This is a genomic window from Pseudomonas auratipiscis, assembly GCF_036324085.1.
Lineage (GTDB): Bacteria > Pseudomonadota > Gammaproteobacteria > Pseudomonadales > Pseudomonadaceae > Aquipseudomonas > Aquipseudomonas auratipiscis.
In genome coordinates this window covers 55,348-111,826 of sequence record NZ_JAZDCU010000013.1, presented here as the reverse complement: position 1 = coordinate 111,826, position 56,479 = coordinate 55,348, and the positions used below count along the sequence as shown (strand labels likewise).

Below are 56,479 nucleotides of genomic sequence, written 5' to 3'. Positions count from 1 at the left end.
GAACCCAGCAAAGCCTGCTCGATCAACCGCCCGTGGCCGCGCCAGCCGAGACAGAGCGCCAGCGCTTGTGTGTGGAGCATGGATTGCCACCGCTGGCTGCCGACAGTCTGGTGCGCGAGGGGCATTGGCTGGCTTATCTCGATGCCTTGCTACAGCGTTATCAAAGCCCTGGCAGCGCCGAGCTCAGCGCCGCGCTAAGTACCTTGAGTACATCCAGTGCCGAGCAGCGCAAGCTGTGGGGTATCGCCCTGCTGACAGGTCAGTTCAGTGCGGTACCGGCAGCGCTGGTGCCGTTTCTTGGCGCAGCGTTGCAGGCTGCCTGGAGCCATTGGTTGCTGAATTTGCCGAGCAACGGACTCAAAGGTGGCGACAGCCTTTGCCAATGTCCTGCCTGCGGATCGCCGCCGATGGCGGGCGTGATTCGTCATCGCGGCAAGTACAACGGTCTGCGCTATCTGGTGTGTTCGCTCTGCGCATGTGAGTGGCATGTGGTGCGGGTCAAGTGTATCTACTGCGAGCAGAGCAAGGGGTTGACCTACTTCACCCTTGAAGATGATCGCCATGCGCCGGGCAAGGAGCCGCTACGTGCGGAATGCTGTCCGGGGTGCAAGAGTTATCTGAAGCAGGTCTATCTGGAGTGCGCGCCTGAGGCTGAAGCATTGTCGGCAGATCTGGCAAGTCTGGCCCTGGATCTGCGTCTGGATCAGGAGGGGTACCAGCGGCTGGCGCCGAACCTGATGCTGGCCCCGGGAGGCGAGTGAGCCGAGCGTCTACACTCAGGTTTTGCGTCGCCGCCAGCGCGGGGTAAGCCTGCTCCTTCATTTCAGGAGCAGGCATGTTCCGCGCTGTGGCCCACACTGCCGAAGGTAACCTCTTCAATGCCCTCGAATCTTGCCCAGCTCCCCAATCGCCTGCCTTCCATCGACACCTTGCTTCGTCATCCTGCCTGCCAAGCCTTGATCGACCGATATGGCCGTGATGCTGTATTGGCCACCTTGCGCCAGTTGCTCGATGATCTGCGCGAGCCGGCCCGGCTCGGTCATCTTGAAGCCGTAGAGATGGCTCCAGCAGTGCTTGCCGGCCGCGCTGGTGAACGGCTGGTGGCCCAGCACCAAAGCCAGGTACGGCGGGTGTTCAACCTCACTGGCACGGTGTTGCATACCAACCTGGGGCGGGCGCTGTTGCCCGAAGAAGCGGTCGAGGCTGTGCAACGCGCTGCGCGCTATCCGCTGAACCTTGAGTTTGATCTGGCTACCGGCAAGCGCGGCGACCGCGATGACCTGATTGAAGGCCTTATTCGTGAGTTGACGGGAGCCGAGGCGGTCACGGTGGTCAATAACAATGCCGCTGCGGTGTTGCTGGCGCTTAACAGCCTGGGCGCGCGCAAGGAAGGCATTATTTCCCGGGGTGAACTGATCGAGATTGGCGGGGCCTTTCGTATCCCGGACATCATGGCCAGAGCTGGGGTCAAGTTGCATGAGGTGGGCACCACCAATCGTACCCATGCTCGCGATTATGAGGCGGCTATTGGTCCGCGCAGTGGACTCATGATGCGGGTGCATTGCAGCAACTACAGCATCCAGGGCTTCACCACCCAGGTGCCCACCGCAGAGCTCGCACAACTGGCGCATAAACATGATCTGCCGCTGCTCGAAGACCTGGGCAGTGGCAGCCTGCTCGACCTGACCCGTTGGGGGCTGCCTGCAGAACCGACCGTGCGCCAGGCATTGGCCGATGGGGCGGACATTGTCACGTTCAGTGGCGACAAGCTGCTTGGCGGTCCGCAGGCCGGGATTATCGTTGGAAGCAAGGCGCTGATTTCCAGGATCAAGAAAAACCCACTGAAGCGAGCGCTCAGGGTCGACAAGCTGACACTCGCCGCGCTGGAAGCGGTTTTAGGGCTGTACCGTAACCCGGACCTGCTGGCCGAGCGTTTGCCCAGCCTGCGCTTACTGACCCGTGCGCAGACTGAAATCCTTGCCCAGGCCGAACGCCTTGCACCACAGCTCAGAACGGTCATGGGCGATCGCTGGGAGGTTGCCGCGGTGCCTGCATTGAGCATGATTGGCAGCGGCAGTCAGCCGGTCGCCCGTTTGCCCAGCGCCGCTTTGTGCTTGCGTCCGCGGTTATCCAAGCGCTTGCGCGGACGCAGTTTGCTCGGCTTGGAGGAGGCCCTGCGCAAGCTGCCGATTCCTGTGCTCGGGCGTATTGATGATGACGCCCTGTGGCTGGACTTGCGCCAACTGGATGACGAGGCCGGCTGGCTGACGCAACTGCCCGAGCTGCAACGGATGGAGACGGTGAGGTGATTGTCGGGACGGCGGGGCACATTGATCATGGCAAGACCTCGTTGCTTGAAGCGCTTACCGGACAAGCGGGAGATCAGCGCCGCGAAGAACGTGAACGGGGCATGACCATCGACCTGGGTTATCGCTACGCGAGCCTGGAACCGGGAGCACCGTTGACGGGGTTCATCGATGTGCCCGGCCACGAGCGGTTCATCCACAACATGCTGGCCGGGGCGCAAGGCATCGATCTGGTGTTGCTGGTGGTGGCCGCTGATGATGGGGTCATGCCCCAGACTCGCGAGCACCTGGCCATTGTGCAATTGCTGGGCATTCCCCAGGCGTTGGTGGCGATCAGCAAGTGCGACCGGGTAGAGGCGAGCAGGGTTCGCGAAGTGCAAGCGCAGATTAAGGTGCTACTGGCAGCCGGGCCCTATGCTGGCGCCGCACAGTATCCGCTATCGAGCGTGAGCGGTGACGGGGTCGATGCGTTGCGCCAAGCCTTGATCGAGGCTCAAGGAGAAATTCGCGAACGTGGCCGCCGCGGTGGTTTTCGACTGGCCATCGACCGTGCATTCGCAGTGCCAGGCGCAGGTATTGTCGTCACCGGCACGACGCTTGATGGCCAGGTTCAGTTGGGTGATACCTTGGCGCTGGGCAAGCTCGGAAAAGCTGTACGGGTACGCGGGTTACACGCTCAGAATCAGGCGGTGGCCGAGGCGTGGGCGGGTCAACGGGTGGCCTTGAATATCAGCGCCGAGCGTCTGGAGCTGGCGCAGATCCATCGTGGTGACTGGCTGCTCGCCGAGTGGCTGCATGGGCCCACGCAACGGGTCGATATCGAACTGCAGTTGCTTGCCAGTGAAATACGCAGTTTCACTCATTTCAGCCCGGTTCATGTGCACCTGGGCACCCAGGATGTCAGCGCTCGAGTCGCTTTGCTGCAGGGCGAACAACTGCTTCCCGGCGCACGCATGTTCGCCCAGTTGCAACTCAACGCGCCGTTGCAGGCGGTACACGGCGACTGTCTGGTGCTGCGTGATCACAGTGCGCAGCGCACCCTCGGTGGTGGACGGGTACTGGACCCTTACGCCCCAGCCCGGCAGCGTCGTAGTGAGACACGCCTGGCACAGTTGCAGGCATTGGCCAGTGCCTCCAGCCTGGAGCAAGCCTTGCCCGCGTTGTTGGCCAACGACGAAGTCGGCCTCGACCCACAACGTTTGGAGCGTCAGTTCAACCGCTTGCGCAGTAGCTGGACGTTACCCACCAATGTGCAGGTGATCGCGACGCGCCAGGGGCCGCTGATGTTCACCGCGCTACGATGGCAGGCCTTGAAAAAGACAGTGTTGGCTCAGCTGGCGCTTTTTCATGAACAAGAGCCTGACCAACTTGGCCCTGACCGTGACCGCCTGCGTCGTTTCGCAGCGCTGGCGCTGGAACGCCCGGCCTTTATCAGTCTGCTCGACGAGTTGTTGGCCAGCGCAGCGATCATCGGCAGCGGTCCATGGTTGCATCTACCTGAACATCAGATTCGCCTGAGCGAAGCCGACGACGCGCTGTGGCACCAGTTGCAGCCGTTGCTGGCGCAAGGGCAGTTCGACCCGCCGTGGGTGCGCGACCTGGCAAGGTCGCTGGGTCAAGAGGAGGCGCAGGTTCGTTTGTTACTGCGCAAGCTGGCGCGTTTGGGGCAAGTGCATCAGGTCGTGCGGGATCTGTTCTATCCTGAGGGCACAATCCGACAAATGGCAGCTATGCTCTTGCAGCTGGCCAGTGACGATCCAGTGGTGCAGGTAACCGCCTTTCGGGATGGATTGGGCATTGGCCGCAAGCGCAGTATTCAGGTGCTGGAGTATTTTGATCGGATAGGCCTGACCAGGCGCATGGGTGACCGGCGTCAGGTGCGTGCCGACAATGCCCTGGCACAATCGCCCGGGCACTGATTTCAAGGAAGGCAATCGCGCCCGGTGGCGCGGCCGGGCTTCAAACCCGGTTGGGGACGGCAGCCGTTCCCGGGCAGGTTCGACTCCCGCTGCCTTCCGCCATTTCGCCTATGCGCGCTCGCCGCACAGGTCCAGGGCAAACCAATGCTGCGCTGTCTCGGCATCCAGCCCCGCACCCAGGAGGGCAAACAGTTTGCCCAGCGCTGCTTCACGGGTCATGCCGCCTGCAGACACCAGCCCGGCATCGCGCAGTCGACTGCCTGCGGCGTAGGTATCGAACACCACGCTGCCTTGCGGGCATTGGCTGATGGCGACGATCAACACACCGCGTCGACGTGCATCAGCCAGAACGTCGAGCAAGGCTTCATCGTCGGATGGCCCGGTTCCGCTGCCGTAGCACTCCAGTAGCAAGCCTTTGACACCGCTGTCGATCAGCGCGCGCACATGCGCCGCCTGCAGCCCCGGAAAAACCGGGAGTACAGCTAGATTCACCGCAATACGAGGCTGACAATAGGTGAGCACCGCCGGTATTTGTTCTGCTTGGGGGCCGCTGCGATGCCGCGGGAATGCGACAAAGGCGTCGAACGCTTCGCTGCGTAATTTGCTGGCGCGAGCGCCGTGCAACAACTGCCCTGCAAAAAACAGGTGCACGCCGTTCTCGACGCCTTTTTCGAACAAGTTCAAGGCCCCGCACAGGTTGCCCCAGGCATCGCTGCCTGGGGCTCCAGCGGGCAGCATCGAGCCGGTCAGAACCACCGGCACCTGCAGCCCAAGCAACAGAAACGACAACGCCGCTGCGCTATAGGCGAGGGTGTCGGTGCCATGCAAGACCAGGACGCCATCGTGGCCATCCTGTTTCACTGCACGGGCAATCGTTTCGCACATCGATAACCAGTTGGCCTGCTGCATGTTCGCGCTGTCGAGCAAAGGCGACAGCTCGCGCAAGGTCCAGCCGATCGTGGGCGACTGGGGGTGAGCGGCCAGGTAGTCGCGCATGCGCGCCTCGAAGCCACCGGCGGGCGCCAGGCCGTTCGGTGTCTCGAGCATGCCAATGGTGCCTCCGGTATAAAGGACTAGCAGGTTGTTAACGGCGCGCATTTCAGTGCTGCGGCTGCGCAACGGCAGCGATGACTTCATCCTTGACCGCTGGCGTCGCTGGCCATGCTTGCAGGTCAAGGTCCAGGTCACTGAACTTTGACGCATCGAACACCGGCTGCTTGATCCCCGCTTTGCGCTGCGCATCGTAATCGCGCATCACCCGCAGACCGACCTTGAACAACAGCGCCAGGGCGATCAGGTTGACGAAGGCAAGGCAAGTCATGGTGATGTCGGCGAAGGCAAATACTGTGGACAGGTTCTGCACCGAGCCCCAGACAATCAGCGCCAGCACCAGGCCGCGGTAAGCCAGCAGGACCAGACGGTTGCGGGTCAAAAACTGCAGGCTGGTTTCGCCCAGGTAGTAGTTGTAGAGGATGCAGGTGAACACGAACAGCGACAGCGCCACACTGACGAACAGACGGCCCCAGTCACCGACAACAGCAGCCAGGGAGTTCTGGGTCAGGACGATGCCATCGCCTTCGAAACCTGGGGTGTAGAAGCCCGAGAGCAGAATAAGCAGCGCGGTGCAGGTGCAGATAACGAAAGTATCGAGGAACACACTGAACGCCTGGACCACGCCCTGCGCGCCAGGGTGACGCACGGCTGCCACGGCGGCGACGTTGGGCGCACTGCCCAGGCCCGCTTCGTTGGCAAACACGCCACGCTTCACGCCCATCACAATCGCACTGCCGAGCAAGCCGCCGAAGGCTGGATCAAGACCGAAAGCGCTTTTGAAGATGGTTTCCAGCATCGCTGGCACGTGTTCGATCTGGCTGCCGATCACGTACAAGGTGACACCGATGTAAGCCAAGGTCTTGACCGGCACCAGCAGGTCGGAAACCGCGGCGATACGCTTGATGCCGCCAATGAACACGATGGCCAGCAACACTGCCAGAGCGATACCGGTGCGCTCAGGGGCAAAACCGAAAGCGTTCTGCAGCGAGTGAGTCACGGTATAGGACTGCAGGCCGTTGAAGGCGAAGCCATAGGTCACCAGCAGCAGGAGCGAAAACACCACCGCCATGGTCTTGAGCTTCAGGCCGTGCTGAATGTAGTAAGCCGGACCGCCGCGATACAGACCGTCGCCATCACTACGTTTGTAGACCTGGGCCAGGGTGCATTCAAAGAAACTGCTGGACATGCCGACCAGCGCCGTCACCCACATCCAGAACACGGCGCCAGGGCCTCCGAGGGTCACGGCAATACCGACACCTGCAATGTTACCGGCACCGACGCGGCCGGCCAGGCTCAACATCAGCGCCTGGAACGAACTCAGCTGCCCAGCCTGACCATGCAAGGACTCCTTGAACACGCTGAACATATGGGCGAAATGGCGAAACTGAACGAACCGGGAGCGGATGGTGAAATAGCTGCCCAGTCCGACGATGAGTACGATAAGGAGTTTCCCCGAAAGGAAATCATTGAGCGCTTCGAGCATGGAGTAACCCTCGATTCTTATTCTTTGCGTGAAAGACAACTGACGCGACGCCGATGAGCCGCATCCTTGGCGCGCATGGTTGGCCAAGATAAATATGGTTACAATTTCGCTGGTTGCTCTGAATTGATGCGACTTGATGCTAAACTGGCATCTAGCGCATCACCTGGAACGGCTCGAATGAGCGAAAATCTCGGCATCAACCTGAAATTGGCCTGCAGTCACTACCGCTCTATCTCGGAGGTTTGCCGTCAACTTTCGATCAACCGGGCGCAGTTCAACAAGTACCTGAGCGGCCAAAGCCAGCCGACGCCCTTCAACCTCAAGCGCATCGGTGATTTCTTCGGCGTGGAGGGTTACGAGCTGGGCCTGCCACCTGAGCAGTTCGCGCGCTTGATTGGGGTGCGCAATCCAGCCACCGTCACCGCAACCCAGGAAGACCCGCTGAGCGAACTGTTGCGGCCGTTACGCGAGCAAAGCGGCAATCTGTCGCGCTATTGCGGTTACTACTTCGAATACTCCAATTGCATGTCGGTGCCAGGCTCGATTCTGCTGTCGCTGGTACATCTGCGTGAGGAGCGAGGCACGTTCCTGTTCGAGCGCCAGGAGCGTCAGGAGCGCTCCAGCAGCACCGATGTGCAGGCCGAAGACTGGGTGCGTTGTCGTTATCTGGGCGCGGCATTCCAGTTGCAGGACCGCCTGTTTCTCATGGATTACGAGTCGCTGACCGTAAACGAGATGAGCCAGACCATCCTGATTCCCAGCTTCAAAAGTCGCATCACGCGCCTGAACGGCTTGAAGACTGGCGTTTCCAGCGGCGATCGGCGAACCCCGGCCTGTACCCGGGTCGTCTGGGAATTTCTCGGTACGCAGATCAACCGCATCAACGCGTATCGCCAGGTGAAGCTGTACCGTCCTGACGATCCGCGTATCGATGATGATGTGCGTGAGCGCCTCAGTGTCGGGCCGATCAGCAATGGCCTGTTCGAGATCGAGTGATCATGCGGCGCCGATGAACTCGGCGATTGTCTGAGCCACCTGATCCGCGACCATCGGTGTGCTGCGTAAATGTGCGGCAATCCCGTGATCGCAGTTCGACAGTAACAGGCATTCCAGATGCGGTGGAGGCACTGACTTGAGCAACGTGCGGGTAACTTCTTCCGGTATAGGGCTGTAGCGTTGAGCGCCGGCCAGCCACTGGGTTCCTGCCGAAGTACCGGCGCCTTGTCCGAATGTTTGAGAGTTCAGTCCGTCGAATTCACCCATCACCAGCAGCACCCGTCCCTGGAAACGGCGTAGAAACTCGAAGCTGTCGCAATCGAGAAAACTGTAGGGCTTGCTAATGGCCGCCTTGAATGCAGGGCCGAAAGGGGCGTCATGCGCACTGTCCGGATAGACGGCTGGGCAGATCAGCACCAGTTTATCCACAGCGGCTTGCTGTGCTGCCAGCTTCAAGGCGATCGAGGCCCCGAGGCTGTGACCAATGATGGTCTGGCAGCGCGCAGCGATATGACGATGGAAACGCAGCGCTTCTTCACGGTTGGTAAGCAACGAAGGTTTGCCCGCCCCCGGCTCGCTGGCAACGCTGTGACCGGACAGATTGGCGGTCAGCGAGCCGATACCCATTGCCTGTAACCGATACAGCAAAGGGTTGAGCCGGGTGAAATCCGATTGTGCGCCACCGACGACGAATAGCGGCGGGGCCCGCTCGACCTCGGGCAGCAACAGTCGAGCCTGTTGCTGATAGTGATCGAAGTGTTCGGTGATGAAGTGTTCCGCGCCGGGGCTGGGCTCATTGAATTGCCAGGTAGAGCGTTGTTTCGAAGCTGCTTCAAGTTCCATGGACACCGCCTTGAGAAGCGAAGAATGCGCGTATCTGGCCGATTATATGCCGTTTGCCGATTCGTGTCGGCGACAACACAATGCCTGGAAATCGGCACGTAAACGCTGTGTAACCTAGGCTGGCGTTGGACTTCCCTTGCCGGAGAACGCAAAATGTGTCCTTTATCTCAATCACTTTGCTCGGATCTGCTGACTCTATGCGAATGCGCCTGATGCTGTTGGGTGGTGGAAATGCCCTCGGGCAAGCGCTGATTCGACTCGGGGCCGAGGAAGATATCGGCTTTCTGGCACCGCGCCCGCCAGAGAACGGCTGGGATCCGGCCAGCTTGACCCAGTTGCTGGATGACACCCGCCCCGACGCGTTGGTGAATCTGGCTTATTACTTTGACTGGTTTCAAGCTGAGTCGGTCAGCGAAAAGCGCTTGGCTCAGCAAGAGCGTTCGGTGGAGCGCCTGGCGGAACTGTGCCAGCACCACAACATAATTCTGATTCAGCCTTCGAGCTACCGGGTTTTCGATGGCTCGCGCGCCACAGCCTACAGCGAAAAAGATGAACCATTGCCTTTGGGCTTGCGTGGTCAGGCGTTGTGGCGAATTGAGCAAAGCGTGCGCTCAACCTGCCCGCAGCACGTGTTGTTGCGCTTTGGCTGGTTGCTCGACGAAAGTATCGACGGCGTGCTCGGGCGCTTTTTGACCCGCGCCGAACAGCCTCAGGAGTTGCAGTTGGCCGATGACCGTCGAGGCAATCCAACGCCGGTGGACGATGCCGCGCGGGTCATTCTCTCGGTGCTCAAGCAACTCGATTGCGCGGCGCCGTTGTGGGGCACGTACCATTACGCCGGCAACGAAGCGACCACACCGTTGGTGCTGGGCCAGGCTATCCTCTCCGAGGCGGCGCAACTGCGCAAACTGGCCGTTACCGCGCCTACCGCGCAGGCCCATGCAGCACGTCCGGATGCCAGCGATGAGCCGCAACACGCAGTGCTGGCCTGCAAGAAAATCCTGCATACCTTCGGTATCAAGCCTCGAGCCTGGCGCTCGGGTTTGCCGCCTTTACTGGATCGATTCTATCGAAATGGCTGATTCTCCAATTCTGATCACCGGTGGCGCGGGTTTCATCGGTTCTCACCTGAGTGATGCATTGCTGGAGCAAGGCTACGCGGTGCGCATCCTCGACGATTTGTCGACTGGCAAACCTGGCAACCTGCAAATGGACAACCCCAAGCTTGAGCTGATCGAAGGCGATGTTGCCGACGGCGAGCTGGTCAAGCGGGCGGCACTGGGATGTCAGGCAGTGGTTCACCTGGCGGCCGTTGCCTCGGTGCAAGCCTCGGTGGATGACCCGGTTAAAACCCATCAAAGCAATTTCATCGGCACATTGAATGTATGCGAGGCCATGCGCCTGAATGGCATCAAACGGGTGCTATTTGCCTCGAGCGCGGCTGTCTACGGTAACAATGGCGAAGGTCTGGCTATCGAAGAGGACGCACCCAAGGCACCGCTTACGCCTTATGCGGTAGATAAACTGGCCAGCGAGCAATACCTGGATTTCTATCGTCGCCAGCATGGTCTGGAACCGGTGGTGTTCCGCTTCTTCAACATTTTCGGACCACGCCAGGACCCTTCCTCGCCGTATTCGGGCGTGATCAGTATTTTCTGCGAGCGGGCGCTCAGCGGGCAGCCGATCACACTGTTCGGGGACGGCGAGCAGACCCGGGATTTCCTCTACGTCGGCGATCTGGTCAACGTCATGGTTCAGGCCCTGGAGCAGGCGCAGGTCGAGGACGGGGCGGTCAACATCGGTTTGAACCAGGCCACCTCGCTTAACCAGTTGCTGGCGGCGCTGAAATCGGTGGTGGGCGATCTGCCAAGCATCACTTATGGGCCGGCCCGTTCTGGCGATATCCGCCATTCGCGTGCGAACAACCAGCGTTTGCTGGCTCGCTTCAACTTTCCAGAGCCGACATCGATTGCCCAAGGGTTGGCACGACTGTTGGGGCGCTAGAGCCGGAATGCATCGCGGGGCAAGGCCGCTTCCACAAGACCAGGAGATCTTTGTGAAAGCGGCCTTGCCCCGCGATGTGTATCAAACGCTAAATCAGAACTTGTAACCTACACCTACCATGTAGACCCATGGATCGACATCTACGTCGACCTTGGTCTTGCCGACGCCCAGGGCGCTCGGACCGTCGATGGTTGCCTTGGTGTCGATGTCCACGTACCAGACCGCGGCGTTGACCAGGAAGTGCTCGTTGATCATGTAGTCCATGCCCAACTGACCCGCCAGACCGACCGAGTCTTTCAGCTTCAGGTTGCTGAAGCCTTGAGCCTTGCGGTTGCTGCTCAGGTCTTCGTCAAAGAACATGGTGTAGTTCAGACCGATACCCGCGTAAGGCTGGAACTTGGAAGAAGGTTCCATCGGGTAGTACTGCAGCGACAAGGTCGGTGGCAGTTGTTTGATGTCGCCCAGCTTGCCATCCAGGCCTGCGCCAAGACCTTTTACACCTACGGTGTGTTGAAACGGAGTGGCCGCCAGCAGTTCCAAGCCGATGTGGTCGGTCAGCATGTAGGCGAAGGCCAGGCCCAGTTGGGTGTCGCTATCCAGCGTCGCTTTGGTGCCAGAGACCTTGGTGCCGTCGAGCTTGATGTCACCGCTGTTTTCGTTGGGAGCAGTGGTGATTGCGCCGGCACGCAAAATGAAGTCACCCGCCTGGTGGGCGTGAGCAACAGGGGCTGCGAGCGCCAAGGTAATGAGCGAGGCGCTGAGCAAGGTCTTGTTCATGGAAGCTCCCAAAGGACGTTTAGAATTAAGTACGACCAATGGTAAAGAGCCGCGGGACTGGCTATTTGACCCAGCTCAATGAAAGCGTAGAAGCCGAAGTTGCTGGGTGATCATTGCAGTTCGTATGCGTAGATCTTTTCTGCCTCCATTTGATAACCGGCATCGGCTAACTCACTGCTGGTGTTTTTTACCTGCATGCGGCCTTCGATCCAGTAAGGCTGATAGAGGTCTTCGATCCTTACGCCCATTTCACTGACGATGTGCACGATCTGATTTGAGGGTGGTGGCGGAACATGGATGCAGGCGCCGTAGTAAGGCACCAATAGAAACTCGGTGGTCCGACCTTCCTCGCTGACCTCCAGCGGCACGATATAGCCTGGCAACTTCACGAACTGGCCATCGAGCGCCTTGACCACCGGGGCGTTTGGCGCTTGCTGAAGGGCGGCGGGCGCTGACTCGGCGGCCAGCGCATCACTCAACTGCGACAGGTCGTGAAGTGGCGCCATTTGCGGCTGGATGATCGGTGCACCCGCTGGAATCAGTTGCGGCCATTCCAGGGTGCGAGGTTCATCGGCCCACAGCGGAGTCGTTACCAGCAGCAGTATCGAAAGCAGAACGCGTGACATCAAGACTCTCACAGGTGAATGGACAGGCCATCGGCCAGCGACTGCCGATAGGCTCGCCAGGCTGGGACGCTGCCCATCAGTAAAGCGGCGCCGAGGATCAGCGCCAGCAGGTTCCATTCATGCGCACTTGGCCAGGCCAATGGCAGAAACAGTCCGTAGTTGGCTTGAACGTAGCCCTGGGCCAGAGCGATACCGAGATACAGCAAGCCCAGCCCCGCGGCAATGCCAACCACTGCCAATGCCATCGCTTCAAGCACCAGCAGGCCCGCAATATGCCAAGGGCGAGCGCCAACCGAGCGCAGAATGGCCATCTCCCGGCGACGTTCGTTGAGGCTGGTAAGGATGGCGGTGAGCATGCCGATCAGCCCGGTCAGTACCACAAACAATGACACCACGAACAAAGCCTGCTCGGCGGTGCCCATCAGGCTCCAGAGCTCTTGCAGGGCCACACCCGGCAAAACCGCCAGCAGTGGCTCGTTGCGGTATTCATTGATTTCACGCTGCAGGCTGAAGGTAGAAATCTTGTTGTTCAGACCGAGCATGACTGCGGTTATCGCAGCGGGCGTCAGGTCCATGTTGCGCGCCTGGTCGGCGCTGATGCGGCCAGCGCCACGGGCGGGTACGCCGTTGTGCCAGTCGATGTGCATCGCCTCCATGCCGCCGAGGCTGATGTGCAGCGTGCGGTCTACCGGGGTGCCGGTACGTTTGAGTACGCCAACGACGGTGAAGGGTTTGTCGTCATGCTTGACCAGACTGATGGCGGCTACACCGTGAGCCAGCACCAACTTGTCACCCAGCGAATAGTGCAGGGCCTGCGCCACCTCGGCGCCCAGAACCACCTCGAACGGGTCGCTGGCGAAGGGGCGACCCTGAGCCAGTTGCAGGTGCTGCTTGCGGCCGTATTGATAATGTTCGAAGTAGCTGTCGGTGGTGCCCATCACACGGTAACCGCGATGAGAGTCACCGAGCGAAATTGGAATCGCCCATTTCACGCGTTTATCGCTGGCGTAGTGCTCGTAGCTGTCCCAGCGAATATTGTTGGTGGCATTGCCGATGCGAAACACTGAATACAGCAGCAGATTCACCGACCCGGAACGAGCACCGACAATCAGGTCGGTGCCACTGATGGTGCTGGCGAAACTGGCACGGGCTTCGGTGCGCACGCGCTCCACCGCCAGCAGCAGGCACACCGACAAGGCGATCGCAAACGCGGTGAGAAAAGCGGTGAAGCGTCGATTGGCGAGGCTCGCCAGGGCAAGACGAAGCAGGTACATCAGACCTCCAGGTCGGTGGCTGGTTGAGCCGCGCGGTTGAGGTCGGCCAGTGATACCTGACGATCAAACAGGGTTGCCAGGCTCTGGTCATGGCTGACGAACAGCAAGCTGGAACCTGCATCGCGGCATTCGGCAAACAGCAAGCGGATGAAGGCTTCGCGGGTATCAGCGTCGAGCGCCGAGGTCGGTTCGTCGGCGATTACCAGTTCCGGCTGGCCGATCAAGGCGCGGGCCGCCGCAACTCGTTGTTGTTGGCCGATGGACAGGCTGTCGGCGCGCCGCGCGAGCAAGGCCGGATCCTTCAGGCCCAGGTGCGCAAGCAGGCTGGCAGCGGCCTGATCGACACTGCCATGACGCGACGCCGCACGTTGTGCGCGGTTGCGTGAAAAACGGCAAGGCAATTCGACGTTCTCGCGCACCGAAAGAAATGGCAGCAGGTTGAATTGCTGGAAAATGTAGCCGGTGTGATCGACTCGAAAGCGGTCGCGTGCGGCCATTCTCAGCTCGCTCAAGTCCTGGCCGAGCAGACGAACGCTGCCACGGCCAGGTTGCTGTACACCGCCAAGCAGACCGAGCAGGGTGGTTTTGCCACTGCCGCTGGGGCCTTTGAGAAACAAGGATTCACCCGCCTCAAGGCGCAAGCTAGGGATATCCAGCAGGGGGGCTTGGCCCGGCCAGGCAAAGCCCAGGTCGGTCAGTTCAATCAATGCCTGGCTCATAGCAAAGGGGCTTTTACAAAGGAATTGAGGCGTTGGCTGCAGTGGCTTCGATGCCTTGCTGGCCATTGGGTCCGATCAGTTGTACCTGAATTTTCTGGGTGGCGGGGAACGCCTTGAACAGAGGGCTCAAGTCCAGCTTGCCGAGCTGCTCGGGTTTGTCGCAGTCAAACCTGTAGTGAGCGTGGATCTCGCTGTGGTCATGGTGATCTTTAGCGGCCTCTGGCGTGTCGCCAAACAATGGGCTTTCCAGGTCCCGGTCTGCTTCGCTGCAATTGGCCGCTTTATCCACAGTGAACAGCGCAAGCGGTTTTTCCAGTTGTGCGCGCACGGCGGCAACCTTGGCTTTGTCACTGTCGCTGCTGGCGGCATGCTCGAAGCCGACCAGATTCATGGCCGGGCTCTCCAGCTCCAGCTCCAGCGACTTGCCATCGAGTGCAACATTGAGACGGGCAACGCCGTGCTCATGGGCGCCAAGGCTGCCATGGGCGTGATCATGATCATGGTCGTGATCCTCGTGGGCTTGAGCAACGGCCAGAGGCAACAAGGCGAACGGCAACGCAAGGAACAGGCGACGCATGGGCAAGACTCCAGGAGGGCACAAGAGATTGTTTGGTTATGTTATAACAACTTGTTGCACCGATACCAGTCTGCTTGGCGACAGATCTTTAGCATGGGAGCATGGTGCCCATCACTGAAGCAGAGGAAACGACCGTGCGAATTCGTGGACATATCGGCGACTGGCCGGTGGATTTGACCCTGGAGCTGGACCCTGCGGAGTGGGCACAGCTGGGTGGGCAGCTTACTGCAGCAGCACCGCAAGAGGCGCCAGCGACAGTCTCCACAATGGCAAGCAGCAGGCCGGATGACGCGCTTTGGCAAGCCGCTCGGGAAGTGCTGCGCAATGCCGGGCAGCTCAATGGACCTGAGTTGCTTGAGCATTTGGAGGGTTTGGCGGGCAATACCGCTGCCGGTAAGCGGTTACTGGTGCGTCTGCGCCACAGCGCCGAGGTGAAAGTTGAAAGCGGGGTGGATGCGCCGATCTATCACTGGCTGGGTTGACTCCAAGGGCTGAGCTGCGCCTGAGTTCACAGCCAGCGGGGCCAGGCTAAACAAGCCACCTGCCCCCGCCAGTCGTCGAGCAATTAGTACAACGCCGCGAACAACTTGCGACGGTAGGTACCCACCAGCGGATGATCATTGCCCAGCAGGTCGAACACCTGCAGCAGCGTTTTGTGCGGGAGGCCGCCTTCATAGCCGCGGTTACGCATGAACAACTTGAGCATGCCATCCAGAGCGGCTTCGTACTGCTGGCGCGACAACTGCTGGATGCACAGTTGATAGGCCGCCTCGTCGTCTTCACCGTTTTGCGCCAGGCGCGCTTTGAGGTCGGCGACTTCGGGCAGGTCTGCAGCCTGGCGCAGGAAGGTCAGTTGCGCCTTGGCACCGGCCAGCGCCGCTTTGTGCTCGTCGCTTTTGACTGCATCGAGCACTGCCTGGGCTTCATCCAATTCGCCGCGCTCTGCCAGGCAGCGGGCGTACAGAATCAACGCACCGGCATTGCTGTTATCTTCGCTCAGCAACGCCTTGAGGGTGGCTTCGGCTTCGCTGAAGCGACCTTCGGCAAACAGTCCCTGGGCAAGTTCCAGAGGATCAGCCGCAGTCGGCGCTGGCATTTGCACATGAGGCTCGAGCAGGGCGCGTATCGCCGATTCTGGCTGGGCACCGGTAAAGCCATCGACTGGCTGGCCGTCCTTGAACAGTACTACGGTTGGCAGGCTGCGAATACCGAAGCGGGCGACGATGTCTTGCTCGATATCGCAATTGACCTTGGCCAGCAACAGTTCGCCTTGATAGCTCTCGGTAATTTGCGCGAGCAGCGGCATCAGCGCTTTGCAGGGGGCGCACCACTCGGCCCAGAAATCGACCAGCACCGGTTTGTGGTGGGAGTTGGCGATTACCAGCTGATCGAAATCGGCAGCGCTGGTGTCGAAAACATAAGGGGTGTCTTGGCTCATCGCGACTCTCGAAAATCCGTGAATGGCATCACTATAAAGGCTGGCGGCTGGCGTGGTACAGGCTGACCCTACGGAATTCGTGGGGCTCGGCCAGGTCCGGCAAGGTCAGCGCCTCAAGCACGCCCAAAGGTTGGTACAGCGGGTGGCTGAAGTCTCGTACACGCGAGTCAGCAACCAGGGCTTGTTGGCCTCGACTGAGAAAACTGTCCAGCAACGGCAGGTTGGCCCGGTCATAGAGCACATCGGCGACCAGAATCAGATCAAAGCGATCATCCTCCTGAAAGAAATCCTCCGAATAGTTCAGCTCCACGCCATTGAGTTCTGCGTTGGCCCGGCAGGCCTGCAGCGCCAGTGGGTCGAGGTCGCAGGCCACCACTTCGAGGGCGCCCGCCCGCGCGGCAGCGATGCCGGCAATGCCGGAGCCTGCGCCAAAATCCAGCACACGCTTACCCTGCACCCAGTGCCGGTGCTGATCCAGATAGCGCGCCATGGCCAGGCCGCTGGCCCAGCAGAAGCTCCAGTAGGGTGGCTCATGGAGGATGCGCCGGGTTTCCTCGGAGCTGAATTCACGGTCCATGTTCTCGGCGTCAATCAGCCAGAGCTTGAGTGAGCACTCCGGCAGGTCGCTTACCACCAGCCGAGCGTCCCCGAGTAGTTCACCCAGAGCCTGCTGCAGGGGCGCCGGCGCCATCATGGCGCCTTTTCGAAGCGCAGCGGACCGGTTGCCTGGCTTTGCGCCTGAGCGATCCGCACGGGCGGCAGGTGCAGAATCAATTGGCCGGACTTGCTGGCGCGACCGCGTAGCTCAACGCGGGCACCTGCTGGAAAGGCCTGCGGGTTAAACCGCAGTTGATACGGCAAATCGAGTCCGTTGCCACTCAAGGTGCTGCTGGCCAGCAGGTTTTGCGGGCGGCCGCGTTCATCGATGACCAATAGGGCCAGCTCGACTTCGGCCCCTGCTGGAATATTGAGCAGGGTTCCGCTCAATTCACGTTGGTAGGCTGGCAGCGGACCGAGACTTTTCGGCGTTTTACTGGCAACCGGTGCCTTGGGCGCCGGTGCAGACGTGGGTTGATCGCTGCTACAGGCGGCTAACAAGGCAGCAAAACAGAGCACAACGAGCGCTCGAAATGGCATGGGGAATTCCTTCGCGGCATATTTCCTCAGTGGATGGTAACCCCTTTGGCTTGTCTTGCCAGTGGGATGCGCTACCATGGCCCTCCCTTTTTTTGTTGCCTGCCACCATGCACTGTCCCTTCTGCGGTGCCAACGACACCAAGGTCATCGACTCGCGACTTGTAGCCGAGGGCGAGCAAGTGCGCCGTCGACGCGAATGCGTTGCCTGCGGCGAACGTTTCACCACCTTCGAAACAGCCGAGCTGGTTCTGCCCCGCCTGATCAAACAGGACGGCAGTCGCCAACCCTTCGACGAAGAAAAACTGCGTGCTGGCATGCAGCGCGCCCTGGAAAAGCGACCGGTCAGCGTCGAGCGCCTGGAAGCGGCGTTGGCGCATATCAAGCACAAGCTGCGAGCGACCGGCGAGCGCGAGGTCAAATCCCTGGTAGTCGGTGAACTGGTGATGAACGAGCTGCAAAAGCTCGATGAAGTCGCCTACATCCGATTCGCCTCGGTTTATCGGCGCTTCCAGGACCTCAACGAGTTTCGTGAAGAAATCGATCGCCTGGCGCGTGAGCCGGCTAAAGAGTAGGCATGTCAAACGAACGCGCAGTACTCGACGCCCATTACATGGCCCGTGCCCTGGAACTGGCTCGCAAGGGCTTGTATTCAACCCACCCCAACCCGCGTGTCGGGTGTGTGATCGTGCGCGATGGTCAGATCGTCGGCGAAGGCTGGCATGTCAGAGCGGGTGAGCCTCACGCCGAAGTACACGCGTTGCGTGAAGCGGGCGAGCTGGCGCGTGGCGCCTGCGCTTATGTCACCCTTGAACCGTGCAGCCACCACGGGCGTACGCCGCCTTGTGCCGAGGCGCTGGTCAAGGCGGGCGTAGCGCGTGTGGTCGCGGCCATGCGGGACCCCAACCCCCAAGTGGCGGGGCAAGGGCTCAAGCGCTTGGCCGAAGTCGGTATCGACGTTGCCAGCGGTGTGCTCGAAGCCGAAGCGCGCGCGCTCAACCCAGGCTTTCTCAAACGCATGGAGTGCGGCCTGCCGTTTGTGCGGGCAAAGCTTGCGATGAGCCTGGATGGCCGCACGGCCATGGCCAACGGCGAGAGCCAGTGGATAACAGGCCCCGCCGCGCGTTCAGCAGTACAGCGCCTGCGTGCCCGCTCCAGCGTGGTGCTGACCAGTGCCCAAAGCGTGCTGGCCGACAATGCGCGAATGACCGTGCGCGGTGACGAGTTGGGCCTTGATCCGCAAACCACCGCACTTGCCCTCGAGCGCCCACCGTTGCGTGTGCTGGTCGATGGCCGCTTGCGCCTGCCACTCGATGCGCCGTTCTTCAAGGCCGGGCCGGCACTGGTAATTACCGCAGCGGCCGTTGATCCGGCCTATGCCGAAGCCGGTCATGAGTTGCTGCACTTGCCGGGTGTCAACGGCCGAGTGGATCTGCCTGCGCTGCTGCGCGAGTTGGCGGCGCGCGGAAGCAGTGAAGTGTTGTTGGAAGCAGGAGCCGGATTGGTAGGCGCTTTTGCCCAGCTTGGCCTGATCGACGAATATCAGATCTTTGTTGCCGGCAAGTTTCTGGGCTCCAGCGCCCGGCCTTTGCTGGATTTGCCGCTGAACCACATGTGTGAGGCGGTGCAGTTGAAAATTACTGAAATGCGCGCAGTAGGCGATGACTGGCGAGTCACTGCGGTTCCTGTGCCGACACCCGGCGTATAATTCCAGGCTAGCTACGCGCAGCCCTGTTCTCGAGGAGGACTCATGTTCACCGGCATCATCGAATCCATCGGCAGTATCCGCTCCCTGACTCCCAAAGGCGGCGACGTGCGGGTATATGTCGAAACCGGCAAGCTCGACCTGGGCGACGTCAAACTGGGCGACAGTATCGCCGTCAACGGTGTTTGCTTGACAGCTGTCGAGCTGCCTGGCGATGGCTTCTGGGCGGACGTCAGTCGCGAAACCCTGGATTGCACCGCCTTCAACGACCTCAAGAGCGGTAGCCGGGTCAATCTGGAGAAGGCGCTGACGCCGACTACGCGCCTGGGCGGCCACCTGGTCAGCGGCCATGTCGACGGTGTCGGCGAAGTGGTCTCGCGCAGCGATAACGCCCGCGCCATCCAGTTCCGCATTCGTGCGCCCAAGGAACTGGCCAAATACATTGCCCACAAAGGCTCGATCACTGTCGATGGCACCAGCCTGACAGTGAACGTCGTCGATGGCGCCGAATTCGAGCTGACCATCGTCCCGCATACCCTGGCCGAAACCATCATGGCCGACTACCGTCCAGGTCGTCGGGTCAACCTTGAGGTCGACCTGCTGGCCCGTTACCTGGAGCGTTTGCTGCTGGGTGACAAAGCTGCAGAGTCGAGCAACGGCAGCGGCATTACCGAAAGTTTCCTGGCCGCCAACGGCTACCTGAAATCCTGATTTGAAAGGGGGTGCCGCGTGGCGCTCAACAGCATCGAAGAACTGGTTGAAGACATCCGCCAAGGCAAAATGGTCATCCTGATGGATGACGAAGACCGCGAGAACGAAGGCGATGTGATCATGGCTGCCGAGTGCTGCCAGGCCGAGCACATCAACTTCATGGCCAAGCATGCCCGTGGTCTGATCTGCATGCCGATGTCGCGTGAGCGCTGCGAAACGCTCAAGCTGCCACTGATGGCGCCGCGTAACGGTTCCGGTTTCGGTACCAAATTCACCGTCTCGATCGAAGCCGCAACCGGCGTCACCACCGGTATTTCCGCGGCTGATCGCGCTCGCACTGTGCAGGCTGCCGCCGCTCGTGATGCCAAGGCCGAAGACATCGTCAGCCCGGGGCACATCTTCCCGCTGATGGCGCAACCTGGCGGAACCCTGGCCCGTGCAGGCCACACCGAAGCGGCTTGCGACCTGGCGCGCATGGCTGGTTTCGAACCAAGCGGTGTGATCTGTGAAGTGATGAACGACGACGGCACCATGTCCCGTCGCCCGGAACTGGAGGCATTTGCCGCCGAGCACGGCATCAAGATTGGCACCATTGCCGACCTGATTCATTACCGCATGATCCACGAACGTACCGTTCAGCGGATTTCCGAGCAGCCGTTGGACAGCGAACTGGGCAGTTTCAACCTGGTGACCTACCGCGATTCGGTGGAAGGCGATGTGCACATGGCTCTGACCCTGGGCAACATCTGTGCAGAAGAACCGACGCTGGTGCGGGTACACAACATGGACCCACTGCGCGACCTGTTGATGGTCAAGCAGCCAGGTCGCTGGAGCCTGCGCGCCGCCATGAGCGCGGTCGCCGAGGCCGGCAGCGGTGTGGTGTTGCTGCTCGGTCACCCGCTGGAAGGCGATGTATTGCTGGCGCATATCCGTGAAAGCGCTGATGCCTCTCCAGTGAAAACGCCGACCACCTACAGCACGGTCGGTGCCGGTTCGCAGATTCTGCGGGACCTGGGCGTACGCAAAATGCGCCTCATGAGCTCACCAATGAAGTTCAATGCGATATCCGGATTCGATCTGGAAGTTGTAGAATACGTGCCCTCCGAATAAAGCAGGGGCGATTCCCGCTGTTGATTCGGAACAAAACTCCCACAGGCCGCACCGTTGCGGCCTGGCTCTTTAAGATGAGAACCCCACAATGTCCCTGAAGACCATCGAAGGTACCTTCATTGCCCCCAAAGGTCGCTATGCTTTGGTGGTTGGCCGCTTCAACAGCTTCGTAGTCGAAAGCCTGGTAAGCGGTGCCGTTGATGCCCTGGTTCGCCATGGCGTGAGCGAAAGCGACATCACCATCATTCGTGCCCCGGGTGCGTTCGAGATCCCGTTGGTTGCACAGAAAGTTGCCCAACAAAGCGAATATGCCGCAATCATCGCCCTGGGCGCAGTGATTCGTGGCGGTACCCCGCACTTTGAATACGTGGCGGGCGAATGCACCAAGGGCCTGGCCCAGGTGTCCATGGAGTTCGGCGTACCGGTGGCATTCGGTGTCCTGACTGTCGACTCGATTGAACAGGCCATTGAGCGTTCCGGCACCAAAGCCGGCAACAAGGGTGCCGAAGCTGCTCTGTCCGCCCTGGAAATGGTCAGCCTGCTGGCGCAGTTGGAGGCCAAGTGATTAGCGACGAAAGCGATCGTTTCAACCCGCGCGATCCAAAACCTGCGGATGCTGGCAAACCATCGAAAAGCGCCAAGCGTCGCGAAGCTCGTCAGCTTGCGACTCAAGCGCTGTACCAATGGCACATGGCCAAGCACTCGCTGAACGAGATCGAAGCACAGTTCCGGGTCGATAACGATTTCACCGATGTCGATGGTGCCTATTTCCGCGAAATCCTGCATGGGGTTCCGGCAATCAAGGAAGAAATCGACAAGGCTCTGGTCCCGTGCCTGGACCTGGCCCTTGAAGAACTCGACCCGGTTGAACTGGCGGTTTTGCGCCTGTCTACCTGGGAGTTCATCAAGCGCGTTGACGTGCCATACCGTGTAGTCATCAACGAAGGTGTCGAGTTGGCCAAGGTCTACGGCGCCACCGACGGCCACAAGTTCGTCAACGGTGTGCTCGACAAACTGGCTCCACGGCTGCGTGAAGCCGAAGTAAAGGCGTTCAAGCGCTGATTCCGGCGCTGATTGCCAATGGGTGAGTTCGAGCTGATTCGCCATTTCTTCGCCGCCGCGCCTTGCGCGCAAGGCGGCGAAGCGGTTGCGTTGGGCATTGGCGACGATTGCGCCTTGCTCAGCCTGGCGCCGGGTGAACAGCTGGCGATCTCCACCGATACGCTGGTGGCCGGGGTGCATTTCCCGGCTGTCTGCGACCCTTTTTTGCTCGGTCAGCGTTCGCTGGCTGTTGCTGCCAGTGATCTGGCTGCCATGGGCGCCACGCCCATTGGCTTTACCCTTGCCCTGACCCTGCCAGAGGTGCGTGCCGACTGGCTGCAGGCCTATGCCCACGGCCTGAACCAGATGGCGCAAGCTTGCCAACTCAGCCTTATCGGTGGTGACACTACCCGTGGCCCGCTGAGCTTGACCATGACCGTGTTCGGCCGCGTGCCCTCTGGTTTGGCCCTGACCCGCAGCGGCGCCCGTGCTGGTGACTTGCTGTGCGTGGGTGGCGAGCTTGGCAATGCTGCCGGTGCCTTGCCGTTGGTGCTTGGCCAGCAGCAGGCTGGCCCGGCGGTGGCTGATCCGCTGCTGGCCCATTACTGGTCGCCCCAGCCGCAATTTGCTCTGGGGCAGGCGCTACGCGGCAAGGCTACTTCGGCGTTGGATATTTCCGATGGGCTGTTGGCCGATTGTGGGCATATCGCCAAGGCGTCGCAGGTGTCTGTGCAAGTGCAACTGAGCAGGCTGCCAATCTCGCCGGCGCTGCAAACGTTATTCGGTCATCAAGGGGCTCAACAAGCCGCATTGACCGGCGGTGACGATTACGTACTGGCGTTCACCTTGCCTGAGGAGGAGCTTGCACCCCTGCTGGAGGCCAGTTGGCCGATCCATGTGGTGGGGCGTGTAGGCGCTGGCGCTGGCGTTTCCCTGGTAGATGACCAGGGCAAGGACATCACCCCGACAACCCGGGGTTATCAACATTTTAGGGAGCAACCGTGACCGACCACCCCAATCAGGTGCCTGCGGAGAATGTTCCGCCTTCGGTCTGGCGCAATCCTTGGCACTTTCTCGCATTCGGCTTCGGCTCCGGGACCTTGCCCAAGGCGCCGGGAACCTGGGGCTCGCTGGTAGCGTTACCCTTCATTCCGCTGTGGCAGATGCTGCCCGACTGGGGCTACTGGCTGATGCTGGGCCTGACCATGCTGTTCGGCTTCTGGCTGTGCGGCAAAGTTGCCGATGACTTGCGTGTTCACGACCATGAAGGCATTGTCTGGGACGAAATGGTCGGCATGTGGATCACCCTCTGGCTGGTTCCGGAAGGTTGGCAATGGCTACTGGCGGGCTTTTTGATGTTCCGTTTCTTCGACATCCTCAAGCCCTGGCCGATTCGCTGGATTGACCGCCATGTGCATGGCGGCGTCGGAATCATGCTTGACGATGTGCTGGCGGGCGTCTTCGCTTGGTTGGGTATGCAAGTGCTTGTATGGAGTGTCACTTAAGGGAGTGGTGCAATGCGTGGATGGCGAGTAGTCCTGTTGATCCTGGCGCTGGTTGCCAGTGGCGTTCATGCCAGCGAGACAATCACAATTCCCAAGCAGGTACGACTGGCCAGCGAGATCTGGGAGGACTACACCAACGCCGACGGTAGCGGCATCGCCTGGGATATTCTGCGCAAGGTATTCGAGCCGGCTGGCGTCAAGGTCCAGAGCGTCAGTGTCCCGTATAGCAGGGCAATTGGCCTGGTCAAACGCGGCGAAGCCGATGCCTGGGTGGGTTCCTATTTTGAAGAAAGCGCTGACAACCTCTATCCGCGCTGGCATTTCGATACCGACCACATCTACGCCCTGAGCCTGGCCAGCAAGCCGCTGCCTACCTTGGATAACCTCGGCCAGTTCAAACTTTCCTGGGTTCGTGGCTACGACTACCAGAGTTACCTGCCCAAGGTTGGCGAATACCGCGAGGTGCAGCGGCGCGAAGGGATACTGCCGATGCTCGAGCGTGGGCGGGTGGATTTCTATATCGATGCGCAGACTGAAGTCGATTACGTGCTCAATCAGGCTAACGAGAATGAGCGTCACAAGTTCCGCAGCGTTCACATCGCCGAATTGCCGATGTACCTGGCGTTTGGCAACACCGAAGAGGGGCGGGCGCTCAAGGCGTTGTTCGATCAGCGCATGGATGTACTGGTCGCCAGTGGTGAGTTGCGGGCGATCTTCAGTCATTGGTCCCAGCCCTATCCCTTCGACAAGGTGAAGGGCCAGAAGTAGCTCAAATCGTACCTGTCGATGGGTTTGAGCAAACATTCGACCTGAGCAGCCTGCTCACATGCTGGTACAATCGGCCCACTTCAAGCTTTCAATTCAGGAGCACAAAGTGCCCGTCGTCTTTGTTGCCGCTTCCAAGCTGCCTACCCCGTTTGCGACTTTCACCATGCATGGCTTTCTTGATGAGGCCACGGGCCGCGAGCACGTTGTGCTCAGTCTGGGTGATATAGCGGATGGGCAACCGGTGTTGGGGCGCCTGCATTCCGAATGCCTTACCGGCGATGCGCTGTTCAGTCAGCGTTGCGACTGTGGCTCGCAGCTTGAAGCTGCCTTGCAGGCCATTGCGCGCGAGGGCCGCGGTGTATTGCTGTACCTGCGTCAGGAAGGTCGTGGCATTGGCTTGCTGAACAAGATTCGCGCCTACGAATTGCAAGACGGCGGCGCCGATACCGTCGAGGCCAACGAGCGCCTCGGTTTCGCGGCTGATCAACGCGACTACGGCATGTGCCAACCGATGCTTGAGCACCTGGGGGTCAAGTCGCTGCGGCTGATGACCAACAACCCGCGCAAGGTCAAGGCTTTGACCAGCATGGGTATCCCGGTAGCGGAGCGCGTGCCGTTGCATACCGGTCACAATCCGCACAACAAACACTACCTGGCCACCAAGGCTGGCAAGCTTGGCCACATGATGGGCAACGAGCACCAGAGCGAGGCCGGCCAGGCGTGACCCGGGCTCAGGTTCGCCGCCGTTTGCAACTGTCGTGGTGGCAATATCTTGCTGTCGCATTGGCGCCTTTGCTGGTGTTTAGCGCGGTCTTTGCTGACGGCCAGGACTTGATTCCGGTCCTGGCCATGCCGATGTTCATTGCCGGCGTGGCGTCGATGTTCCTCAGCCTGTCGCGCTTCGGCGCCTACAAGCATGCGCTGATTGCCACCCAAAAGTCCCTCGACAGCGACGCCGAGCCTGCAGCCTGGATCGAGCTGGCGCGAGTGCTGCGCAAGGGCATGCTGTTCGCCTGCCTGCCAGCTTGGATCTCCGCCTTGTCGGTGTTCGTGGGCCTGGAAGGTGTGCCGCGGATACTCCTGGCTGTTTCCAGTCTGGTACTGCTCTACCTTTATCGTATTCCGCGTCAGTTGGGCTGATGCGCGGCATACTGCTGCTGGTGTTGCTGATACTGGCCGCACCGCTCGCTGCAGCCCAGCGGGTGGTCAGCCTGGCGCCTTCGCTATCGGAAATCGTTGTCGAACTGCAGGCTACTGACCTGCTGGTGGGTATGCTCGATGGTGGCGAGCGTCCGACTGCGTTGGCCCACGTGCCTTCAATAGGGCGTTATGGCCAGATCGATATGGAGCGTCTGCTCAGCCTCAAGCCGGATTTGTTGTTGCTCTGGCCGGGGAGTGTACCGGCAGCCCAACGCGACCAGCTGCGGCGGCTGGGTATCGCCACCTACACGGCTGAACCTCATGGTATCGACGAACTGATCGAGCAGATCGAAGCTATCGGCGCGCAACTGGGGCGAGCCGAGCAAGGGCGCGAGCGGGCGCAGCAACTGCGTGTGCAGTTGCAGGGGCTGCGAGCTCGTTATCACCGCGAGCAGCCGCTGCGGGTGTTCTACCAAGTCTGGGACAAACCCTTGTATACCGTGGGCGGCGGGCAAATTGTCAGCGATGCCCTGGCGGTGTGTGGCGCACGCAATGTGTTTGCCGAACTAACGATACCGGCGCCGCAGGTCAACCTGGAGTCAGTGCTGTTACGGGATCCGCAGGTGATCATCGCCAGCGAACAGGCCCAGCTCGATGCCTGGAAGGCTTGGCCGCAGGTGGATGCGGTACGCCATGATCGCTTGCTGCAGGTACCGGACAAAGGCCTGGAACGGCCCAGTGGGCAGATGATCGAGGCAACGGCGCGGTTGTGTCAGTTGCTGGAGACTAAAGCGCCGGTGTCCAAGTGATGCCGAGTAGCCAGGTGCGGCCTTCTTCGCGGTAATCGGCGAAGCCTGAGCGGTAGTTGTACTGGGCTCGACTGTAGGTTTTGTCCAGCAGATTATCTGCCTTCAGTTCCAGGCGCAGTTCATTGCTGAGGTTCCAACTGCTGCGCAAACCGAGCAGGCCGTAGCCGCTCAGCGTCCTGGTGTTATCTGCGTCGGCATAGCTACTGCTGACCGCTTGCCAACTGGCGCCCAGCCCCAGGCGATCAAACTGACGGTCCACATCCAGGCTGAGCGTGCGGCGTGCGCGACGCTCCAGGGTGTGACCGGAATCGCGGTCGCGAGGATCGATCAGCGACAGTCCCAGGCTGCTTTGCCAGCCGAACCACTCCTGATGCAGACTGGCCTCAAACCCATTGATCCGGGCCGAACCCACGTTGTGCGGGATGAAGCTGCTGCCATAGACAATCGCGTTGCGAAGGTCCGTGCGATACAACGACGTTTCCAAGCGAGTGCTCTCGCTCAGCTGGCTGCGCCATTGCAACTCGTAGCTTTTCGAGCGTTCGGGCTTAAGGTTGGGGTCGCTGAAATCCGGGTAGTAAAGGTCGTTGAAGTTAGGCGCCCGGAAACCTTCGCTGTAGGACAGCAGAACGTCGTTATTCGCGTTCAGCGGCAGACTCAAGCTGGCGCTCCAGCTGTTTTGGCTACCAAACTGCTGGTTTTGATCGCGGCGCATGCCAACTTCGGTAGAAAAACTGTCGCCCTTGTACCGGTGTTGGAAGAAGGCTGCGCGGTTCCAGCGACTGTCCTCGTTGAGCGGGGAGCTGGTATGTAATCGGTCCTGGTACCAATCACCGCCCAGCAACAGGTTATTGCGTTCATCCAGGCTGAAATCGTTCTGCCAATTGATTGAGTCGCGATAGGTATTGAATTCGCTACCACCGGGCTGCAACGAATCGCGCTTGGTGTCGCGGTTCTCGCTGTGGCCCAGCTCCAGTCGCGAATGCCAGGCGTCGCTGAGCTGCGCGTCGGCGTAAGTGCCGATGCTGCTGACGTTGAAATCGGTATAAGGCTGGCTGGCGTCGATGAAAAGATTGTCGTATTCGCTACGGCCCCAGCTGTCGAGCAGGTTCAAGCCCAGTTCCAGGGACTCGCTGGCAACATGACTGAGGCTCAAGCTTACGCTTTTGTTGCGATACGCATCGTGATCGGCGTTGGCTGGATAAGACTCGCGGGTTGCATTGATGCCGGCGCTTTCTTCAAGGCCAGCAGCAAGGTTGAAGCGGGTGCGTTCATCTCCCCCCGACAGGCCGATATCACGCTGCCAGGTTTGGTTGCTTCCAGCGCCCAAGTGCAGGCGAGGCTGCAATCCGGGTTTGTTGGCGCGGCGCGTAAATATCTGAATCACGCCGCCAATGGCGTCGCTGCCGTAGATCGCCGAACGCGAGCCGCGAAGAACCTCGACGCGTTCAATCTGGTCGATGTTCAGAAACTGCAGGCCGCTGTCGCCGGAGGAGGTATTGGCGATGCGAACGCCATCAACCAGAACCAGGCTCTGCGCCGACTTGGTGCCGCGAATATAAATACCCGGCAGGCTGCCCCGCCCGCCCGTTCGCGACACTTGCACGCCCGGCACACGGGTCAGCAGGTCAGTGACGCTGGAAGGCTGCAAGCGGTCGATATCATTGCGTGTGAACACCGTGTTGGCGGCACTGGTTTGCGTGCGGTCTTCCACTTGGCGATTGGCGCTGATCAGGGTGTTGGGCAGCTTCAGGGCGCTGTCGCGATCAATGGGGTCGGCAAGTAGCGAGGTGGGCAGGCACAGCAGGAGCGGGGTCAGGCGCGAGAGTTTCATGGCAGTTCCGTGGCAATCGCGGGGCAAGCTCGCTCCCACGGTGGAAGCGAGCTGCCCCGCAATCAGGCATCAAAGACCGAGCAGTTGCATCCGCTGACGCACCGAGGTTTCGATTCCGGCTGCGTCCAGGCCACACTCGGCCAGCATCTGGGCAGGCTTTGCATGTTCTACATAGACGTCTGGCAAGCCCAGATGCAGTACCGGTTTGAGTATGGCTTCGCGGGCAAGAAACTCGCTTACCGCCGCACCGGCACCACCCATGATGGCGTTTTCTTCAATGGTCACCAGCAGCTCATGGCTGGCGGCCATTTCACGTACCAAGGCTTCGTCCATTGGTTTGACAAAACGCATGTCGACCACGGTTGCGTCGAGGCTTTCGGCGACCTTCAAGGCCTCGGCGAGCTGCACGCCGAACACCAGCATGGCGATCTTGCTGCCTTTACGGCGAACTACACCCTTACCGATTTCAAGCGGCTCGAGGCTGCTGTCGATGGTAGCGTTCGGGCCACTGCCACGCGGGTAGCGAACGGCCGCGGGGCCGTTGTACAGATGGCCGGTGCTGAGCATTTTGCGCAGTTCGTTCTCGTCGCTAGGGGTCATCACCAGCATGCCGGGGATGCAGCGTAAGTACGACAAATCGTAACTGCCCGCGTGAGTCGGACCGTCTTCGCCAACCAGACCGGCACGGTCAATAGCGAACAGTACGTCGAGGTTCTGCACCGCAACGTCGTGTATCAGCTGATCGTAGGCGCGCTGCAGGAACGTCGAGTAAATGGCCACCACCGGTTTTGCACCTTCGCAGGCCATCCCGGCCGCCAGGGTAACCGCGTGCTGTTCGGCAATGGCCACGTCGAAATAGCGCTCTGGATAACGTTCGCTGAACGCCACCAGATCAGAACCTTCTTTCATGGCTGGGGTAATGCCGACCAAGCGCTGATCAGCAGCAGCCATGTCGCAAAGCCATTGGCCAAAGACTGCCGAATACTTCGGTCCGCCAGCCTTTTTTGGCGCGGCAGCCGGAGCATCGACGGGTTCGAGCTTGGTGATGGCGTGGTAGCCGATCGGGTCGATCTCGGCTGGGGCGAAGCCTTTACCTTTTTTGGTGACTACATGCAGGAACTGCGGGCCTTTGAGGTCGCGCATGTTGCGCAGGGTAGTGATCAGTGTTGGCAGGTCGTGACCGTCGATGGGGCCGATGTAGTTCCAGCCCAGCTCTTCGAACAGGGTGCCAGGCACCAGCATGCCCTTGGCATACTCTTCGGTGCGGCGGGCAATTTCCCAGGCGCCGGGCAGTCGCGAAAGTACCTTCTTGCTGCCTTCACGCATGCTCGAATAGGTGCGGCTCGAGAGAATCTTGGCCAAATAGTTGGACAAGCCACCCACGTTGCGCGAAATCGACATGTCGTTGTCGTTGAGGATCACCAGCATGTCGGCATCGACTTCCTGGGCGTGGTTCAACGCCTCGAATGCCATGCCAGCGGTCAGCGCGCCGTCGCCGATCACGGCAATCGACTTGCGCGGATCATTCTGCAGTCGGGCGGCAATGGCCATGCCCAGGGCGGCACTGATCGAGGTGCTGGAGTGACCGACGCCAAAGGTGTCGTACTCGCTCTCGGCGCGACGCGGGAAGGCGGCCAGGCCGTCCTTCTGGCGCAGGGTGTTCATGCGCTGGCGGCGACCGGTGAGGATCTTGTGCGGATAGGCCTGGTGACCCACGTCCCACACCAACCGGTCGTCCGGGGTGTCGAAAACGTAGTGCAGGGCAATCGTAAGCTCGATTACGCCCAGGCCGGCACCGAAATGCCCGCCGGTTTGACCAACGGTATAGAGCAATTCCTGGCGCAGTTCGTCAGCCAGGTTCTCCAGGTCGGCTTCAGCCAGCCGACGCAAGCCGGCAGGCGTATCGGCACGGTCGAGCAGCGGCGTGACCGGGCGTTCGCGGGGGATCTCTTGAAACGTCGTGGGCATCAGGCGAATCGTTATAGATATGAAGTGGCGGCAGTTTACCTTATTGCGGTAATAGCTGCCCATTTGAGCTAATCGCGAGGCAAGTCTACTCCCACAATTACGGTGGGAGCAGGCTTGTTCCGCGATGCAGTCAGTACTTAGTTACGGCGCTCAACGATATAACGCGCCAGTTCACGCAACGGCTCGGCTGCTGCGTCGAATGGCCGCAGGGCGGTCAGGGCCTGGTCGCGCAGCTCAATGGCGTAAGCCTTGGCGGCTTCCAGTCCGAGCAATGCCGGGTAGGTCGGTTTGTCCCGGGCGATATCGGCACCCTGGCGTTTGCCCAGGGTTTCGGTGTCGCTCTCAACATCAAGAATGTCGTCTTGCACCTGGAATGCCAGGCCAATGGCTTGGGCGTAGGTCTGCAGGGCCTTGAGCTGTGCTTCGTCGGCACGCGCACTGGCCAGGGCGCCCAGTCGGACGCTGGCTTCGATCAGGGCGCCGGTTTTATGCCGGTGCATGAACTCAAGGGCTGTCTGGTCAAGCTTGAGGCCTACCGAACCGAGGTCGATGGCCTGGCCGCCGACCATACCGGCTGGGCCTGCAGCCGAAGCCAGGGTTCGCACCATCGCCAGGCGGGTTCCGTCAGCTTGCGGGCTCAACGCGGGATCGAGCAGGGCGTTGAACGCCAGGCTCTGCAGCCCGTCGCCAGCGAGAATTGCGCAGGCTTCGTCAAACGCCTTGTGAGTAGTGGGCTGGCCCCGGCGCAGATCATCGTCGTCCATGGCTGGCAAGTCGTCATGCACCAGCGAATACGCATGGATCAGTTCGACAGCGCAGGCGGCGCCATTGGCTTGCTCAGCAGCGCCACCTAGCGCTTCGCAAGCGGCATAGGCGAGCAACGGACGCACACGCTTGCCACCGTTCATCACGCTGTAGCGCATGGCGGCGTACAAGCGGGTCAGCTCTACCGAAGGAGGAACAAACAACTGCTCGAGGGCCGCATCGACCCGTGCCTGGCAACTGGCCTGATAAGTGGTGATCATTCGGCCTGTTCCGCGTCGAATGGTTCGGCCTTCAGTTCGCCGTCGCGCTCCAGCAAAACCTGGACTTTCTGTTCGGCCTGGACAAGGGCGCTCTGACAATCACGGGTCAGGCTGATGCCTTGCTCGAACGCAGTCAGTGAGTCTTCCAGCGACAGCTCACCGTTCTCCAGGCGCTCGACCAGCGCTTGCAAGTCGGCGAGGGATTGCTCGAAATCAATAGAGGCTTTTTTTCGGGCCATGGCGGCTGTCTCGGTGGCGGTATAAACGGCGCGACACTAGCAGAGCGGGGCGGGGGGAGCAAATCGGCAGGGCGGATCTTTCGTCGCATTCTGTTGCATAAAGACCGACGGCTAATACTTGCTTTTACTCAAGGGCTCGCATTGTGGGCGCTTGCAGCTCTCTGCCATAATCGCGACCGCTTTATCTCGCGGCATTCGCGAAGGTGGGCCTCCTTTGTCTGACGTCACGTAATGGACTACGTTGTGAGCTTCCTTTCTATCGAGTTCGGTCTTAGCTTCACCCTGTTTTTCGTCATTTACTGGAGTTTGTGCTGGAGCGTTCGCCTTCAGAACCTACTACTGCTAGGGGCAAGCTACGCGCTGGTCGCCAGTTTCAGCCTCAATTCGCTGTACGTCCTTCTCGGCTACAGTGCCCTGGTTTACCTGTTGGGCTTGCTGGGTGAGCGTTATCCGGGGCGGCGTTTCAGTTATTTACTGGTACTGCTGTTGGTGCTGGGCTGCTTTTATCTGTTCAAGTATCAAGAGTTCTTTGTCGCAAGTGTGCAAGGCGCATTGCTGGGTGCCGGCATTGACGTGTCGTTACCGGTGCTGGAGCTGCTGGTACCGATTGGCTTGTCGTTTTATACCTTTCACTCGGTCAGCTACCTGGTGTCGATCAATCGACGCGAGATGCCCAGCGCGAGCCCTCAGGACCTGGCCCTGTACCTGGCGTTTTTCCCCAGTCTGATTGCCGGTCCGGTCAATCGCGCCGCGCATATGCTGCCGCAGATCCGCCCGCAGGTCATGCGCCAGGTACTGGAGCCCCAGCGTGCCCTCGGGCTGATCGCCCTGGCGGTGGTCAAACTGTTCTTCTGCAGCGCCTGGTTGGCGAGCCAATGGGTCGATCCAGTATTCGAAACGCCAGGCAGTTACACGGCAGAACAGACACTCCTGAGTGTGTATGGCTACAGCTTTCTGATCTATTTCAACTTCAGTGGCTACACCAACCTGGTAACCGGCATCGCCCTGCTGCTGGGCTTTCGTTTGCCCGACAACTTCAATGCCCCATACGCCGCTCACAACCTCAAGGAGTTCTGGGCACGCTGGCATATCAGCCTGTCGCTGTTCATTCGTGATTACGTGTACATCCCTTTGGGCGGCAATCGTCGCGGTGTATGGCGCGGCAATCTGAATATGCTCCTGGCCATGCTGATTTCCGGCCTGTGGCACGGGGCGAGCCTCAACTTCGTCATTTGGGGCGCGTTGCACGGTGTGGGCCTGGCGCTCTACAAAGCATCGACCTACTTCCTGCCGCAACCGATGCGTTGGCCGGGAGCGGGGGTGGCAGCGCGTTTGCTGACATTCCACTACGTGGCCTTTGCCTGGATCTTTTTCCGCAGTGCGAATCTGGATGAAGCCATGGACATCCTGTCTGGCATTGCCGGCATGAGCCTGGACGGCGTGTTCTCGTCGACCGGTCTGCTGCTGTTGGCCAGCGTTGTGTATGTGGCGGTATATCCGCAATTGCTGGTGTTGCTGCGCCAGTTCTTTGCCGCATCGACCCGTTTACCCTGGCAGTTGTACCCGGTACCCCTGGGGATCTTCGTGTCACTGGTTATCTTCGCTTCGCAGTCAGGCGTGCCGGGGTTTATCTATGCAAGTTTCTAGTTCTGGCCAGCTATTGCGCGTGCAACTGGATGCAGCCAAAGCCTTCTACGCAATTGTCCTGACCACGCTGTTGCTGTTCTGGTTGAACCAGGACTCGATCAGCCTCTATTGCCAGCAGAAATACCATCAGAGCTGCGAGCTGCCAGTGCTTGGACAAAGTCCGGCGTGGCGCTTGGGTGGCAACCTGACCCAGGCGCTGGGGGCGGCTCGCGACAGCTTTGTGGTCAGCCTGGAAAAAAGTCTGGAGCCTGGCCAGACGGCAGTAGCTGAAGTGAAAACCGTCGAGCTGCCTGCGCCGATACCGGTGGTATCGGTCAATCTGGTCACTGCGCATCAGCCGGCAGCGGCGGTGGTGAGCAAGCCTGTGGCCGTCAAAGTGGCCACGCCAGCGGTCGCCGTGGCGCCGGTCAAACCGGCAGCGTCCGTTGCTGCCAGCGTATTGCCGTCGGCCACAGTCGTGTCACTGGCGGCAGGTGATGAGGTTTTTCTTGTTGGTGACTCGCTGATGCAAGGCGTTGCGCCGCATCTGGCCAACAGCCTGCGCAAGCGCTACCAGATCAAAAGCGTCAACCTCAGCCGGCAAAGTACCGGGCTGGCGTATCCAGGGTTTTTCAACTGGCCTCGAACCGTTGCGCAAACCCTCGACAGCTCGCCGAACATTCGCTTGATGGTCATTTTTCTCGGGCCTAATGACCCGTGGGACATGCCGCAGGGCAAGGGCAAACCCTTCCTGCGCTTCAAGTCGCCGGATTGGGAAACTGCCTATCGCCAGCGTATCGATACGATTTTGCAGGAGGCACGTGAACATCAGGTCCAGGTGATCTGGGTAGGGCCGCCAAACATGCAAAAACCCAAGCTCTCCACCGCCATGGCCTACCTCAGCAACTTGTACCGAGAGCAGACCGGGCTTTATCAACAGCACTACCTCTCTGCCAACCCTGTGCTGGGTTACAAGGATGAGACGTTCTCCTATACCTTGCAGAACAGTCAAGGCAAACGGGTCAAGACACGTGTCGATGACGGCATTCATTTCACCATTACCGGGCAGAAGCTGATCGCCGAACAGATACTGTCGATGATCGCCTTCCCGGGGCTCACTGTAACGGGACACTGATGCGTCGACTGCATAACATTCTGGGGTTGGCCCTGCTGATCTGTGCGTTGCCGGGCTGCAGCCCGGTGGCGGCAGTCAGCGGCTCGACGCCTGCGGCCAATGCTGCGGCCAGACCGCAGGCAAGCCAGGGCAACGGCAACCTGATGGTGCTGGCCAACAAGTTCAAGGGCGCAAGTCGTGCGCCGGTTACTATCGTCCAGTTCGGCGACTCACACACGGCGGCCGATCTCTTCACCGGTGAAATGCGCCGCTTGCTTCAAGGGCAATATGGCGATGGCGGGATCGGTCTGATTGCTGCAACCCCAGTGCCTGGCACCCGCTATGAGCAGGTCATCCTCAAAACTGCCAAACGGCACTGGGAGCTGGTGTCGGCGCGCAACCAGCAGAGTTCGCAGTTTCCGCTCGGCGGCTACCTGTCGGTGCCCTTGATAGCGAAACCCAGCGTGCGCATCGAAGCGCGTACACCCAGCGCCCAGCGCTACCGGGTTTCAGCGCTGTACCAGGCACAAGCGAGCACCAGCCTGCTATTGCGCGACAACCGCGGCCAGAACCGGCGGCTGCTGGCGGCGACCGGTGGACAATGGCGATTCGGCCCGGTGGTCAACAATATTGGATTGCCGCTGGAGCTGACTCTCGACACGCGTCCAGGCACAGTGCTGGGTGGCTGGTACCTGCAGAACCAGAAAAATGCCGGTGTCATCTACTCGGCCCTGGGTATCAACGGCGCCCGCCTGGAAGTCCAAGACAAATGGCAGCCCGGCTGGCAAGACACCCTCAAGTCGCTGCGCCCCGATCTGGTTATTCTCGCCTATGGCACCAACGAAGCCTTCGACGACACCCTTGACCTCAACCTGTATCAGGCCCAGCTCAAGCAGACCCTTGAGCGTCTGCGTCGTGACCTGCCGCGAGCAGCGGTGCTGATCGTCGGGCCGCCGGACTCGATCAAGCAACGCAAGGCACACAGTTGTGCCGCACGTCAGCCGCAAAAATTGGCAGCGATCATTGCCATCCAGCGCCAGGCAGCCCGGCAAGCCAACGCCCTGTTCTGGGATTGGCAGGCATACATGGGCGGGCAGTGCTCGGTTGTCGCCTGGCAGGCACAAGGTTTGGCGCGCGGAGATCTGGTGCACCTGACAGCGGATGGTTATCGCAAGAGTGCGGCTGGCCTGTATGAGTACCTGCGCACACAGTTGAAATTGAAGTAAGACAAGGAAAAGGAGAGGCGGGGACGACTTTGGGGTGGCTTGCGGCGTCCCATGAAGTCGTCGACCCGGCCCTCAAAAAGAAGAGGCCAATCCAGATGCCCGAGAGCACCTGCTCAGCAAGTGCCGACTGGCATCCGGCCAGTCGTGATTCGGTCCTCTGAAATACACCTTAGTTGCTGTCTGGTGTACTGTAAAATTTTCTGAACGCATTATGTGTCTAGTTGTAAGTACACGTGCGTATATCCAGGGGGTGACATGAACCTGCTTGAAGTGGCCGGTGGCAAACCGATCAAACTCTGGACCCAGGGCGTACCGGTAGAAGACGAGGCGCGCAAGCAACTGATCAACACTGCGAAGATGCCGTTTATCTTCAAGCATCTCGCGGTCATGCCGGATGTGCATCTGGGCAAGGGCTCGACCATCGGCAGCGTGATCCCCACCCTTGGCGCGATAATTCCCGCAGCAGTAGGTGTAGATATCGGCTGCGGCATGATCGCTGCCAGCACCTCGCTGGTGGCCAGCGACCTACCCGAAAACCTCCATCGCCTGCGCAGCGCCATCGAAAAAGCCGTACCCCATGGTAAAACTTTCGGCCGTCACGATCAGGGCGCTTGGGATCAGGTGCCGGCGCAGGCTGACCATGCCTGGCGGGGCTTGGTCGGGCGCTTCAACGTGATCACCGGCAAATACCCGCGACTGGAGAAAACCAACAACCGTCAGCACTTGGGCACGCTGGGCGGCGGCAACCATTTCATCGAAGTCTGTCTGGATGAAGCCGACCGCGTCTGGTTCATGCTACACAGTGGCTCACGCGGGGTAGGCAACGCCATTGGCAACTTGTTCATCGAATTGGCCCAGGCTGATATGCGCCAACACATCGCTAACTTGCCAGACAAGGATCTGGCCTATTTCGAAGAAGGCAGCCGTCACTTTGCCGATTACGTCGAAGCAGTTGAGTGGGCCCAGGACTTCGCCCGGCAAAACCGCGCGTTGATGATGCAGGCGGTGATTGCTGCCGCTCGCCAGGTGCTGAAAAAGCCATTCGAGGCCAACCTTGAAGCAGTCAACTGCCACCATAATTACGTGCAACGCGAACGCCACTTCGGCGAGGACATCCTGGTTACGCGCAAAGGCGCGGTGTCGGCGCAGAAAGGCCAACTGGGCATCATTCCCGGCTCCATGGGCGCCAAGAGCTTCATTGTTCGTGGCTTGGGCAATGAAGAGTCGTTCTGCTCGTGCAGCCACGGTGCTGGGCGCACCATGAGCCGCACCCAGGCGAAAAAACAGTTCACCCTCAACGACCAGGTGCGCGCCACCGCCCATGTCGAATGCCGTAAGGACAAAGACGTCATCGATGAGATCCCCATGGCCTACAAGAACATCGATGCGGTAATGCAGGCTCAGCGGGAGCTGGTAGAAGTGGTGCACACCTTGCGGCAAGTGGTGTGTGTGAAGGGCTGAACATTCAGGCTGTGCTTAAACAACAAGGGCAGCTGTTGAGCTGCCCTTGTTGGAAGTTTGCCAAGCGCTCGCCGCTTAAGGGCGTTTGCCTTCGGCGCACCAGGATTCCCACTCGCCGATCTGCTCACTGTTGATCAAGGCGTCTTCGCCGACTTCTGCGCGATACGCGTTCATCCAAGCGTCTTCGCAGCTTTCGTTAGAGGTTGTTGCAACGACGGGCACAAGGTTGCCCGGATAATCACTTTCAAAGTCTTCATCTTCTGCTTGTGGCGTACGCACCAGCTGAACTTCCTCAAGCAACGCACCGTCTAGCGGGTCGAATTTACGAACCCAGCCTGAAACGGCAACACCGTTTTCATAGATGAGTTCCGACGCTTGCAGCACGATGTCGGTGTGCAGGATGTTCTTGTACTTTTTCTGTACGCCATCGAGCTTGCCGTCTTTGTAGTTTTCTTCGGCGCCGACGAAATTCTTCAGGCTACCGGCGAAGTAGTCGAACTTGATCTGCGGGCCGTGCAGTTGGCCGTTGGCGTAGTTGTGCTTGCCGTTGGAGTCGGTCTCGAAACCGCTGAACTTAGTGCCATTGCTCCAGACCAGTTGCGTGATCACTTTACTGCCATCGGCGTTCCAGCGAGTTTCCTGGGCGTCCGGCTTGCCCTCCTTGAACGTCTGCTGATGAGTCAGCACGCCATTCTGGTACTCTTCGGCAACACCGTCCTGGCGGCCGTTCTTCCAGTTCTTCACCGAAATCGTGGTGCCTGACTTGGCGTCGAACACCGTCTCGGTGCCGTTCTTGCTGCCGGCGGCGTATTCAACTTCGTAGACTTTTTTAGCGTCGTAGAAACATTCGCCCTTGCCGCTGAAGCGGCCCTTTTCCACTTGCGTGTTACACAGCGCGGTAAGGCCTGGCAGACCGATTGGCAAATTAACGATGCGACCGGTGAAAGGATCGGAATCTCCGCTCTTGTACATCAGACCATTTTTAGTCACGACTTGCGCGTTGTCGATTTCGGCGCTGCAGCCGGTAAGAAAGACGGCGGCCAGAGCGACTGCAAGTAGATTTCTCATGTTGCGTTCCATATCGATGAGCATTCTGGAGAGTGGACAAGGCGGGAAGTCTCGATGCTTGGTTGGGTGATGTCAATGTAGTGGCGTCAGTGAAACCAGTACTTTTCTTCAGGTGGACGCCAGGGATCCACGCTGCAACGCTTGCGTGGTGTCGATGACAAAGCTGCGCAGCCAGCGGTTATGTGCGTCGTCGTTGTGCTCCACATCCCAGACCATGAATACGCGAAAGGCGGGGACGAAAATCGGCACAGGGCTTACGGTCAAGCGCGCTATGCGGGCATAGGACAGCGCTGCAAAAGTAGGCAATGTAGCGATCACGTCGCTGTGCACCAAGGTAGCCAGCGCGCCACTGAAGTGGGTGAAAGAGGCGGACACCCGGCGCGCGACACCTTCGCTTTCCAGCAGGTCGTCCACAAACCCTCGACGGCCATCGAAGGAAATCCTTACATGCTCATGCATCAGGTATTCGTCACGGGTAAGCGGGCTTTTCAGATTGAGCCGCGGGCCGTCGTACAAGCATGAGTAAGACGAAGAGAACAGCACTTGAGAGCTGTAGTGCGAAGTCAGCTCTTTGGGTTCGGAGCACAAGACCAGGTCGATGTCGGGGTCAGCCAACGATGTTTTCCACAGCGAGCTATTGCTCTGATGAAAGGCGAATTTAACTGAGAGACCGCGAGCCTTTGCCTCGTTGACCAGTCTTGGCGAAATGTAGCTCTCGATATCGTCCGATAGCGCAATGTTGAACACCCGATTAGAAGACTCGGCAGAAAATTGCGGGCGTTTTTCCACGATTGTGGCGACGGCTGTCAGGGCCTGCGTGATTTTCGGCGCTATTTCCAGCGCCCGCCTGGTTGGCACCATGCCGGTGCCGGTGCGGATGAACAGCTCGTCTTGAAACTGTTCACGAAGGCGCTTGAGCGAAGAGCTGACTGCCCCTTGAGTTACATGCAGCACCGCCGCTGCGCGGGTCACGCTGCGCTCATTCATCAAACATTGAAAAACAATGAGCAGGTTGAGATCGATCCTGCTGATATTAGCAATGCTAATCATGGCTATCTCTTATATTCGTTTGATTAATTTGCCCTGACATTCTTAATCTCGACCTGCACAAACACAACAATAAACGGGTGGCTGGGGATGCAAGAATCGATAGTGCAAACGCAACAGGGTGAGCATGTAGCCTCCCCAAACGATGCGGCAGAGCTGCGCAAGCGCGCCATTGCCGTCGGTATCGGCAACTTCATGGAATGGTTCGATTTCGCGATCTACGGCTACTTCGCCGCGGTTATCGGGCAACTGTTCTTCCCTTCCGCAGCCCCTGGCGTTTCGCTGTTGTCTTCCCTGGCAGTGTTTGCGGTGGGTTTTCTTTCAAGGCCGCTTGGTGCTGTGGTACTTGGGCCGATTGGCGACAAGCTGGGGCGCCGCGCAGTACTGATCATTACCGTGTTCGGTATGGGCTTGGCCACAACGCTGATCGGTTTGTTGCCCGGTTACGCCGCCATCGGTATTGCCGCGCCGATCCTGCTGGTTGCATTGCGCTTTTTGCAGGGCATGATGGTCGGGGGTGAGTGGTCCAGCGCCGGGATCTATATTGTCGAAAGTGCACCGGCCAACCGTCGAGCCACTGCAGCCAGCGTTATCACTGGCACAGCGGGAGCTGCGTTTCTGTGTGGTACGGCCATCGCGGCCATCATCACCGCGTCGCTTTCGGACGAGGACCTGATGCAATGGGGTTGGCGCGTACCCTTTGTTGCCTCGATCATCATGGCCGGCGTTGCCATGTACATCCGCCGCAAACTGGGCGATACACCGGTCTACGAAGCGCTACAGCACAAGCGTGCTACCAATGCTTTGGAGCAGGTGTCACGTCGGGCCAAACAACGTGCCTTTGTGATTTCGTTTGCGTTCTCCGCCCTGTTCGGCGTGTCGCTTTACTACTTCATCACCTACGCCAACACGCACCTGACCCAGACGGTTGGCCTGAGCAAATCGACGGCCTTGGTGCTATGTAGTCTTGCCCTGGTGCTCTACACCCTGTTCAACCCGTTGGTTGGCCGTCTGAGCGATCGCTTTGGTCGTCGTCCTTTCGTGTTGGCCGCGGCCGCGGGCCTGACCCTGCTGGCGTACCCGGTGTTCTTGCTGATGAACACCGGCAGCTTTGCCGCGATCATGCTGGGTCTGGTGATCATGGCCGTGTTGGTAGCTATTACCGCAGTAATGGATGTGGTGCTGCTGGTCGAAGTGTTTCCCGCTTCGATTCGTTCGACAGGTGCCGCCGTCGGTCACAACGTCGCCTTGGCGCTGCTGGCCGGTCCGGGCCCCTTCATTGCCGTGGCGCTGATCCAGGCTACCCATAACCCGAACATTCCCGCTGCCTATCTGGCGGCAGTGTCGCTGATCTGTTTCATCGTTCTGTGGTTCCTGCTTCCGGAAACCAAGGACCGGGACATCACTCGCGGTTAAGACGCTCTTCAATACTCATCAAGGGAAGACTCATGATCAAGGTAGCGGTAGTTCAAGCTTCATCCATTCCATTCGAGCCGCAGCTCAGCGCCGAGAAAGCGGCGGGGCTGATTCGCGAGGCTGCGGAGCAAGGCAGTGAACTTGCAGTGTTTCCCGAAGCGTTTCTTGGCGGTTACCCCAAAGGTGCTGCATTCGGCACGGTGGTAGGCAGCCGCAGTGACGTTGGCCGCGCTCAATACCTGCGCTATGTACAAGGCGCTGTCAGCCTGGAGGGTCCCGAACTGGCCCGGCTTTGCGAGGTGGTCAACGAAACCGGCGTACATGTGGTCATGGGTATTATCGAGCGCCTGGGTCGCACCCTGTACTGCACCGCCGTGACATTGGCGCCGGGCCAGGGTGTGGCCGGTTATCACCGTAAACTCATGCCGACTGGTCAGGAGCGCATCATTTGGGGCTTTGGTGACGGTTCAACCATCGCACCCGTTGATACGCCATTTGGCCGACTGGGCACGGTAATCTGCTGGGAGAACTACATGCCGGCCCTGCGTCAGGCAATGTATGCGCAGGGCACGGAAATCTACTGTGCGCCTACGGCTGATGATCGTCCGACCTGGGCGGCGTCCATGGTCCACATTGCTTTGGAAGGGCGGGTGCCGGTTCTTTCGGCGTGCCAGGCGATTACCCTTGGCGAGTACCCGCCAGCTTACCGGGAAGACTTTGGCCTGGACGCCGCAGACGGCGACTACATCATGCACGGCGGCAGCATGATCGTCAGTGCGACCGGACAGGTGCTTGCCGGACCGGTGTTCGATCAGGAGTCGATTTTGTATGCCGATATCGACTTGACCGTAGGGCAGGCCAGTAATCTCGATTTCGACGTGTGCGGGCATTACGCGCGGCCGGATGTGTTCAGCCTTAAGGTCAACACGGCGGCGATGAAACCGGTGGTGTTTGACGGGGAGTGACATCCCTTGATGTGGGAGTCAGCCTTGCAGGCGATGCCCGGCAAAGCCGGGCAAGAGGTATTAATCGTCTCAGTCATATAACCAAGGCTTAAGCGCCGCCAGGTTTTTCACCACAATCTGCTGGGCCTCAGGTTTGGGGTCCATGTTTTTGTGGTCGATCTGATAACGCTGCAGCACATATTTCACCAGCGCACGCCGGCTTGGAATTTGCAGCTGGCCGTCGACCATGCCGAAGTCGGTCTGAATGATCGCCTTCTGCGCGGCATCCAGGCGTTGATCGGGCTGAATAATCACTGAGACCTCAGTGTTCCACACCTCATCCAGCGCAATCCCATGCTCAGTCTTGTCGAGTAGATCTGGCACCCCGCGAAAGCGACTAAGTACAAAATCGCGATACTCACGGTTCTTTTCGCAATAGGCGCGTACATGCCAGCGCATCCCTGTGTTTACCAGGGTATGTGGGGCAATCAGGCGAACTTCTGGCTCAGGATTTTTCAGCGAAACATACTCGGTTTCCAGTCTGAGCCCCTCACGGCATGCCTTGAGCAACGGCCGCAATACCTCTGGGCGAATCGAACGGTCTGGAACCTCCAACACTTGCGTGTGGGCATAGGCGAGTTTCAGCCCTTCGATATGTTCGGCGCGTTCATTGTTTTGAAACAACAATTGTAAATAGGCGCTGGCGCTGTCGTCGATAAAGCGTGGCTTGAAAGCTTTCGCCGGCACGTAGCCCTTGAGCTGTTTGTCATATGTCAAGTTTCGGGGCGCATGATCGGTTATGTAGGTGTTGATGTCCTTCGACGCCTGCTGCCGACTGATGCCGAAGCTCTGCATCAAGTGCCCCGTGGTCAGTCGACCCTCCCACCAGGCTACTGTTTCAATCAAACGATAGCGAAGTGCCAGGTCCCAGCGAACCTGGGCAATGGATTGTGTGCGTTTCATGACCCCTCCATATGAGCCATAACTTTACCTGTATAAGTCTACAATCTAGATCTGTAATTAAACTCTACATATCGTGTGGCTGACATCAGGGCGAAATTGACCATGCGAGGAGCTATAGGAGATGGGCATGAATGAATGGATTGCGGCAGGAGCGCTGGGGCTGATCGGAGTGATTCTGTTGGTGCTGCTGTTGCAATACCTGCGCCTTCGAGTGATTTGGCAGGGGCTCAGTAACTGTCGTGAAGCATTGCGCTGGGCACGGATTTGGGAGAGCGAGAATCGGGAACTGAAGCGTAGTCTGCGGGCTGAGCAAAAGCGTCGGGTAGAGCTTGAGGAAGCGTTGAGCGACTTACAGGACAGCACGGTGTGAGCTCGCGCAAAGACTCCTCCGGCCAAGAATAGATCGGATCGAAAGTGATACTGGCAAAATGCGATTGAGTACTAAGGAATAATGGAACCTAGGCGATAACCTTTCCTGAGTGTTCACCCGCAGCCCCGCATCTACAGCTTGTTTTACCGGAGCCTCTACATGCACCTTCCGCGACTGAATCCAGGACGATTCGTCACCTTCATCAGCGTGTGGATGATTTTTTCACCCGCCCATGCCAGCACCCCTCCGATCGAACAGGCGCAAAGCGATGTGCGCGGTTACATGCAGTGTGTGCAGGATGCTTACAACGCCGACCGCTGGCACAGCCGAACGATTGATGAATGCCGAACGCAGTTCCCGGCAGTTCGATCCCTACGCCAAGGTGATTACGTTGCAGTGACGTTTACCGGAGAACAGAACCGCCTCTATGAGGAAGCGCGCCAGCGTTGGATTGATTTCGACAAAGCGGTTCGTGTGCAGATCTTGTCAAAAGGGTTGGCCGAACAATTCGCTTCAGCCAACGTTACGACCGCTTATTCCTTCGACAAATTGTCGCGGGCGCTGGACGCGCGTTTCAGCGAACTTGAAGCTGCGCCCTTTAGTTGGTACCCCGCGAAAAAAGCACCGTATCGCACCGCTCAGGGGCTAACCCTGGAGCAGGTACAGCAAAGAGAGAAGCAGCAATTCATCACCTGCCTGGAAAAAGTGGTCAACGCACCTGGCAACCTGAGCATTACCAAGACGAACTTCGACCACCAGGCACGTCAATGCCTTCAGGAGATCTCCCGTTTCAACCTTGACGGCTCAAACGCGATTTTCCAGCCTGAGACGTTCCAGGCAATAACTGCCCAAGGTTGGCAAGTGATTGCTGCGCAGCAAAGCAAGGCCGAAGAAGCCGAGCGGGTTCGCCTGGCGAAGGAAGAGGCCGAATCCTGGCCTAGTTTGATCAAGGCGCTGCTGGGCAAGATAGTGGTTGCCCTGTTGGCAATCGGTGGTCTTTACGCGCTTTGGCGGGCATTTCTCAATGCGCCTGCATCCAGCACCGGGTCTTCACGAGACAACTACGGTCACAGTGCCGGAGGTGGCTACAGCTACAGCCCTACATCCGACCACCGAGACACGCCTAGTCAAAGCACAGAGCGTTCCAGCAGAGCAAAGCCTGTGGACTTGGGCACGTTTACGCTCAAACATCGCAAAGTTGGCCCACTGACGACGCAACATCGCTGCGCCAGCTGCACCCATTGGCGCGGTGAGCGCACGCCCCATCCGGTGACGCGGGAGTGGTACGTGAAACACGATACCAAGGGCCCCTGTGGCCACAAACATCCCGGCTCGCCGCATGGCGTAAAGCGAGACATGGAGGGGTTTTATTGCAAGGATTTTCAGGAGGGTGGGTTCTGAGGGGAGCTGTCAGGTATAGGCGGACTTGTTGAAGTAGCTAGGGCTTGTTGCCCTTGGCAAAGTCCAGGCTGACAAGCCTTCACCTGTTTCACCTAGTCATTCCCACCGCCCAGTCATGGGCGTTCAGGCATTAAAAAGCCGGTTTGTGGCCGGCTTTGTTTTTGGATTTTTGCCTTTAATTGCTGGGTGTTATAAGGCTTGATATTTCTGTCCCCCCAGGCTGACTTTGCGTGGTTGGTTTTGAGGGGCAGCATCAGGAGTAGCTAGCGCTGAGCTTAACGTTCACTTAGCTAAGTATCAATGTAACCGTCCGGGCAACATACCTGCCTGGCCCCTTCGCTTGAGGCGATGGTGTCCGCCCGATTTTAGTGGGCATCCTTTTCGGCCCTTTTGAGCAGACGCCAATGCCGCAGAACGCCGCTCCTATTCCAAGCCCTTCAAGGGCCTGATCATTGCCGAGTGCGCCCAGCTTGATACCTCGATTGCCCCTATATTGCAGCAGGTGAAAGTCGTTTCAGCGTATCGGCAGGCTCGCGTTGCGAAGCTCTTTGATGAGCGCATCCTGACCGTCGAACTCCTCCCTTTGAGCTTCCGTAAACCCGCCACGGTAAGGCTCAATGCGGGCCATCTCCTGCTCGGCAGCGTCGAATTGCGAACAATAAGCCAAAATGACCGCGTAAAAACTCCTGGCGCTGTTGAGTTCGTCGAGGAGTTTAGCGTGGCGTATGAGCGGTAGAACTGTGTCAGCGAGCATTCCTCTAGCAGCATCAAAATCATGTCGATCCAGCATATCCTGTGCTGCATCAAGTCCAAGCCTGACGGCCGAACTGTAGGCACTGATACAGATGTAGAGTTTGAAAGCAAAAAGGCGGAATGTAATTGGGTTTGTACGACGCTCTTTCATGAGAATGGACTTCATTTCAAAGGCATCTGCGAGGTGTTTAACGTCGTCCGAATCAGCTGAGGACTGTTCAAAAAAATGGGCGACTTTGTCCGCAGCCCGTCCCAAGATCCAAGTCTCGCTGATACCCAGCAGGTCTAGGTACTCTTGGATGACCTCTGACACTATTGCCTCGGATTTAGAATTCTCACCCGACCGCCAGAGCGCGACCGCAGCATTGTAGTAAAGTATCCTCAGATGTCCTGCGGATAGCAGCGGGCTTTGTTTGGCTCGTTCGATCGATTCGTAGACGCCACTGACGTTTTTCTGAAAGCCGTGCCACGACATATTTTTTTGGTGATACGACATGACAGCCCTATCTGATAGCTGATTTTCCGACATCAACTGAGCCATGCATGCGAGGTATCCTAAGATCTTGTGAGGGTCGCTTGGTGGCCGAATCATGAAAATAAGAGCGTCCAGTGCCCAAAAACGTGACTCCGCAGAGAGGTCGAGTGACGACGAGGCTGCCTCCAACGACGCCCCGAAAATTTCTCCCAATCCCATTTCCTGGAACATTTCTTCGCCTGCCAGATCGATGATGATTTCGATTTCACCAACGTCAACCAAGGTACGAACGTATAAGGAAAGTCGGTGGCGATTCTGTTCATTAACCAGCGAATCGTGCAAGAAATCCTTCAGTACCGTTTTTGCTCGGATGACAGTATCTTCAGGCGCCTCAAGCAAACAGCTAGCTCCAACGATCCGCATGGCGTCGTGAATCTTTAGCTCTTGGCTACCAAAGACTTCCAAAATACCCAATGGTCGAAGGCTACGGATCGCGCCTGCAACCTCACGCGGGGTCATCTGCTTATAGTCACGCATGAGGGTGTTCAGTTCGGCGGTCGTGATGACAACGTCCACCATGCTCAAAAAAGAAACTACTTGCTGACTTGCCTCTGGTAGACCAGCGAACACGCGCGTAAGGATGATCTGCTGCGCAGTGGTGTCGAGGGTGCTTTGATCGTCCAGAGCATCGCAGAGGCTATCGAGATCACCGCCATAATCCTGGGCTGCGAGCCTAGATGCACTCTGAAGGTAAAGAGGCAGCCCTCCTGTCATTTGTCGCAGCCGTTCCATCGTTGCGACGTTGCCGTAAGCTCCCAGTTTGGCTGCCTCTGATGCCAAGGTGTCCAGATCCCACCCCAGGAGTACCTCTCTTCGTACGCCACTGAGCTGTTCGATTTCCTGAGTTGACCCTGTTGGTTGGCACAGGATGATGAAGCGCAGACTCGCAGTGTTGGCGAAAACCGTCTGCAAATCCTTCGCTGGGATTTCGTGAGCGTTATCGATCACGACAATCGGCCGCATGCCTTGTGCTTGGAGATAGCGATCAAGGGCATTCAGCCCATCCACACCGGATGCACCGGGAGCAAACATTTCCCTGATTTCATGAGGCCGATCGGTGAGGTTTCCTCCTATCTCACGTACTAAAGAGCTGGTTACCGCGGCGCCAGCAGTCTCACTGGCATTGAAGTAAATGCAGCGTTCTGAGCTGTGCATTGCTGTATGCGCACACCAAGACGTTTTACCTGCCCCCGAGAAGCCGCAAACGATCCGTATGCGCTGGTCACTGATGAACGCAGGCTCATCAATCTGTGGTCGGTACCCAGGCAGCGGGGCAGGGAAACCTTGCAGTTGTGTCAGCAACTGCTCAAACAACTCTGGCAAGATTTCCGAATCAAAAGCGTATCCACCGAGAGCTTTGCTGCCTGTAGCAGCTGCCAATACTCGGCCGGCCAACTTCCAAACCAGCGAGTCAGGGATCAGCATCGCATGAGGGACTTGCGAAGCCAGCTTGGTGCACCCTTCAACCGCGTCCTTAAGGTCTTTCCAGCACTCTGGCAAGCATGTCAGTTCCTGAGGTGCCAGTTGGCCGGGATACAAAAACTGTACGTCGTCAGCTATGTCACCTGTTGCTATGCTGCGTGTCAATTTAGGCCCCGGCGGTTGGTTCGAGGCGACTACGAAAAGAGCTTTACCTTGACGCCGACCTTCCGTGTGTTCGAGGCGAAGCTTCTCGAATCGTTCGAAGGCGGTGTCTATGTCACTGGGTATGAGTGGATTGCTACGTGTCTTGATCTGAACATAGACGCGGCAGTTTGATAGGACAATTTCAACATCCTCATCGCGCTCGATTACCACTTGAACGACGTTCGCGGTTTGAGCCTTAAGCAAGCAGCCGACCGCGAACAGATGTTGATAGAGATAGCCGCCATGAACAGCAGCAATTCGTTTTTCTTGAGCTTCATCGAGGGTGGGGAATGCGGATGTCATTGTATTGTCCTTGGTTGACCTCGGTCCTTTGGCCAATTTGAGTGGCCGGGTTCGATGATACGTTGAGTCCCGCCACGGGTAAGCACAATGCAGCTGCGTTGCAACGACAATGGCCACGACTCTGGCCAGAGAAGTGCCGGTGCGGGCGCGCATGTCCGCTAATGAATCGGGCTCAGCTTTCGGGTTTGGAAGCTGGCCACTTTACCGTCAAGAATTTTTACCCATATGGAACCTCAATACTCACCCACTTTTCTGGAGTTGCCTAAAATTCTGGCTGCGGTACGAATTGCACCCCGCTTGCCCAGGCGTTTGCATTCCACTTGACCACCTATTGGCGTTCGACGTGGCCAGCGCAAACAGCCGTTCGCATCGGTAGGTAACGGCTAAAGGCAGCCATTCACATCTATCTTCGAAAACAGGGGCGATGCACGCATTGGCGGCAAAGGCCCAAGCTAGACACGCATTAATTTCGTCCATTTACACTTACTTTCGGTAATATCCGGAATCTCTCAGGACCGCTGAAGGTAGGAAATGGACTTCACCCCCATCATCGCCAAGCTCTGGGGTGCGCTTGGCTGGTTTATTCCGCTGATCCTGCAAAACGGCACGCTCAAGTCGCCTTGGGCCAAGGGGGAGGCCGACGAACTTCTGGTGCGTCTGTTCGCACATTGGCAGTTGGATGCGCAGACCTACCGCCATCTGCACAACGTCAACCTGAGTACGCCCGATAGCACCACGCAGATCGACCACGTACTACTCTCGCATTACGGCACCGAGGGCATTGGCTTCACCTGCTATATCAAGTCATTTCAGTCGATGGTATTCCGCGTGGCCGAAGTCGGCGCCCCCATGCATGCAATGCAAGCCGGCTGGCGCTCTCTACTCCTCGTTACTCACCGCGAGCATGCACTGAACTTGAAACGCCCTAGCAATCCAACAGCCGGTCGGAAACGCCCGAAACTCGGAAGTGCGCTCGTGCCCCGGAACGTGAAAACTGGTTGAAGGTGGACAGTAGTTCTGGGGCTGTTGAGTGTTTCCCAAGTGCAGAGTGATGCTCAGCTTTTAACCAACTTTCGGATATGGTCTGACAGAAATGTGCAGCTTGGGCTGAAAGTTAAAGGCCAAGGCAGGACAATCGAACAATTTCGTAGTGTGAACCATCGAGTAGCGCGCTCACCCGACAATGCGCTCCCGACGATGTTTACGATGCAAACCAAGGGAGATACCAACTTGAACCAGCCAACGCCCGCAACGAGAAGCTTTGATGTGCTTATTCATCTTGATCAAGGAGATAGCGCAAAGGCGCTCTCGGCCAACGAGCTTGTCCAGCGCCGGCACTACGAACTTCTCCGGGATCAAGTGAATGAACACCTAGCCACCTTGAGGCCTGCAGAGTCACTCAAGCAGGACTACCCATACGGCAGTGGATGGACGCAGTTTCTTGATGGTTCCCGAGGCGCAGGCAAGTCAACCTTCTTGAGCTCAGTAAAGGCTGCCATGAAGGCCGATGTTGACCTGAAAAGTCAGATGGCATTCATCGCTCTGATAGATCCAAGTCGCATCGAGCATAGCGAGATCATCCTGCTCGTCATCCTGCAGCATCTCAACAAGCGGGTCGAGGAGGCCCTCAAGGAGCTGCGCCAAATGCATAATGAACAGCTTCGGGACGAATGGCGCCGGGCGTTCAAGGGCGTCGCCGGCGGCCTCAGCTTATTCGCAAAAGAATACCACCCGCTCAACGATCTGGATCCGGAGCTCTTTCTCGACTGGGGTCTAGAGCGCACAAGCGACAGCACTAGCTTGAGAACAAAGTTGCACCATCTATTCGAGACTGCGTGTCGCATTCTCGGTGTGCAAGGGCTGATGCTCGGGTTCGACGATGCTGACACAGACTCCACGCACGCAATTAATTTGCTGGAGTGCATCCGAAAATACTTAGATACCCCCCGTTTATTGGTGCTGGTAACAGGTGACATGGAGCTCTATTCGCTGCTCGTGCGTCAACACTTCGCAACAACGGTCGCAGGCAGGCCCGAGGCAGCTCTGGACCTTCAGCGCAGTTCAAAGCAAGGAGACCGTTCGGGCCAATATCTACGCATGATTGACCATATGGAAGAGCAGTACTTGCTCAAACTCTTCCCGATACGGCGGCGCATGCAGTTGAAGCCATTGTGGAATATCAAACTTCTTGATAATTGCCACGCTACCCATCCTGCTTGGGGCCAGAACGAGATATCGGTAGAGGATGTAGTCCAAGCAATAGTGCAGCGCGGTCTGCGTGTTAAAGCCAGCTCTGACGTGTCCACATATACCGAATTCCTGCTCAAGCAACCTCTGCGTTCAGTTTTACAGGTGCTATCCAGTTGCGCACCGCATCTGGAGATATCGTCTTCTGCCGAATTGAAGTCAGGGGTTTGGTCAATTGATCTGACCAGTGAGCTCAGCCGCTCCTTACAGGCTCTAGCGCTGACAAGCCTCTATAAGTTCTCCGTCGATACCGATGCGATTGCCGCAAAAGAGTTGCCAGCTTTAACGCTGGCCGTTTTCGACCTCTCACTGGAGGACGGGGACATTGATACGGCTCCATATCTCCGGCCAATGTCGGCGGAACAGGACATCAAGGCTTGTTTTGCTGCACTGGCAGCGGAGGTGCCGAATTTCTGCGCCGGCAAGCCGGGAACAGCTCTTCGGTATCTGTTGCGTGGGCCCGGCAGTGTGTCGCTCTACAACCTTGCCAACTCTCACCTGAGCGATAAGGACTCAACGTCTTCATTGGGTCGCGTCCACCAATTTAAGTCTTACATGGGCATCGGTCGTAGAGAAGACAGCCTTGACTGGGCTCGGCGCGCGACAGCAGTCATCGCAATGCCCTACAGCGTGAACTACAAACCCCGTGTCGTTTTGCCCGGTGTTGTGGGGCTGCGGCGAGGTACGAGAGGGAGAAAGGGCGAGCTAATCGCTCGGGCCGTGATCCAACGTGCTGTTGATAATACAGCGATTCCGCATTTGCCCGTGTTTGCGCTAAGCATGGTCAACGTAGTGAGTGCTACCAATCCGCGTACCTATGGGTCCATCTTTACGTTAATCGGTCTCATCGAGAAATTGCTGTCGGCAGATAACCAGGGTGATCTTGAAGCCCGGACGGTCTTTGAGCGGGCTTATCCGTCTTTAACCGTTTCTGGCCCCAGTTGGTCGCGCCAAGGCGACGCTACACCGGAAGATGAGGACGACGAAGATAAGCAACGCGCACTGGCTGAGTCGAATGAGTGGGCGAAACAAGAAGCCCTATGGAGGAGCATTGATACTTGGCTCGAAAGCGTGCGTGATTTGTTTAAGAAGACCATGCCTTCAGGCATTTTTCTAGGCAAGGTCTGGACACGACTCTTCTTCAGTTTGCAGAACGCGGCCGAGGATCTGAAACCAAGCGCTAAATTCGACACGGTGATGGAGATATTTTCACTCTGCGTCATCAACGCATTCTTGGTCGAGGAGGCTGAACACCACCTGCTTGATACGTCAGATGCGTCGAAGACTATTTCGAGGATCGACAGGAACAACCCCCGAACCTCGGCTAGCTGGTTTGTCGACAAGCTCAACTCAGCTAAACCTCAAAGAGTTGATTTCCCATTTACCGCAATCATGGCGACATGTCCCTTGCTCCTGGGGCTTCTGGACACTGAACTGGATTATGCCCAAGCGTTGAAACCGTTGTTTCCTGATGACATGAATGAAGCGGCGATCAAGGGTTTGTTGTGCCCGAAAGAGCTTAAGGAGCTCATGCAGAAAGTTTCCGTAACGGGCGAGTCTCGGTCCCGACAAACTGCATCTCGTGGTGCTGGTGAGGCCACTCACGAATGAGTGCCCAAGCCGCCTCCATCGGCTCGCTCCTCTCGACGCTACTGCTGTCGGACTACAGGATCCTGCGTCTCTCTTGGGAGACGCCCTTCGCCCAGCAGTTGGATTGGTCTAAGTTACGGGAGCCCGCCTATCTCGCATACCAGCCTTGGGCTGCACGCTTTCCGGATCATGTGTTCGATTCGGCATGGCGCTTCCTGGCAGGGCAGCAGCCTGAAAATGGCGTCCTAATCAATGCGCTCAAGGCCCTGGTCGATGAGTTCCTGAGCCTGCGGCATGGCGAGTTGCGTGTCCATCGCGATCTATTCGGCTCCTGGCAGCAAGGCGTTGCCAGCAGGCTTTCTTCGCTCCCAATCCAAGCAGCAGCTGATGTGATTCTTCGCGCGGGGGAGTGCAACTCGGACCGTTCGTTTCGTTTGCGGCTCGACTCATTCAATCGAGAGATAGCCCCGTGGAGACGCCAAGTTGTGCCCTTGCTTCGACCAGAGGAGGCACCGGTCGCAGACTATGTTGAGCGGGAAGGTTTGCACGAATCACACCTACATCTGAATGGCAGTACGCATGCCGAGATCTGCTGGCTGCGTGCAATCCGCGACTCGCGCGCGGAAACTCGGGATTTTGTGAGCGCCTGGACCCGCGAGAAGAGCGGAGGCCGTATTCGCGAGCTAGTTGGACAGACGAATCCCGAACTGACTCCGCAGGTCTTTCACCAGCACCTGCAGACTGCAGGCCGGCTTCGTTCTTGGCTCATCGGCTCTACAAATGGCCAGCTCGCGCCGGACGCACTACTGCCATTGTCGTGTCAAAGTTTGTATAGCGCAGGCAACGACGAGTGGTCTGAAGGGTTAAGTGTGCCTACTCCGTCGTGGCGTGACGAACCCGATGTTGAAGAAGAGTTCACATGGATGGCAGCGCTCGTTGCCAGACTTTGGCAGCACCCAAACGTCCAACTTTCTCGGATGTTTCATACATACCTGCTGCTGCTGAATCAATACTATCGATTGCTTGTGCAGAGTGAGGCGCAGTATGGGTTCGACCAGTTTCAGAAGTTCACTCTGACGGGGCTTCGTGAGCCGTCAGAACGGGAGTTTCGAGCGCGCTTTCACGCCATGCACGGGCCTCGATTAGCACGTAGTACTGTCGGATATCTGGAGGGACGCTTCGCCCCCAAAGTCGATCCGCTAAAAGCTTGCCGATTGTTCCAGGCAATACTGGGCGGCTACCTCAATTATCTAAACGATGCTACTGCTACTGGCAGATTGTCCATCAAACCACGCTCTCTCTCTGCCTTGTTGAGCGAGCTAGACCGCTATTTTGAGCGACCGACTTTCCCTCATCGAAGCGTTCATCGGCTGGCACTGGTCGCACATTTTATCAAGCTAGACTGGTCGCCTAATGGAAAGGGCAAGTCCGGCCCATATAGGCACTACCCACTCGACATGCAGCTACGTCGAACTACTAATGTGCTGCTATCAGTCCTTGCCCGCTGGCCTCGACTAAGGACATGGGTACGGGGCATCGATGCTGCCGCAAATGAGTTACACGCGCCCCCTGACGTTTTCGCCCCTGTTTTCCGTGTCTGCCGTCGAGCCGGTTTGGATCGGCGCACCTATCACGCAGGTGAAGACTTCCGGCACCTTCTGTCGGGTATAGCCACCATGTGGGATGCACTGGAACTACTGGATCTGCGCAACGGCGACCGTATCGGACATGGAACAGCAATGGGGATCCGCCCAAGCCTGTGGCTTGATCGTATGCCAGGTAAAATCACCCTGCCTCGAGGTGAGTGGTTGCTGAGTGTGCTTGCCGCGTGGCAATTGTTGCGGGATGTGCCAGAGATGCAAGCCTGCGTCCACCGCCTTCATCGCGAACTGGAGTTGGTTGCTCACCAAATTTTCGGGCGTTCGCTGGTAGCGTTCGACATCGAGCGCGCGATGGCGCTTCGCGGTTTGAGTCGCCTTGACCTGATGCGCCAGCTAACCGGTGACGAAAGCTCGCAGCACGAACCGCTGAGCGACCTCTGGCGCGAGGAAACTTTGAGGGTTAGGTCAGCATGCCAGAACCAGCCTCAGGCAGTGGGACTGCTCTGGGAGTGGTTGAACGACGCAGGGGTTCACGAACGTGCAGGCGAACTGACCGAGAAAGAGGCTGACTTCATGGATGCCCAAGGTTACCTCCGACTGCAGCAAGCATTAATGCAACAGATTGCCGTTCGGGGGATCCTCATTGAGACACTGCCGTCTAGTAACGTCCGGATCAGTCAGTACCACCACATTGGCGAGCATCACTCGCTACGCTGGATGCGGGTCCCCGGCCACGTTGAGGATGGAGATCCGGACATTAAGGTGTGCCTCGGTTCCGACGATCCAGGGATCTTCGCGAGCGATCTCGAAACAGAGTTCTATCTTCTATACGCCACACTTCGGCGAGCCGGTCTCAGCGATTCTGAGTCGCTACATCGCCTGAGTGTATTAAACGAACGCGGCAGAATTTATCGATTCCACCATCCCTTACTGTCGTGATGGGGGGCTCGCTTCAGGCGCCAGGATCTAACAGTGACAGATTGCGCCCTGAAGACTAGGTAGCAGAAGCGAGGTCGCAATGGCTTCAACAATCAGCTGTCACCGGTAGAGTTTGAAAAGCGTTACGCAATGTGGACTACCCCCATCTCATCGTCGGATGAGGTCAGTTGGCGTTGAACACCATCGGATAGGGGAACGCTTGAAACGCCCGTGACAGCTAGGCTATCGGCAGGATTTTCGAATGGGATAGGATTATTTTGGACAATTAAAAAGCCGGCTTGTGGCCGGCTCCTAGGGGACGGTCTTGGCTAATTTATGGTAAGCCGCAACCGCCTTAAAATCGTTGCTCCGGCGCTGGGGCCGGGAGGTGGCTGCAGGCAGTGTGTGCCGCGCCAGACCCGCTGGCGTGCTGAGCAGCCGGGGCTAAATGTGCGGCGTAGCATACTGAGTATCGCTGCCGTTGCCCAGCAAAAATTCACCCGCAACCGCTCAACCAGGGCGGCTGTCGCGCAGGCTTGACCACCAGAATACCCAGCCAAGGATGATCAGCCGCTGATTTTTCAGTTGTGTCTGGGTGTAGGTCTCTGTGGGGTGTTCGTCGCTATCATGGCTGTGCAGGCGCAGGGTGCCGTTGGCGCGTTGGGTGATGCTGTGGATGCGCAGGCGGCCGTTGTGCAGGAGGGCGTAGAGTTCGCCTTCGACGATGTCGGTCATGCCTTTGTCGATGGCCAAGGTGCTGCCGCGCGGCAGTAAGGGGCTCATGTTGTTGGTGGGCATGGTGACGCATATCGCTTGGGCGGGGTCGACGCCAACGGCACTCAGCGCACGTACGGGCAGGCGCAGGTAGCGGCTGGTGATGGGTCGTAGTTGCTTGGATTGGATGCTGTAGAACGGCAGTTGGATGTCTTCTGCAGTGTTGGCGGCCAGCAGGCTGGGGTCTGTCGGCTCGGTGCCCGGTTTGCGCAGGGCGGCATGGGTGCGCGGTAAGGGGGTTGGATGTTTGGGGCCTTCGCCGATACGCAACCACTTGCTGCAAACGCACAGTAGATCGGCGATTTCATCGAGACGCGCCAAGGGTACGCCTCGTTTGAACCAGTTGTTGACGTGCTGCGGAGTCACTTGGCGCTGCGCCGCGAAGTCGGAAGGCGACAGGTTGCACTCGTGCAGAAGGGTTTTGAGTCGATCACCGGATGTATTCATGAGGCCTGAGTCTAAAGGCCTTCAAAGGGTGGGGCTATAAACGCGAGGTTCATTTTTTAGCCTGGAATTGGGCAGGGTTTACAGGCATTGCCTTGGGTGGCGTAGGAGTTTTCTTTGTAAAAAAATTCAACTTGGATGGCGTTCGGATCTATCCTACGCGCGCTGCTGCCTTTTCACTGTTGTTTCGACTGGGCATCGGGGCTAATTTCCTCGGGTCGTCTTTTTGGCGACCGGGAGTGAGAAACCCGATGACATTTAGGCAGCGCTGTTATGGCGGCTGTGCGCGGGCAGACTTCGGTCTGGCCGAGTTTCCTATGTCCTCGGTTTCTCACCCCGCGTGCAGCTGCCACCCTAATTCTGTGAGAAGGATTGAGGTGGAGGCTCCTAAACCGACTAGGAGTTACGCCATGAAAAAAATAGTCCCAGACCCGCCTGCCTCCCTCATCACCACCCCCTACTTTTCCATCCACAGCGACCTGATCCCTCCCGACTCCCTGGCTTTCGCCAGCGAACTGCTGCGCGGCATCCATGAAACTACCGACGAATTCTGCCGAGCCCACGCCAATGAACCGGGCCAAGGCATGCTGATGAGCGTGCTGCATTCGGCCGAGATGGCCAGGGCGTTGGTCGAGCACGCGCTGAGCACCCTGCAAGCCATGGACGCGAGGGGAGAGCCATGAGCACGGAGACGGGGGAAACAGTAGGCGTTGTTAATTTCATCTGCAGCGAGCAAGCACCTATGGGGCTGTTTCGCATCAGCCCGGGGGTGCCCTGTGACTACGCGTTGGAGCAGGCTTCAACCGTGCTTGGATGCGTGCATAAGCTGATTCAGGCGGGGCTGCTGGATGAAGACGGCGAGATGATGTGGGCCGCTTATTTTCTGAGTGAATTCGCCAAGGCGCTTGTTGATGATGCGGGATTGGGGATTAACCAGGCTTGAGCCCGCACCTCCCGAGACAGCGGCCAACAAAAAGCCCCGCATTGGCGGGGCTCTTTGTTAAGTGGGTTGCTTAGCCTTTGTAGGCAGCTACCGACTTGGTGATCGCGGCGCGGGCGGCGTCAGCGCCTTCCCAGCCTTCGATCTTGACCCACTTGCCTTTTTCGAGGTCTTTGTAGTTCTCGAAGAAGTGCTTGATTTGCTCCAGCAGCAGGGCTGGCAGGTCGGTGTATTCTTTAATGTCGACGTACAGCTGCGACAGTTTGTCGTGCGGTACAGCAATAACTTTGGCGTCGCCGCCGCCGTCGTCGGTCATGTTCAGGATGCCGACCGGACGGGCACGGATGACCGAGCCTGGGGCTACTGGGTACGGGGTAACAACCAGCACGTCGAGGGGATCACCGTCGTCAGCCAGGGTGTTGGGGATGTAACCGTAGTTGGCCGGGTAGAACATCGGGGTGGCCATGAAACGGTCAACGAACAGGCAGTCGCTGTCCTTGTCGATCTCGTACTTGATCGGGGCGTGGTTGGCTGGAATCTCGATGGCGACGTAGATGTCGTTCGGCAGGTCTTTGCCAGCCGGAATCTTGCTGTAGCTCATTGGGCAGTGCCCCCATGTTTGGCCAAAAATTGGTCGCGATTATAGGCACATTCCGCCGTGCTTGCCACGTTCGCCCTGATGTCCGGCAGTGTCAGTCCTGGTGCTGCCGGTAGTGAGGGTGGTTGTGCTGCAATTGCTGCAGGCGCGCTAGCGGGTCCTGGCGGTAAAAACCGCGTAGCTGTTGGTACACCGCGGGGTAGGCGGCATCGAGCAGGTCGGGGGCGCTGAAGAAGTATTCGCTGGTGACGGCGAAGAACTCCGCAGGGTTTTCCGCAGCGTACGGGTCGATGGCGGTTTCGGCGTCGGGGTTGCGGTCCAGTTGACGGTTGAGGTCGTCAAACGCGTCTTGCATGGCCTTGGCCCAGTCGCTTACGCGCATGTCGTTGTGCAGCGGCGGCAGACCGTTGGCGTCGCCGTTGAGCATGTCGAGCTTGTGCGCCAGTTCGTGGATGACCAGGTTGTAGCCTTCCCAGCCACCGCTGGACAGCACCCCTGGCCAGGCCAGGATGA

At 58.6% G+C, this 56,479-nt stretch carries 53 protein-coding genes, 1 tRNA gene and 1 pseudogene (2 of these 55 running past the window's edge); 33 read left to right on the top strand and 22 right to left on the bottom strand.

Annotated elements, in window-relative coordinates; genetic code table 11:
- The 4 genes from fdhE to V0R60_RS18350 form a co-directional block, all read left to right on the top strand.
- Positions 1–761 carry the 3' portion of a formate dehydrogenase accessory protein FdhE gene (fdhE, locus tag V0R60_RS18365; protein WP_330080475.1) on the top strand. 166 nt of this gene lie to the left of the window's left edge, so only the last 761 of its 927 coding nucleotides appear in the window; its start codon lies beyond the left edge, outside the window; the stop codon is at positions 759–761.
- Positions 762–878: 117 nt separating this feature from the next.
- Positions 879–2,309 (top strand): L-seryl-tRNA(Sec) selenium transferase, encoded by a 1,431-nt coding sequence (gene selA, locus V0R60_RS18360; RefSeq protein WP_330080474.1) that lies wholly within the window; start codon positions 879–881, stop codon positions 2,307–2,309.
- A complete protein-coding gene (selB, locus tag V0R60_RS18355) occupies positions 2,306–4,225 on the top strand; it encodes a selenocysteine-specific translation elongation factor (protein ID WP_330080473.1) in 1,920 nt (639 codons plus the stop codon). Before selA ends, selB begins: the two co-directional genes overlap by 4 nt.
- Before the next feature lie 6 nt (positions 4,226–4,231).
- Positions 4,232–4,327 (top strand) — tRNA-Sec (locus V0R60_RS18350).
- 6 nt (positions 4,328–4,333) lie between these two features.
- Here V0R60_RS18350 and V0R60_RS18345 read toward each other — a convergent pair.
- The gene (locus V0R60_RS18345; protein WP_330080484.1) at positions 4,334–5,323 is read right to left on the bottom strand and encodes an asparaginase; all 990 of its coding nucleotides are present in this window, start codon (positions 5,321–5,323) and stop codon (positions 4,334–4,336) included.
- 1 nt (position 5,324) lies between these two features.
- Positions 5,325–6,761, bottom strand: coding sequence for an alanine/glycine:cation symporter family protein (locus tag V0R60_RS18340; RefSeq protein WP_330080472.1), 1,437 nt, complete (start codon positions 6,759–6,761; stop codon positions 5,325–5,327).
- A 177-nt stretch (positions 6,762–6,938) separates the two neighbouring features.
- Between V0R60_RS18340 and V0R60_RS18335 the strand changes: the two genes are divergently transcribed.
- Positions 6,939–7,757, top strand: a complete 819-nt coding sequence (locus V0R60_RS18335; protein WP_136474273.1) for a helix-turn-helix domain-containing protein — start codon at positions 6,939–6,941, stop codon at positions 7,755–7,757.
- Here the strand turns inward: V0R60_RS18335 and V0R60_RS18330 are convergent, their stop codons facing one another.
- A complete protein-coding gene (locus V0R60_RS18330) occupies positions 7,758–8,600 on the bottom strand; it encodes an alpha/beta hydrolase (protein WP_330080471.1) in 843 nt (280 codons plus the stop codon).
- Between the two features lie 197 nt (positions 8,601–8,797).
- On the opposite strand from V0R60_RS18330, the gene V0R60_RS18325 reads away from it, so the two are divergent.
- Both V0R60_RS18325 and V0R60_RS18320 read left to right on the top strand, forming a co-directional pair.
- Positions 8,798–9,682: a sugar nucleotide-binding protein gene (locus V0R60_RS18325; protein ID WP_330080470.1), complete on the top strand. Its 885-nt coding sequence runs from the start codon at positions 8,798–8,800 to the stop codon at positions 9,680–9,682.
- Positions 9,675–10,604: an NAD-dependent epimerase/dehydratase family protein gene (locus tag V0R60_RS18320; protein WP_136474276.1), complete on the top strand. Its 930-nt coding sequence runs from the start codon at positions 9,675–9,677 to the stop codon at positions 10,602–10,604. Before V0R60_RS18325 ends, V0R60_RS18320 begins: the two co-directional genes overlap by 8 nt.
- Positions 10,605–10,697: 93 nt before the next feature.
- Here the strand turns inward: V0R60_RS18320 and V0R60_RS18315 are convergent, their stop codons facing one another.
- From V0R60_RS18315 to V0R60_RS18295, 5 genes are all read right to left on the bottom strand, one after another.
- A complete protein-coding gene (locus V0R60_RS18315) occupies positions 10,698–11,381 on the bottom strand; it encodes an OmpW/AlkL family protein (RefSeq protein ID WP_136474277.1) in 684 nt (227 codons plus the stop codon).
- Positions 11,382–11,491: 110 nt separating this feature from the next.
- Complete coding sequence (locus V0R60_RS18310; protein WP_136474278.1) at positions 11,492–12,007, bottom strand: DUF3299 domain-containing protein; 516 nt, start codon at positions 12,005–12,007, stop codon at positions 11,492–11,494.
- A gap of 8 nt (positions 12,008–12,015) precedes the next feature.
- Complete coding sequence (locus tag V0R60_RS18305) at positions 12,016–13,281, bottom strand: ABC transporter permease (RefSeq protein ID WP_330080469.1); 1,266 nt, start codon at positions 13,279–13,281, stop codon at positions 12,016–12,018.
- A complete protein-coding gene (locus tag V0R60_RS18300) occupies positions 13,281–14,000 on the bottom strand; it encodes an ABC transporter ATP-binding protein (RefSeq protein ID WP_330080468.1) in 720 nt (239 codons plus the stop codon). Before V0R60_RS18300 ends, V0R60_RS18305 begins: the two co-directional genes overlap by 1 nt.
- 13 nt (positions 14,001–14,013) lie before the next feature.
- The gene (locus V0R60_RS18295) at positions 14,014–14,577 is read right to left on the bottom strand and encodes a DUF2796 domain-containing protein (protein ID WP_330080467.1); all 564 of its coding nucleotides are present in this window, start codon (positions 14,575–14,577) and stop codon (positions 14,014–14,016) included.
- A 134-nt stretch (positions 14,578–14,711) separates the two neighbouring features.
- Here V0R60_RS18295 and V0R60_RS18290 point away from each other — a divergent pair, with 134 nt between their 5' ends.
- Positions 14,712–15,059 (top strand): hypothetical protein, encoded by a 348-nt coding sequence (locus V0R60_RS18290; protein WP_330080466.1) that lies wholly within the window; start codon positions 14,712–14,714, stop codon positions 15,057–15,059.
- An 83-nt stretch (positions 15,060–15,142) separates the two neighbouring features.
- Here V0R60_RS18290 and trxA read toward each other — a convergent pair whose 3' ends face one another.
- From trxA to V0R60_RS18275, 3 genes are read right to left on the bottom strand one after another with little or no spacing between them, the layout of a single operon-like run.
- Positions 15,143–16,015, bottom strand: a complete 873-nt coding sequence (trxA, locus tag V0R60_RS18285) for a thioredoxin (protein ID WP_330080465.1) — start codon at positions 16,013–16,015, stop codon at positions 15,143–15,145.
- 31 nt (positions 16,016–16,046) lie between these two features.
- Complete coding sequence (locus V0R60_RS18280) at positions 16,047–16,706, bottom strand: class I SAM-dependent methyltransferase (RefSeq protein ID WP_136474284.1); 660 nt, start codon at positions 16,704–16,706, stop codon at positions 16,047–16,049.
- Complete coding sequence (locus V0R60_RS18275; protein ID WP_330080464.1) at positions 16,706–17,152, bottom strand: hypothetical protein; 447 nt, start codon at positions 17,150–17,152, stop codon at positions 16,706–16,708. Before V0R60_RS18275 ends, V0R60_RS18280 begins: the two co-directional genes overlap by 1 nt.
- Positions 17,153–17,259: 107 nt before the next feature.
- On the opposite strand from V0R60_RS18275, the gene nrdR reads away from it, so the two are divergent.
- The 12 genes from nrdR to V0R60_RS18215 all read left to right on the top strand — a co-directional run bounded on the left by nrdR (position 17,260) and on the right by V0R60_RS18215 (position 25,938).
- Complete coding sequence (gene nrdR / locus V0R60_RS18270; protein WP_038606259.1) at positions 17,260–17,724, top strand: transcriptional regulator NrdR; 465 nt, start codon at positions 17,260–17,262, stop codon at positions 17,722–17,724.
- A 2-nt stretch (positions 17,725–17,726) separates the two neighbouring features.
- Positions 17,727–18,857, top strand: coding sequence for a bifunctional diaminohydroxyphosphoribosylaminopyrimidine deaminase/5-amino-6-(5-phosphoribosylamino)uracil reductase RibD (gene ribD, locus V0R60_RS18265; RefSeq protein ID WP_330080463.1), 1,131 nt, complete (start codon positions 17,727–17,729; stop codon positions 18,855–18,857).
- Positions 18,858–18,899: 42 nt separating this feature from the next.
- A complete protein-coding gene (locus V0R60_RS18260; RefSeq protein ID WP_136474287.1) occupies positions 18,900–19,565 on the top strand; it encodes a riboflavin synthase in 666 nt (221 codons plus the stop codon).
- An 18-nt stretch (positions 19,566–19,583) separates the two neighbouring features.
- On the top strand, positions 19,584–20,675 hold the full coding sequence (gene ribBA / locus V0R60_RS18255; RefSeq protein ID WP_136474288.1) for a bifunctional 3,4-dihydroxy-2-butanone-4-phosphate synthase/GTP cyclohydrolase II: 1,092 nt from the start codon (positions 19,584–19,586) through the stop codon (positions 20,673–20,675).
- A gap of 88 nt (positions 20,676–20,763) precedes the next feature.
- On the top strand, positions 20,764–21,240 hold the full coding sequence (gene ribH, locus V0R60_RS18250) for a 6,7-dimethyl-8-ribityllumazine synthase (RefSeq protein WP_043861893.1): 477 nt from the start codon (positions 20,764–20,766) through the stop codon (positions 21,238–21,240).
- Entirely contained in the window at positions 21,237–21,737 is a 501-nt protein-coding gene (nusB, locus tag V0R60_RS18245) for a transcription antitermination factor NusB (RefSeq protein ID WP_136474289.1), read from the top strand. Before ribH ends, nusB begins: the two co-directional genes overlap by 4 nt.
- Before the next feature lie 18 nt (positions 21,738–21,755).
- A complete protein-coding gene (thiL, locus tag V0R60_RS18240; RefSeq protein ID WP_330080462.1) occupies positions 21,756–22,721 on the top strand; it encodes a thiamine-phosphate kinase in 966 nt (321 codons plus the stop codon).
- A complete protein-coding gene (locus V0R60_RS18235) occupies positions 22,718–23,221 on the top strand; it encodes a phosphatidylglycerophosphatase A family protein (RefSeq protein WP_045182556.1) in 504 nt (167 codons plus the stop codon). The genes thiL and V0R60_RS18235 overlap by 4 nt, the downstream gene beginning before the upstream one ends.
- 12 nt (positions 23,222–23,233) lie before the next feature.
- Positions 23,234–23,989 carry a substrate-binding periplasmic protein gene (locus V0R60_RS18230; RefSeq protein WP_330080461.1) on the top strand — a complete coding sequence of 252 codons (756 nt, stop codon included), beginning with the start codon at positions 23,234–23,236 and terminating at the stop codon, positions 23,987–23,989.
- A 106-nt stretch (positions 23,990–24,095) separates the two neighbouring features.
- Positions 24,096–24,713, top strand: coding sequence for a GTP cyclohydrolase II (ribA, locus tag V0R60_RS18225; RefSeq protein WP_168198425.1), 618 nt, complete (start codon positions 24,096–24,098; stop codon positions 24,711–24,713).
- Entirely contained in the window at positions 24,710–25,129 is a 420-nt protein-coding gene (locus tag V0R60_RS18220; RefSeq protein WP_330080460.1) for an MFS transporter, read from the top strand. The genes ribA and V0R60_RS18220 overlap by 4 nt, the downstream gene beginning before the upstream one ends.
- Positions 25,129–25,938, top strand: coding sequence for a cobalamin-binding protein (locus tag V0R60_RS18215; RefSeq protein WP_330080459.1), 810 nt, complete (start codon positions 25,129–25,131; stop codon positions 25,936–25,938). The genes V0R60_RS18220 and V0R60_RS18215 overlap by 1 nt, the downstream gene beginning before the upstream one ends.
- On the opposite strand, the gene V0R60_RS18210 is transcribed toward V0R60_RS18215, so the two are convergent.
- From V0R60_RS18210 to V0R60_RS18195, 4 genes are all read right to left on the bottom strand, one after another.
- Positions 25,916–27,769: a TonB-dependent receptor domain-containing protein gene (locus V0R60_RS18210; RefSeq protein WP_330080458.1), complete on the bottom strand. Its 1,854-nt coding sequence runs from the start codon at positions 27,767–27,769 to the stop codon at positions 25,916–25,918. The genes V0R60_RS18215 and V0R60_RS18210 overlap by 23 nt on opposite strands.
- A 69-nt stretch (positions 27,770–27,838) precedes the next feature.
- Entirely contained in the window at positions 27,839–29,737 is a 1,899-nt protein-coding gene (gene dxs, locus V0R60_RS18205; protein ID WP_330080457.1) for a 1-deoxy-D-xylulose-5-phosphate synthase, read from the bottom strand.
- A gap of 137 nt (positions 29,738–29,874) precedes the next feature.
- The gene (ispA, locus tag V0R60_RS18200) at positions 29,875–30,762 is read right to left on the bottom strand and encodes a (2E,6E)-farnesyl diphosphate synthase (RefSeq protein ID WP_136474297.1); all 888 of its coding nucleotides are present in this window, start codon (positions 30,760–30,762) and stop codon (positions 29,875–29,877) included.
- Positions 30,759–31,001: an exodeoxyribonuclease VII small subunit gene (locus V0R60_RS18195; protein ID WP_045182568.1), complete on the bottom strand. Its 243-nt coding sequence runs from the start codon at positions 30,999–31,001 to the stop codon at positions 30,759–30,761. Before V0R60_RS18195 ends, ispA begins: the two co-directional genes overlap by 4 nt.
- A gap of 243 nt (positions 31,002–31,244) precedes the next feature.
- Here V0R60_RS18195 and V0R60_RS18190 point away from each other — a divergent pair, with 243 nt between their 5' ends.
- The 4 genes from V0R60_RS18190 to V0R60_RS18175 all read left to right on the top strand — a co-directional run bounded on the left by V0R60_RS18190 (position 31,245) and on the right by V0R60_RS18175 (position 36,428).
- Complete coding sequence (locus V0R60_RS18190) at positions 31,245–32,648, top strand: MBOAT family O-acyltransferase (protein WP_256658315.1); 1,404 nt, start codon at positions 31,245–31,247, stop codon at positions 32,646–32,648.
- Positions 32,635–33,762, top strand: coding sequence for an SGNH/GDSL hydrolase family protein (locus V0R60_RS18185; RefSeq protein WP_330080456.1), 1,128 nt, complete (start codon positions 32,635–32,637; stop codon positions 33,760–33,762). The genes V0R60_RS18190 and V0R60_RS18185 overlap by 14 nt, the downstream gene beginning before the upstream one ends.
- Positions 33,762–34,967, top strand: coding sequence for an SGNH/GDSL hydrolase family protein (locus tag V0R60_RS18180; RefSeq protein ID WP_330080455.1), 1,206 nt, complete (start codon positions 33,762–33,764; stop codon positions 34,965–34,967). The genes V0R60_RS18185 and V0R60_RS18180 overlap by 1 nt, the downstream gene beginning before the upstream one ends.
- Before the next feature lie 255 nt (positions 34,968–35,222).
- Positions 35,223–36,428, top strand: a complete 1,206-nt coding sequence (locus tag V0R60_RS18175; protein WP_330080454.1) for an RtcB family protein — start codon at positions 35,223–35,225, stop codon at positions 36,426–36,428.
- A gap of 75 nt (positions 36,429–36,503) precedes the next feature.
- Here the strand turns inward: V0R60_RS18175 and V0R60_RS18170 are convergent, their stop codons facing one another.
- The gene (locus V0R60_RS18170) at positions 36,504–37,496 is read right to left on the bottom strand and encodes a toxin-antitoxin system YwqK family antitoxin (RefSeq protein WP_330080453.1); all 993 of its coding nucleotides are present in this window, start codon (positions 37,494–37,496) and stop codon (positions 36,504–36,506) included.
- A gap of 108 nt (positions 37,497–37,604) precedes the next feature.
- Positions 37,605–38,546, bottom strand: a complete 942-nt coding sequence (locus tag V0R60_RS18165) for a LysR family transcriptional regulator (protein ID WP_330080452.1) — start codon at positions 38,544–38,546, stop codon at positions 37,605–37,607.
- An 87-nt stretch (positions 38,547–38,633) separates the two neighbouring features.
- Between V0R60_RS18165 and V0R60_RS18160 the strand changes: the two genes are divergently transcribed.
- Both V0R60_RS18160 and V0R60_RS18155 read left to right on the top strand, forming a co-directional pair.
- Positions 38,634–39,959 (top strand): MFS transporter, encoded by a 1,326-nt coding sequence (locus V0R60_RS18160; RefSeq protein WP_330080451.1) that lies wholly within the window; start codon positions 38,634–38,636, stop codon positions 39,957–39,959.
- A 32-nt stretch (positions 39,960–39,991) separates the two neighbouring features.
- Positions 39,992–40,924 (top strand): carbon-nitrogen hydrolase family protein, encoded by a 933-nt coding sequence (locus V0R60_RS18155; protein ID WP_330080450.1) that lies wholly within the window; start codon positions 39,992–39,994, stop codon positions 40,922–40,924.
- A gap of 69 nt (positions 40,925–40,993) precedes the next feature.
- On the opposite strand, the gene V0R60_RS18150 is transcribed toward V0R60_RS18155, so the two are convergent.
- On the bottom strand, positions 40,994–41,866 hold the full coding sequence (locus V0R60_RS18150) for a WYL domain-containing protein (protein ID WP_330080449.1): 873 nt from the start codon (positions 41,864–41,866) through the stop codon (positions 40,994–40,996).
- Positions 41,867–41,993: 127 nt separating this feature from the next.
- On the opposite strand from V0R60_RS18150, the gene V0R60_RS18145 reads away from it, so the two are divergent.
- Together V0R60_RS18145 and V0R60_RS18140 are read left to right on the top strand one after the other, a co-directional pair.
- The gene (locus tag V0R60_RS18145) at positions 41,994–42,236 is read left to right on the top strand and encodes a hypothetical protein (protein ID WP_236042975.1); all 243 of its coding nucleotides are present in this window, start codon (positions 41,994–41,996) and stop codon (positions 42,234–42,236) included.
- 159 nt (positions 42,237–42,395) lie between these two features.
- A complete protein-coding gene (locus V0R60_RS18140) occupies positions 42,396–43,637 on the top strand; it encodes a hypothetical protein (RefSeq protein WP_330080448.1) in 1,242 nt (413 codons plus the stop codon).
- 514 nt (positions 43,638–44,151) lie between these two features.
- Here V0R60_RS18140 and V0R60_RS18135 read toward each other — a convergent pair.
- Positions 44,152–46,854 (bottom strand): ATP-binding protein, encoded by a 2,703-nt coding sequence (locus tag V0R60_RS18135; protein WP_330080447.1) that lies wholly within the window; start codon positions 46,852–46,854, stop codon positions 44,152–44,154.
- Between the two features lie 531 nt (positions 46,855–47,385).
- On the opposite strand from V0R60_RS18135, the pseudogene V0R60_RS18130 reads away from it, so the two are divergent.
- The 3 genes and pseudogenes from V0R60_RS18130 (at position 47,386) to V0R60_RS18120 (ending at position 53,231) form a co-directional block, all read left to right on the top strand.
- Positions 47,386–47,869, top strand: a pseudogene (locus V0R60_RS18130) (nuclease-related domain-containing protein).
- 215 nt (positions 47,870–48,084) lie between these two features.
- Positions 48,085–50,712 (top strand): hypothetical protein, encoded by a 2,628-nt coding sequence (locus V0R60_RS18125; RefSeq protein WP_330080446.1) that lies wholly within the window; start codon positions 48,085–48,087, stop codon positions 50,710–50,712.
- Positions 50,709–53,231 (top strand): amidohydrolase family protein, encoded by a 2,523-nt coding sequence (locus V0R60_RS18120; RefSeq protein ID WP_330080445.1) that lies wholly within the window; start codon positions 50,709–50,711, stop codon positions 53,229–53,231. Before V0R60_RS18125 ends, V0R60_RS18120 begins: the two co-directional genes overlap by 4 nt.
- Before the next feature lie 489 nt (positions 53,232–53,720).
- On the opposite strand, the gene V0R60_RS18115 is transcribed toward V0R60_RS18120, so the two are convergent.
- Positions 53,721–54,431 (bottom strand): LexA family transcriptional regulator, encoded by a 711-nt coding sequence (locus V0R60_RS18115; protein ID WP_330080444.1) that lies wholly within the window; start codon positions 54,429–54,431, stop codon positions 53,721–53,723.
- 407 nt (positions 54,432–54,838) lie between these two features.
- Between V0R60_RS18115 and V0R60_RS18110 the strand changes: the two genes are divergently transcribed.
- Positions 54,839–55,111 carry a hypothetical protein gene (locus V0R60_RS18110; RefSeq protein ID WP_136474307.1) on the top strand — a complete coding sequence of 91 codons (273 nt, stop codon included), beginning with the start codon at positions 54,839–54,841 and terminating at the stop codon, positions 55,109–55,111.
- A complete protein-coding gene (locus V0R60_RS18105) occupies positions 55,108–55,371 on the top strand; it encodes a DUF3077 domain-containing protein (protein WP_330080443.1) in 264 nt (87 codons plus the stop codon). The genes V0R60_RS18110 and V0R60_RS18105 overlap by 4 nt, the downstream gene beginning before the upstream one ends.
- A gap of 70 nt (positions 55,372–55,441) precedes the next feature.
- Here the strand turns inward: V0R60_RS18105 and ppa are convergent, their stop codons facing one another.
- Together ppa and V0R60_RS18095 are read right to left on the bottom strand one after the other, a co-directional pair.
- A complete protein-coding gene (ppa, locus tag V0R60_RS18100) occupies positions 55,442–55,969 on the bottom strand; it encodes an inorganic diphosphatase (RefSeq protein ID WP_203479770.1) in 528 nt (175 codons plus the stop codon).
- A gap of 91 nt (positions 55,970–56,060) precedes the next feature.
- Positions 56,061–56,479, bottom strand: the 3' portion of a protein-coding gene (locus V0R60_RS18095) for a M90 family metallopeptidase (RefSeq protein ID WP_136474310.1). Its footprint extends 397 nt past the window's final position; the window shows 419 of its 816 coding nt (coding positions 398–816); its start codon lies beyond the right edge, outside the window; it ends in the stop codon at positions 56,061–56,063.

Coding starts and splice junctions, on each gene's coding strand:
- selA (WP_330080474.1), top strand. CDS start 879: ATGCCCTCGAATCTTGCCCAGCTCCCCAATCGCCTGCCTTCCATCGAC.
- V0R60_RS18345 (WP_330080484.1), bottom strand. CDS start 5,323: ATGCGCGCCGTTAACAACCTGCTAGTCCTTTATACCGGAGGCACCATT.
- V0R60_RS18340 (WP_330080472.1), bottom strand. CDS start 6,761: ATGCTCGAAGCGCTCAATGATTTCCTTTCGGGGAAACTCCTTATCGTA.
- V0R60_RS18335 (WP_136474273.1), top strand. CDS start 6,939: ATGAGCGAAAATCTCGGCATCAACCTGAAATTGGCCTGCAGTCACTAC.
- V0R60_RS18330 (WP_330080471.1), bottom strand. CDS start 8,600: ATGGAACTTGAAGCAGCTTCGAAACAACGCTCTACCTGGCAATTCAAT.
- V0R60_RS18325 (WP_330080470.1), top strand. CDS start 8,798: ATGCGAATGCGCCTGATGCTGTTGGGTGGTGGAAATGCCCTCGGGCAA.
- V0R60_RS18320 (WP_136474276.1), top strand. CDS start 9,675: ATGGCTGATTCTCCAATTCTGATCACCGGTGGCGCGGGTTTCATCGGT.
- V0R60_RS18315 (WP_136474277.1), bottom strand. CDS start 11,381: ATGAACAAGACCTTGCTCAGCGCCTCGCTCATTACCTTGGCGCTCGCA.
- V0R60_RS18310 (WP_136474278.1), bottom strand. CDS start 12,007: ATGTCACGCGTTCTGCTTTCGATACTGCTGCTGGTAACGACTCCGCTG.
- V0R60_RS18305 (WP_330080469.1), bottom strand. CDS start 13,281: ATGTACCTGCTTCGTCTTGCCCTGGCGAGCCTCGCCAATCGACGCTTC.
- V0R60_RS18300 (WP_330080468.1), bottom strand. CDS start 14,000: ATGAGCCAGGCATTGATTGAACTGACCGACCTGGGCTTTGCCTGGCCG.
- V0R60_RS18295 (WP_330080467.1), bottom strand. CDS start 14,577: ATGCGTCGCCTGTTCCTTGCGTTGCCGTTCGCCTTGTTGCCTCTGGCC.
- trxA (WP_330080465.1), bottom strand. CDS start 16,015: ATGAGCCAAGACACCCCTTATGTTTTCGACACCAGCGCTGCCGATTTC.
- V0R60_RS18280 (WP_136474284.1), bottom strand. CDS start 16,706: ATGGCGCCGGCGCCCCTGCAGCAGGCTCTGGGTGAACTACTCGGGGAC.
- V0R60_RS18275 (WP_330080464.1), bottom strand. CDS start 17,152: ATGCCATTTCGAGCGCTCGTTGTGCTCTGTTTTGCTGCCTTGTTAGCC.
- nrdR (WP_038606259.1), top strand. CDS start 17,260: ATGCACTGTCCCTTCTGCGGTGCCAACGACACCAAGGTCATCGACTCG.
- ribD (WP_330080463.1), top strand. CDS start 17,727: ATGTCAAACGAACGCGCAGTACTCGACGCCCATTACATGGCCCGTGCC.
- V0R60_RS18260 (WP_136474287.1), top strand. CDS start 18,900: ATGTTCACCGGCATCATCGAATCCATCGGCAGTATCCGCTCCCTGACT.
- ribH (WP_043861893.1), top strand. CDS start 20,764: ATGTCCCTGAAGACCATCGAAGGTACCTTCATTGCCCCCAAAGGTCGC.
- thiL (WP_330080462.1), top strand. CDS start 21,756: ATGGGTGAGTTCGAGCTGATTCGCCATTTCTTCGCCGCCGCGCCTTGC.
- V0R60_RS18230 (WP_330080461.1), top strand. CDS start 23,234: ATGCGTGGATGGCGAGTAGTCCTGTTGATCCTGGCGCTGGTTGCCAGT.
- V0R60_RS18215 (WP_330080459.1), top strand. CDS start 25,129: ATGCGCGGCATACTGCTGCTGGTGTTGCTGATACTGGCCGCACCGCTC.
- V0R60_RS18210 (WP_330080458.1), bottom strand. CDS start 27,769: ATGAAACTCTCGCGCCTGACCCCGCTCCTGCTGTGCCTGCCCACCTCG.
- dxs (WP_330080457.1), bottom strand. CDS start 29,737: ATGCCCACGACGTTTCAAGAGATCCCCCGCGAACGCCCGGTCACGCCG.
- ispA (WP_136474297.1), bottom strand. CDS start 30,762: ATGATCACCACTTATCAGGCCAGTTGCCAGGCACGGGTCGATGCGGCC.
- V0R60_RS18195 (WP_045182568.1), bottom strand. CDS start 31,001: ATGGCCCGAAAAAAAGCCTCTATTGATTTCGAGCAATCCCTCGCCGAC.
- V0R60_RS18185 (WP_330080456.1), top strand. CDS start 32,635: ATGCAAGTTTCTAGTTCTGGCCAGCTATTGCGCGTGCAACTGGATGCA.
- V0R60_RS18180 (WP_330080455.1), top strand. CDS start 33,762: ATGCGTCGACTGCATAACATTCTGGGGTTGGCCCTGCTGATCTGTGCG.
- V0R60_RS18175 (WP_330080454.1), top strand. CDS start 35,223: ATGAACCTGCTTGAAGTGGCCGGTGGCAAACCGATCAAACTCTGGACC.
- V0R60_RS18170 (WP_330080453.1), bottom strand. CDS start 37,496: ATGAGAAATCTACTTGCAGTCGCTCTGGCCGCCGTCTTTCTTACCGGC.
- V0R60_RS18165 (WP_330080452.1), bottom strand. CDS start 38,546: ATGATTAGCATTGCTAATATCAGCAGGATCGATCTCAACCTGCTCATT.
- V0R60_RS18160 (WP_330080451.1), top strand. CDS start 38,634: ATGCAAGAATCGATAGTGCAAACGCAACAGGGTGAGCATGTAGCCTCC.
- V0R60_RS18155 (WP_330080450.1), top strand. CDS start 39,992: ATGATCAAGGTAGCGGTAGTTCAAGCTTCATCCATTCCATTCGAGCCG.
- V0R60_RS18150 (WP_330080449.1), bottom strand. CDS start 41,866: ATGAAACGCACACAATCCATTGCCCAGGTTCGCTGGGACCTGGCACTT.
- V0R60_RS18145 (WP_236042975.1), top strand. CDS start 41,994: ATGAATGAATGGATTGCGGCAGGAGCGCTGGGGCTGATCGGAGTGATT.
- V0R60_RS18140 (WP_330080448.1), top strand. CDS start 42,396: ATGCACCTTCCGCGACTGAATCCAGGACGATTCGTCACCTTCATCAGC.
- V0R60_RS18135 (WP_330080447.1), bottom strand. CDS start 46,854: ATGACATCCGCATTCCCCACCCTCGATGAAGCTCAAGAAAAACGAATT.
- V0R60_RS18120 (WP_330080445.1), top strand. CDS start 50,709: ATGAGTGCCCAAGCCGCCTCCATCGGCTCGCTCCTCTCGACGCTACTG.
- V0R60_RS18115 (WP_330080444.1), bottom strand. CDS start 54,431: ATGAATACATCCGGTGATCGACTCAAAACCCTTCTGCACGAGTGCAAC.
- V0R60_RS18110 (WP_136474307.1), top strand. CDS start 54,839: ATGAAAAAAATAGTCCCAGACCCGCCTGCCTCCCTCATCACCACCCCC.
- V0R60_RS18105 (WP_330080443.1), top strand. CDS start 55,108: ATGAGCACGGAGACGGGGGAAACAGTAGGCGTTGTTAATTTCATCTGC.
- ppa (WP_203479770.1), bottom strand. CDS start 55,969: ATGAGCTACAGCAAGATTCCGGCTGGCAAAGACCTGCCGAACGACATC.